The organism is Flavobacterium niveum, assembly GCF_055231775.1.
This window is the reverse complement of the sequence record NZ_JBUYSX010000001.1, coordinates 1,211,103-1,268,773: the sequence shown is the minus strand read 5'-3', so window position 1 is coordinate 1,268,773 and position 57,671 is coordinate 1,211,103. Positions and strand designations below refer to the sequence as shown.

51 protein-coding genes (2 of these 51 cut by a window edge) are annotated in these 57,671 nt (G+C 44.7%); 28 read left to right on the top strand and 23 right to left on the bottom strand.

Annotated features, from left to right (window positions below; translation table 11 throughout):
- The 4 genes from ACZIX4_RS05145 to ACZIX4_RS05130 form a co-directional block, all read left to right on the top strand.
- Positions 1–2,094, top strand: the 3' portion of a protein-coding gene (locus ACZIX4_RS05145) for a TonB-dependent receptor (protein WP_463334534.1). 27 nt of this gene lie to the left of the window's left edge; only the last 2,094 of its 2,121 coding nucleotides appear in the window; its start codon lies beyond the left edge, outside the window; its stop codon occupies positions 2,092–2,094.
- Between the two features lie 107 nt (positions 2,095–2,201).
- Positions 2,202–3,617 carry a T9SS type A sorting domain-containing protein gene (locus ACZIX4_RS05140; protein WP_463334533.1) on the top strand — a complete coding sequence of 472 codons (1,416 nt, stop codon included), beginning with the start codon at positions 2,202–2,204 and terminating at the stop codon, positions 3,615–3,617.
- 369 nt (positions 3,618–3,986) lie between these two features.
- Positions 3,987–4,535 carry a hypothetical protein gene (locus tag ACZIX4_RS05135; protein WP_463334532.1) on the top strand — a complete coding sequence of 183 codons (549 nt, stop codon included), beginning with the start codon at positions 3,987–3,989 and terminating at the stop codon, positions 4,533–4,535.
- A gap of 29 nt (positions 4,536–4,564) precedes the next feature.
- On the top strand, positions 4,565–5,782 hold the full coding sequence (locus tag ACZIX4_RS05130; protein ID WP_463334531.1) for a cation:dicarboxylate symporter family transporter: 1,218 nt from the start codon (positions 4,565–4,567) through the stop codon (positions 5,780–5,782).
- A 409-nt stretch (positions 5,783–6,191) separates the two neighbouring features.
- On the opposite strand, the gene ACZIX4_RS05125 is transcribed toward ACZIX4_RS05130, so the two are convergent.
- Together ACZIX4_RS05125 and ACZIX4_RS05120 are read right to left on the bottom strand one after the other, a co-directional pair.
- Positions 6,192–7,481: an MFS transporter gene (locus tag ACZIX4_RS05125; protein ID WP_463334530.1), complete on the bottom strand. Its 1,290-nt coding sequence runs from the start codon at positions 7,479–7,481 to the stop codon at positions 6,192–6,194.
- 131 nt (positions 7,482–7,612) lie between these two features.
- Positions 7,613–9,076, bottom strand: coding sequence for a glycoside hydrolase family 130 protein (locus ACZIX4_RS05120; protein WP_463334529.1), 1,464 nt, complete (start codon positions 9,074–9,076; stop codon positions 7,613–7,615).
- A 196-nt stretch (positions 9,077–9,272) separates the two neighbouring features.
- Here ACZIX4_RS05120 and ACZIX4_RS05115 point away from each other — a divergent pair, with 196 nt between their 5' ends.
- From ACZIX4_RS05115 to purE, 3 genes are all read left to right on the top strand, one after another.
- Positions 9,273–9,848, top strand: coding sequence for a dihydrofolate reductase family protein (locus ACZIX4_RS05115; RefSeq protein ID WP_463334528.1), 576 nt, complete (start codon positions 9,273–9,275; stop codon positions 9,846–9,848).
- Positions 9,849–9,885: 37 nt separating this feature from the next.
- Entirely contained in the window at positions 9,886–11,040 is a 1,155-nt protein-coding gene (gene purK, locus ACZIX4_RS05110) for a 5-(carboxyamino)imidazole ribonucleotide synthase (protein WP_463334527.1), read from the top strand.
- Positions 11,041–11,140: 100 nt separating this feature from the next.
- The gene (gene purE, locus ACZIX4_RS05105) at positions 11,141–11,623 is read left to right on the top strand and encodes a 5-(carboxyamino)imidazole ribonucleotide mutase (RefSeq protein WP_411409774.1); all 483 of its coding nucleotides are present in this window, start codon (positions 11,141–11,143) and stop codon (positions 11,621–11,623) included.
- Between the two features lie 78 nt (positions 11,624–11,701).
- Here purE and ACZIX4_RS05100 read toward each other — a convergent pair whose 3' ends face one another.
- A complete protein-coding gene (locus ACZIX4_RS05100) occupies positions 11,702–13,876 on the bottom strand; it encodes a S9 family peptidase (protein WP_463334526.1) in 2,175 nt (724 codons plus the stop codon).
- A 123-nt stretch (positions 13,877–13,999) separates the two neighbouring features.
- On the opposite strand from ACZIX4_RS05100, the gene ACZIX4_RS05095 reads away from it, so the two are divergent.
- The 4 genes from ACZIX4_RS05095 to ACZIX4_RS05080 all read left to right on the top strand — a co-directional run bounded on the left by ACZIX4_RS05095 (position 14,000) and on the right by ACZIX4_RS05080 (position 18,089).
- Positions 14,000–14,485, top strand: coding sequence for a hypothetical protein (locus ACZIX4_RS05095; protein ID WP_463334525.1), 486 nt, complete (start codon positions 14,000–14,002; stop codon positions 14,483–14,485).
- A 165-nt stretch (positions 14,486–14,650) separates the two neighbouring features.
- On the top strand, positions 14,651–16,096 hold the full coding sequence (locus tag ACZIX4_RS05090; RefSeq protein ID WP_463334524.1) for a circularly permuted type 2 ATP-grasp protein: 1,446 nt from the start codon (positions 14,651–14,653) through the stop codon (positions 16,094–16,096).
- Positions 16,097–16,116: 20 nt separating this feature from the next.
- A complete protein-coding gene (locus ACZIX4_RS05085) occupies positions 16,117–17,040 on the top strand; it encodes an alpha-E domain-containing protein (RefSeq protein WP_463334523.1) in 924 nt (307 codons plus the stop codon).
- 77 nt (positions 17,041–17,117) lie between these two features.
- Entirely contained in the window at positions 17,118–18,089 is a 972-nt protein-coding gene (locus ACZIX4_RS05080; protein WP_463334522.1) for a transglutaminase family protein, read from the top strand.
- Between the two features lie 73 nt (positions 18,090–18,162).
- Here ACZIX4_RS05080 and ACZIX4_RS05075 read toward each other — a convergent pair whose 3' ends face one another.
- Positions 18,163–19,392, bottom strand: coding sequence for an aminotransferase class I/II-fold pyridoxal phosphate-dependent enzyme (locus ACZIX4_RS05075; protein ID WP_463334521.1), 1,230 nt, complete (start codon positions 19,390–19,392; stop codon positions 18,163–18,165).
- Between the two features lie 163 nt (positions 19,393–19,555).
- On the opposite strand from ACZIX4_RS05075, the gene ACZIX4_RS05070 reads away from it, so the two are divergent.
- The 3 genes from ACZIX4_RS05070 (at position 19,556) to ACZIX4_RS05060 (ending at position 22,520) form a co-directional block, all read left to right on the top strand.
- Positions 19,556–20,014 (top strand): Lrp/AsnC family transcriptional regulator, encoded by a 459-nt coding sequence (locus ACZIX4_RS05070; protein WP_463334520.1) that lies wholly within the window; start codon positions 19,556–19,558, stop codon positions 20,012–20,014.
- 128 nt (positions 20,015–20,142) lie between these two features.
- Positions 20,143–20,802, top strand: a complete 660-nt coding sequence (locus tag ACZIX4_RS05065) for an outer membrane beta-barrel protein (RefSeq protein WP_463334519.1) — start codon at positions 20,143–20,145, stop codon at positions 20,800–20,802.
- Between the two features lie 86 nt (positions 20,803–20,888).
- Positions 20,889–22,520 carry a carboxylesterase/lipase family protein gene (locus tag ACZIX4_RS05060; protein ID WP_463334518.1) on the top strand — a complete coding sequence of 544 codons (1,632 nt, stop codon included), beginning with the start codon at positions 20,889–20,891 and terminating at the stop codon, positions 22,518–22,520.
- 18 nt (positions 22,521–22,538) lie between these two features.
- On the opposite strand, the gene ACZIX4_RS05055 is transcribed toward ACZIX4_RS05060, so the two are convergent.
- Both ACZIX4_RS05055 and ACZIX4_RS05050 read right to left on the bottom strand, forming a co-directional pair.
- Positions 22,539–23,552 (bottom strand): hypothetical protein, encoded by a 1,014-nt coding sequence (locus ACZIX4_RS05055; protein ID WP_463334517.1) that lies wholly within the window; start codon positions 23,550–23,552, stop codon positions 22,539–22,541.
- A 114-nt stretch (positions 23,553–23,666) separates the two neighbouring features.
- Positions 23,667–25,226: a DEAD/DEAH box helicase gene (locus tag ACZIX4_RS05050; protein WP_463334516.1), complete on the bottom strand. Its 1,560-nt coding sequence runs from the start codon at positions 25,224–25,226 to the stop codon at positions 23,667–23,669.
- A 191-nt stretch (positions 25,227–25,417) separates the two neighbouring features.
- Here ACZIX4_RS05050 and ACZIX4_RS05045 point away from each other — a divergent pair, with 191 nt between their 5' ends.
- The gene (locus ACZIX4_RS05045; protein WP_463334515.1) at positions 25,418–27,478 is read left to right on the top strand and encodes a CotH kinase family protein; all 2,061 of its coding nucleotides are present in this window, start codon (positions 25,418–25,420) and stop codon (positions 27,476–27,478) included.
- On the opposite strand, the gene ACZIX4_RS05040 is transcribed toward ACZIX4_RS05045, so the two are convergent.
- Positions 27,479–28,372: an aldo/keto reductase gene (locus ACZIX4_RS05040; protein WP_463334514.1), complete on the bottom strand. Its 894-nt coding sequence runs from the start codon at positions 28,370–28,372 to the stop codon at positions 27,479–27,481.
- Positions 28,373–28,511: 139 nt separating this feature from the next.
- Here ACZIX4_RS05040 and ACZIX4_RS05035 point away from each other — a divergent pair, with 139 nt between their 5' ends.
- The gene (locus ACZIX4_RS05035; RefSeq protein ID WP_463334513.1) at positions 28,512–29,207 is read left to right on the top strand and encodes a hypothetical protein; all 696 of its coding nucleotides are present in this window, start codon (positions 28,512–28,514) and stop codon (positions 29,205–29,207) included.
- Here the strand turns inward: ACZIX4_RS05035 and ACZIX4_RS05030 are convergent, their stop codons facing one another.
- On the bottom strand, positions 29,208–31,292 hold the full coding sequence (locus tag ACZIX4_RS05030) for a M1 family metallopeptidase (protein WP_463334512.1): 2,085 nt from the start codon (positions 31,290–31,292) through the stop codon (positions 29,208–29,210).
- A gap of 131 nt (positions 31,293–31,423) precedes the next feature.
- Between ACZIX4_RS05030 and ACZIX4_RS05025 the strand changes: the two genes are divergently transcribed.
- Positions 31,424–33,238: a mechanosensitive ion channel family protein gene (locus ACZIX4_RS05025; protein WP_463334511.1), complete on the top strand. Its 1,815-nt coding sequence runs from the start codon at positions 31,424–31,426 to the stop codon at positions 33,236–33,238.
- A gap of 79 nt (positions 33,239–33,317) precedes the next feature.
- Here ACZIX4_RS05025 and ACZIX4_RS05020 read toward each other — a convergent pair whose 3' ends face one another.
- The 3 genes from ACZIX4_RS05020 to ACZIX4_RS05010 all read right to left on the bottom strand — a co-directional run bounded on the left by ACZIX4_RS05020 (position 33,318) and on the right by ACZIX4_RS05010 (position 35,768).
- A complete protein-coding gene (locus ACZIX4_RS05020; RefSeq protein WP_463334510.1) occupies positions 33,318–33,911 on the bottom strand; it encodes an outer membrane beta-barrel protein in 594 nt (197 codons plus the stop codon).
- Between the two features lie 157 nt (positions 33,912–34,068).
- Positions 34,069–35,211, bottom strand: a complete 1,143-nt coding sequence (locus ACZIX4_RS05015; RefSeq protein ID WP_463334509.1) for a methionine aminotransferase — start codon at positions 35,209–35,211, stop codon at positions 34,069–34,071.
- Between the two features lie 182 nt (positions 35,212–35,393).
- Complete coding sequence (locus ACZIX4_RS05010; RefSeq protein ID WP_463334508.1) at positions 35,394–35,768, bottom strand: hypothetical protein; 375 nt, start codon at positions 35,766–35,768, stop codon at positions 35,394–35,396.
- Positions 35,769–35,940: 172 nt separating this feature from the next.
- On the opposite strand from ACZIX4_RS05010, the gene recG reads away from it, so the two are divergent.
- The 5 genes from recG to ACZIX4_RS04985 all read left to right on the top strand — a co-directional run bounded on the left by recG (position 35,941) and on the right by ACZIX4_RS04985 (position 41,959).
- Positions 35,941–38,040, top strand: coding sequence for an ATP-dependent DNA helicase RecG (recG, locus tag ACZIX4_RS05005; protein ID WP_463334507.1), 2,100 nt, complete (start codon positions 35,941–35,943; stop codon positions 38,038–38,040).
- A 115-nt stretch (positions 38,041–38,155) separates the two neighbouring features.
- Positions 38,156–38,566, top strand: coding sequence for a hypothetical protein (locus ACZIX4_RS05000; RefSeq protein ID WP_463334506.1), 411 nt, complete (start codon positions 38,156–38,158; stop codon positions 38,564–38,566).
- A 55-nt stretch (positions 38,567–38,621) separates the two neighbouring features.
- Complete coding sequence (locus ACZIX4_RS04995) at positions 38,622–39,392, top strand: polysaccharide deacetylase family protein (RefSeq protein WP_463334505.1); 771 nt, start codon at positions 38,622–38,624, stop codon at positions 39,390–39,392.
- 94 nt (positions 39,393–39,486) lie between these two features.
- A complete protein-coding gene (locus tag ACZIX4_RS04990) occupies positions 39,487–40,278 on the top strand; it encodes a glucose 1-dehydrogenase (protein WP_463334504.1) in 792 nt (263 codons plus the stop codon).
- A 538-nt stretch (positions 40,279–40,816) separates the two neighbouring features.
- Positions 40,817–41,959: a serine hydrolase domain-containing protein gene (locus ACZIX4_RS04985; RefSeq protein ID WP_463334503.1), complete on the top strand. Its 1,143-nt coding sequence runs from the start codon at positions 40,817–40,819 to the stop codon at positions 41,957–41,959.
- A 353-nt stretch (positions 41,960–42,312) separates the two neighbouring features.
- Here the strand turns inward: ACZIX4_RS04985 and sucD are convergent, their stop codons facing one another.
- The 11 genes from sucD to ACZIX4_RS04930 form a co-directional block, all read right to left on the bottom strand.
- Positions 42,313–43,185, bottom strand: coding sequence for a succinate--CoA ligase subunit alpha (gene sucD / locus ACZIX4_RS04980; protein WP_463334502.1), 873 nt, complete (start codon positions 43,183–43,185; stop codon positions 42,313–42,315).
- Between the two features lie 110 nt (positions 43,186–43,295).
- Positions 43,296–44,438, bottom strand: a complete 1,143-nt coding sequence (locus ACZIX4_RS04975) for a hypothetical protein (RefSeq protein WP_463334501.1) — start codon at positions 44,436–44,438, stop codon at positions 43,296–43,298.
- On the bottom strand, positions 44,439–44,801 hold the full coding sequence (locus tag ACZIX4_RS04970; protein WP_463334500.1) for a nuclear transport factor 2 family protein: 363 nt from the start codon (positions 44,799–44,801) through the stop codon (positions 44,439–44,441).
- 22 nt (positions 44,802–44,823) lie between these two features.
- A complete protein-coding gene (locus tag ACZIX4_RS04965) occupies positions 44,824–45,753 on the bottom strand; it encodes a UDP-3-O-(3-hydroxymyristoyl)glucosamine N-acyltransferase (protein WP_463334499.1) in 930 nt (309 codons plus the stop codon).
- Between the two features lie 48 nt (positions 45,754–45,801).
- Complete coding sequence (locus tag ACZIX4_RS04960) at positions 45,802–46,200, bottom strand: PIN domain-containing protein (RefSeq protein WP_463334498.1); 399 nt, start codon at positions 46,198–46,200, stop codon at positions 45,802–45,804.
- Complete coding sequence (locus tag ACZIX4_RS04955; protein ID WP_463334497.1) at positions 46,197–46,382, bottom strand: hypothetical protein; 186 nt, start codon at positions 46,380–46,382, stop codon at positions 46,197–46,199. Before ACZIX4_RS04955 ends, ACZIX4_RS04960 begins: the two co-directional genes overlap by 4 nt.
- A 144-nt stretch (positions 46,383–46,526) precedes the next feature.
- Entirely contained in the window at positions 46,527–47,093 is a 567-nt protein-coding gene (efp, locus tag ACZIX4_RS04950) for an elongation factor P (protein WP_463334496.1), read from the bottom strand.
- A gap of 56 nt (positions 47,094–47,149) precedes the next feature.
- A complete protein-coding gene (lpxA, locus tag ACZIX4_RS04945; protein ID WP_463334495.1) occupies positions 47,150–47,935 on the bottom strand; it encodes an acyl-ACP--UDP-N-acetylglucosamine O-acyltransferase in 786 nt (261 codons plus the stop codon).
- A 14-nt stretch (positions 47,936–47,949) separates the two neighbouring features.
- The gene (locus ACZIX4_RS04940) at positions 47,950–49,341 is read right to left on the bottom strand and encodes a bifunctional UDP-3-O-[3-hydroxymyristoyl] N-acetylglucosamine deacetylase/3-hydroxyacyl-ACP dehydratase (protein ID WP_463334494.1); all 1,392 of its coding nucleotides are present in this window, start codon (positions 49,339–49,341) and stop codon (positions 47,950–47,952) included.
- Positions 49,342–49,362: 21 nt separating this feature from the next.
- Positions 49,363–50,385 (bottom strand): UDP-3-O-(3-hydroxymyristoyl)glucosamine N-acyltransferase, encoded by a 1,023-nt coding sequence (lpxD, locus tag ACZIX4_RS04935; protein WP_463334493.1) that lies wholly within the window; start codon positions 50,383–50,385, stop codon positions 49,363–49,365.
- Positions 50,386–50,408: 23 nt separating this feature from the next.
- Complete coding sequence (locus ACZIX4_RS04930; protein ID WP_463334492.1) at positions 50,409–51,653, bottom strand: HD domain-containing protein; 1,245 nt, start codon at positions 51,651–51,653, stop codon at positions 50,409–50,411.
- Between the two features lie 188 nt (positions 51,654–51,841).
- Here ACZIX4_RS04930 and ACZIX4_RS04925 point away from each other — a divergent pair, with 188 nt between their 5' ends.
- The gene (locus ACZIX4_RS04925) at positions 51,842–52,129 is read left to right on the top strand and encodes a hypothetical protein (protein ID WP_463334491.1); all 288 of its coding nucleotides are present in this window, start codon (positions 51,842–51,844) and stop codon (positions 52,127–52,129) included.
- Positions 52,130–52,380: 251 nt separating this feature from the next.
- Positions 52,381–52,905 carry a M23 family metallopeptidase gene (locus ACZIX4_RS04920; RefSeq protein WP_463334490.1) on the top strand — a complete coding sequence of 175 codons (525 nt, stop codon included), beginning with the start codon at positions 52,381–52,383 and terminating at the stop codon, positions 52,903–52,905.
- Positions 52,906–52,950: 45 nt separating this feature from the next.
- Here ACZIX4_RS04920 and ACZIX4_RS04915 read toward each other — a convergent pair whose 3' ends face one another.
- On the bottom strand, positions 52,951–53,349 hold the full coding sequence (locus ACZIX4_RS04915) for a hypothetical protein (RefSeq protein ID WP_463334489.1): 399 nt from the start codon (positions 53,347–53,349) through the stop codon (positions 52,951–52,953).
- Positions 53,350–53,606: 257 nt separating this feature from the next.
- Here ACZIX4_RS04915 and porX point away from each other — a divergent pair, with 257 nt between their 5' ends.
- From porX to nfi, 4 genes are all read left to right on the top strand, one after another.
- Entirely contained in the window at positions 53,607–55,160 is a 1,554-nt protein-coding gene (gene porX, locus ACZIX4_RS04910; RefSeq protein WP_463334488.1) for a T9SS response regulator signal transducer PorX, read from the top strand.
- A 254-nt stretch (positions 55,161–55,414) separates the two neighbouring features.
- On the top strand, positions 55,415–55,822 hold the full coding sequence (gene tsaE, locus ACZIX4_RS04905; RefSeq protein WP_463334487.1) for a tRNA (adenosine(37)-N6)-threonylcarbamoyltransferase complex ATPase subunit type 1 TsaE: 408 nt from the start codon (positions 55,415–55,417) through the stop codon (positions 55,820–55,822).
- A 52-nt stretch (positions 55,823–55,874) separates the two neighbouring features.
- The gene (locus tag ACZIX4_RS04900) at positions 55,875–57,068 is read left to right on the top strand and encodes an alanine dehydrogenase (RefSeq protein ID WP_463334486.1); all 1,194 of its coding nucleotides are present in this window, start codon (positions 55,875–55,877) and stop codon (positions 57,066–57,068) included.
- Positions 57,069–57,087: 19 nt separating this feature from the next.
- Positions 57,088–57,671, top strand: partial view of a deoxyribonuclease V gene (gene nfi, locus ACZIX4_RS04895; protein ID WP_463334485.1) — the 5' portion only. The gene runs 133 nt beyond the window's last position; only the first 584 of its 717 coding nucleotides appear in the window; it begins with the start codon at positions 57,088–57,090; its stop codon lies beyond the right edge, outside the window.

Genomic DNA, 57,671 nt, shown 5'->3' with positions numbered 1-57,671 from the left:
CTCATATATTTTGGCTGTAGCCAAATAGCCTCGGCTCAGGACACCCTGACTAAACGCACCCCCTTTACAGATACCATTAAGGTAATCTACTGCCCTATTAACAGTTACATAATCCCTGAGCTGTACATCAGCAATTACCACATAAACAACAACCAGCTGGATGCCGCTGCGGCTATAGGCATACTGACGTCAGGCCAGTTGCAACGCAACAACAATACTGAGATAGCACCACTACTCAACACCCTGCCCGGCATACAGATGCAAAGCGGTTCGCTGAATACCAACCGCATTTCCATACGCGGCATAGGCGCACGGACTACGTATGGTACCAACAAGATACGGGCGTTTTACGGCAACATCCCCCTGACTTCGGGCGACAGCGAAACCACGATTGAAGACATTGACCTTGAGGCTATAAACCGCATAGAAATCATTAAAGGGCCGTTCAGCAGTATTTATGGTGCGGGGCTTGGCGGCGCCATACTTATTGACCCTAACTTTACTGCCAATACCGGCCACACGGGTAAAGCCAGCGTTACTGTGGGTTCGTTTGGTTTAATAAAAAACACCCTGAATTACGGCTACAGCAGTAACAACGGCAGTGTAAACGTCAATTACCACAAGCTGCAAAACGACGGCTGGAGAAACAACAGCAGCTACTACCGCGAGGGCGTTACCCTGGCGGGCGACCTTTTCCGCAAGGCCAAAAGCAAGCTTACCTACTTTGGCAATTATACCTACATGAAAGCCTACATAGCCAGCTCGGTTACCAAAGAAAGCTTTGAACAAAACCCGCGCGCTGCTGCACCTACTTGGGCCGCCAGCAAAGGCTATGAGCAGTACCACACCTTTATGGGTGGCGTGGCGTATGAATTTGAGTTGGCACCCAATCTGAAGAATACTACATCTATATTCATCAATAATAAAGACAGTTACGAACCGCGCCCGTTTGACATTTTGGCACAAAACAGTACAGGCTACGGCGGACGCACGCAGTTTAACGGCAACTTCCTCATTGGCAAACTAAAAACCGAATACATAGCCGGATTGGAATATTTTAAGGACGGCTATACCGGCAGCACCCACGAAAACCTGTACCAGGACAACAACGGTAACGGTTCGCTCCGGGGTGATAAGATTACAGGAGACGAGCAAAGCAGGCATTTTATCAACGCTTTTGCGCAAGTGAGGATACAGTTTACTCAAAAGCTGGAAGCACAGGCCGGCATCAACTACAATAAAACCGCATTCAGCCTTGATACTACTTTCCCCGCAGAAAGCCGCGACAGCGAAGACCATAGTTACAAAGGCATAGCTGCACCGCAATTCTCATTATTATATAAACCTGCCGAAAACGCTATGGTATATGCTTCGGCCAGCCGTGGGTTTTCATTGCCTGCCATTTCCGAAACACTGAATGCAGACGGTACCGTAAACCCCAATATAAAACCCGAAAACGGCTATAACTTTGAAATAGGCAGTAAGTTATATGCCTTCAATAACCGCCTGTATACCGATGTGGCTCTGTACCGTATGGAAATAAAAGACCTGCTGGTGGCACAGCGTGTAGGCGACGACCAATACGTGGGCATCAACGCCGGGAAAACATTGCACGAGGGTATAGAATGGCTTGTAAAATATAGCCAGCCACTGGGACAAAACTGGCAGCTTGCCCCCTACACCGCCTTATCGGCGGGGCGTTACCGTTTTGAGGAGTTTATAAATAACGATGTGGATTACGGCGGCAACAAGCTTACGGGCGTGCCTTCTACCAAAGTGAATGCCGGGCTAACACTCAGCATGCCTTTAAGGCTGTACCTTACTGCCGATTATTACTACACCGGCAACCTGCCCATGAACGATGCCAATACCGCATTTGCCGATAGCTATAACCTGCTTAATGCGAAGTTGGGTTGGAGATACTACACAAGCAGCGGGCTGGATATGGGCGCATCATTCGGGATAAATAATATTACCGACACCCATTATGCTGCTATGGTACTTGTAAATGCCACGGGAACAAACCCCAGATATTACTATCCGGGGCTTCCGGTTAACTATTATGGTAATGTGAATATTAGCTATCTTTTTTAGGCTTTAGCCAAAAAAATTATAAGTACGTTAACTATATTTTACGCAACCTTTTCGGATTTTGCACATCTGTTAATATAATATTAATATAATCAAAGACCGAAATTGTTATGAGACTACGTTTACTATTTTTCCTGTTTATCGCTACGGTAACGGGTGCCTTTGCACAGCAGCAGGCTGTGATTCAGGGCGATGAAGTGCTGTGTCCTGGCGCTACCGGCACTGCCATGGTACTGGGCATTGTGCCTTACGACAGCTACCAGTGGCAGGTTAAAGCCTATGGCGAAACCAATTTTACCGATATTGAAGGCGCTACATCTTCTACATTTGAGTATGATGCCTACACCTACACCGTAACTACAATACGTGTGGAAGTAACACAAAACGGCGATACATTTTATTCTAACGAGCTGTTTATAGACGGTATTACGTTCCTTCCCATTTTTTACAGTACTGAAACCACAGGCAATGTAACCTTTGACCCTAACCAGGAAGGTTACATACTTTGCGAAGGCGGCGCTATTATAAACACCGTTGGCTCACCCTATACTAATGTGCAGTGGTACAAGGACGATGTAGCTATAGCAGGCGCCACAAACGTTACCTATACCATAACAGCGCCGGGTATATACTATGCCGTGGCAGCCCCTGCCCAATGCCCGCAGAGCACCCAGACTACCCTGCCCTGTGTAGTAGTACCATGTGCCACCCAGGAAGTGGAAGCACCGGTTATAGACGGCGACCTTATGCTGTGCCCAGATACTAATGGTACTGCTACCGTAACTAATGGTTATACCTACGATACTTACCAATGGTATTTTAAATATTTTGGCAGCCCGGACGAGTACCAGGCGATAGAAGGCGCTACAGCAGCTTCGTTTACGTATGATTGGTATACCTACGACCAGGCGTTGTTTAAACTTGTGGTGACTTCAGGTAGTACAACATACGAATCGAATATAATACAGATAGACAGCTATGCATGGTCCAGCCTTTTTATAATGCAGGATTATAACGAAGAGCTTGTAACCTTTGACCCTGACCAAGGCTTCTTGCTATGCCCTACCGGTACTATAACCAACCAAATAAACAGCCCGTACAGCATTGTACAATGGTACAAAGACGACGTAGCCATAGAAGGTGCCACAAGCCCTACCTACATAATTACCGAACCGGGTAACTATACTGTTGTAGCTGCACCTGATTTTTGCCCGGACAGCACCAGCCAGAGCGACGCTATTGTAGTCGTGGAAAACACAAACTGCACAGCAGGTACACAAAACCCTATCGGCAAAAACTTTGTGCTTTACCCTAATCCTGCTAACAGTATGTTAAATATTCAGCTGAACAGCAACGATATAGACGCAAAATATATTATATTTGACGTATCAGGAAAAAAACTGGCTGAAGGCGCCCTTAACGGCACTACTTCGGCTGTGGATATAGAAAACCTTGCTAACGGTACCTACATTATTAAAGTAGGCGTAAACGGCGCACAGGCTTCGCAAATGTTCATCAAACAATAAATCCTTTCAATCCCTTTTTATTTAAAAGCGGGGCAATTCAGGTTGTCCCGCTTTTTTTATTCCAAGCCACGAATTTTACCAATTAACACTAATAACATAGGTGAAATTTTCCACCACAAGGCACACAAAGTTTTTTCACTGAGGGCACTAAGCTAATTCTAAACTTTACACAAGGATAAAATCCCAATAATTGGGATTGAAGAACACTAAGCCGGTATGCGTAGCTTTGTGAACTTCCGTCGACGACGGTCAGACCAAGCCTTGCGAACTTAGTGACAAAACTTTGTGACCTTCGTGGTAAAGATTAAACACTACACATTATATCAATTAATTTGTGCAAATTTGTGTAATCCGTGTCAAACCACATCTATGCAAAGTTTTAAAACCGATGTAGCAAACAGTACCGCCCACCGCCCGTCGCGGGAGGGGCTGGCTAACCGTGTACTGGCCGACTTACAGCTATTGCCGGAACTGCTAAACATTGCCTTTGACACCCAAAACAAAAGCCACCACAAAGCCTGCTGGATACTGGAGCTGGTTTTTGAAAACAACATTACACTTATAAACCCACACCTGGATACTTTTTGCCAAAAGGCGAAAACGTATAAACATGAAGGCGCCATACGTTCGGTTTCTAAAATATGCCTGTTCCTGGCACAGCGATGGAAAAAGCACCCGCAAAGCCTTACCTCATTACAAAAGGAACAGCTTACCGAAGCCTGCTTTGACTGGCTTATAGACCCCGATGGTAAAGTGGCTAATAAGGCCTACGCCATGCGTGCACTGTACATTTTGGGCAAAAATACCGACTGGGTGTACCCCGAATTGCAACGCATATTGCAGGAAGATTTTACCAAACACACCGCAGCATATCAGTCGGCTGCAAAAGAACTGCTGCAAAAGCTGAAAATTACCTAACTTTCAGGCGCTATAACGTTAACCATCTTATGGACGGAAATTTCAGTAAAACACAGGTAACGCTGCTAAAGGTAGTTACTAATCTTACCTTTTGGGTATTTGTAGCCATAGCGGCAGGCATTTGGCTGGGGCATTACCACCCGCAGCAGGCACTTAAAATGGAAAAGGTAGGCAGATACTTTATTGACCTGATAAAGCTGTTTATAGGCCCCATCATCTTCCTTACCATAGTGCTGGGCATAAGCGGTATGGGCGACTTGCGAAAGGTAGGCCGCATCGGGATAAAATCACTGCTGTATTTTGAGGTGGTTACTACCTTTGCACTTGCCATAGGCGTAGCAGTAGCCTACCTGCTGAAACCCGGCAGCATAGACCGCACAGGCCTTAGTATGGGTGATGCCGGCGAATACGCCCAAAAAGCATCCGATTTCAGTTGGATGAAATTTTTCCTGGATAACCTTACCCTACAGGTGTTGGCAGCAGCCATCATTACAGGCATAGCCCTAAACTTTTACCCCAAACGCGAAATGGTAACCGGCTACCTATACAAGGCCTCCACAATAGTCTTTAAAGTCCTGAAATGGGTTATGTACCTTGCCCCTGTGGGCGCATTTGGTGCCATGGCATTTACCATAGGTAAATTCGGGCTGCATACGCTGGTGCCACTGGGCAAGCTGATGCTGTCGGTATACATCACCATGGCAGTGTTTATTTTCGGGGTGCTGGGCAGCATACTGCGCTATTACAAAATGAGCATCTTCCGTTTCCTTGGTTATATAAAAGAGGAACTGATTATCATCCTGGGCACCTCATCATCAGAGACCGCATTGCCTAACCTTATGGAAAAACTCCAAAAAGCGGGTTGCAGCAAAGAGGTTGTGGGCCTGGTGGTACCTACGGGGTATTCCTTTAACCTGGACGGTACTTCCATTTACCTCAGTATGGCTGTTATATTTTTGGCACAGCTGTATGACGTACACCTTTCATTTACAGAGATATTAAGCATCATCGGCCTGCTTATGGTAACCAGTAAGGGAGCAGCAGGCGTTACGGGCAGCGGGTTTGTGGTACTGGCCTCTACCCTTACAGCAATACACAAAATACCGGTAGAAGGGCTTGCATTCCTGCTGGGTGTAGATAAGTTTATGAGTGAGGCACGTGCCATAACCAACTTTATAGGGAACGGTATTGCCACGCTGATTATCAGCCGCAGTGAGGGCGAAACCGCCAATATAGATAACGTGTAATCAATATTTAAAGATTATTAGTGTTAAAGCAACAACTAAAACGTTTTAGAAAGCAGCCCGGAAGCTATTTTTTAACAGAAACATAACAGGCTTTTGATGTATGTGCCGAAAAAAAATCAGCAAACAAAACAATCAATTGAAATATCAATAAAAATACCTTGTACCAAACCAAAGAATGATATTTTTATTACTTTAGTAAAAGATTTAAATACCATTTTAAAGTTCGCTGACAATATGGTTGTACTTACCTTAAGATGTGTAGTGACGGAGGGGAACGGCACTATAAACACAACATTTTGAGATAAATAACCGGAAGATAAGCTGAAGGAATGATAAAATGCAAACAAGCAACTTTCTTCTTTTTTAAAGGCCTGTCCACAGACAGGCCTTTTTAATTATCCATACCCTGTTATTTTGTATCAGGCTCTTCGTCAAAGTTAAATTTACGCAATTGCGGCGCGCTGAAGAAAGTTACGGCTATAACCCCCAGTGTCAATAGCCCGCCTGTATATACAGCCCGTACCGTACCCAGCCAGTGTGCCATAACACCGCTTTCAAAATCGCCCAGCTCATTGCTGGAACTGATGAATATGGTATTTACCGATGATACCCTGCCACGCATATGGTCCGGCGTTACAAGCTGCAGGATGGTACCACGCACTACTACACTTACGGCATCAAACATACCGCTAAGCAGCAGCATAAAGAATGATAAATAGAAGTTTTTAGAGACACCAAAGATAATGATGCTCAGCGCAAAGCCCGTAACGGCTATAAACAGCTTGCGACCCGGGTGTGTTTTAAGCGGCATAAAGGCCAATAGCCCCAGCGTAAGCAATGCCCCTATACCCGGTGCCGAACGCAGTAACCCGAAGCCAACTTCGTCTACGTGCAGGATTTCCTTTTGGTATACCGGCAGCAACGCTATGGCCCCACCAAACAATACCGAAAACATATCCAGCAGCTGTGCGCCCAGCAGTGCAGGCGTATTCAGTACAAAACGTAATCCCTGCGAAAGGCTTTGCAGCATGGGTTCGCGTTGCTCTTTTTTTACAACGGGTTTTGTTTTTATGTACAATATGGGGAATAATAACAGCAGTTGCACCAGTGTTACCGCCAGCATACCGGTTACTACGCCGTTTATGGCTATCATAACCCCGGCGGCAAGCGGCCCCATAACTCCGCCAAGCTGCAATGCCATACTGCCCCAGCTGGTACCGTTTGCATACAGCTTACGGTCGTTTACCACCAGTCCGAACAGTGCAAACAGCGACGGCCCCACAAACGAACGGATGATACCGCCCACAAATACCAATCCGTAGATAAGGTAAAGGGTGGCATTGTGCCCTAAGGTTTCGTACGAATAAGGCGTAGTAAGCGTAAACAGGCAAATGCCCAGCACTACATAAGCCGTGACGCAGCTGAGCACCAGGCGGCGCTTTTCCAGCAGGTCTACATAATGGCCAGCAAACAGCGAGCAGCCCACCGCAGGTATTACTTCGGCAAGGCCCACCATACCCAGCGAAAGCTTGTTGTTTGTAATCTGGAATACCCAGTAAAATATCGTGGTACTCTGCATGTTCAGGGCGAAGAACAACCCGAAACGAAGCCCCATATAGGCTAAAAATTCTTTATTTTTAAGTACAGCGTTTTTATCGAAAAAACCGGGCTTGGTATTCCCGGCCGTGTCATTTTCCATACAAGCTTTGATTTAACCGCAAAGATAGGGTGCAATGTTTTATAAAGCGGCGGTAAGCGGTTAAAGTTTGGCTTAAAATTTCGCTAACCGGGCATCAACCATGAACTATAAACAATGAACCATAAACTTTTTTACCCACCCGATTTGAGCCTGTCCAGCAGTGTTTGCAGTTTTACCGTAGCAAAGCCCGAACTGTGGTCGCTAAGCCCATACGGGATAATCAGGTCGTCGTTATGGATGATGGAGCCGCAACTGTACACCACATTTGGCACATAACCTTCGCGCTCGTCTGGGTTTGGGATGATAAGCGGGTCTTTAAGGCGGCCTATTTCTATAGATGGGTCATTCAGGTCCAGCAATGAAGCGCCTATGCTGTAACGGCGCATACTGCCTACCGAGTGGGTAATAACCAGCCAGCCGCAGTCCGTTTCTATGGGGCTGCCACAGTTGCCTATCTGCACAAACTCCCACGGGTATTCCGGTGCCTGTATTTTAATAGGGTCATCCCATTCGTTTATATTATCGCTGTACATCAGGTAATTGTTCCAGCCATCTATACGGCTCAGCATGGCATATTTACCATTTATTTTTCGTGGAAATAAGGCCAGGTTTTTGTTCTTTGCCCCTTCTCCATTCAGCGGGCTGGTTTTAAATTCGTAGAAATCATTGGTCCGCAGCAGCTTCGGCATTATGTGTATACCATCATACGCAGTGTATGTGGCATAATAGGTGGCCCTGCCGCTTTCATCAAAATATTTTACAAAGCGCGCATCTTCAATCCCTTTGCTTTCAAAATCAGAAATCGGGAAAATAACGCGGTCGCTAATATCCGTATCCTTACTAAAGGTAATGCGGCGGTAGCTGTCGCTCAGCGCCAGTATCAGGTTCAGGTCGCGCAGCGTTTCGGGGTCTTCTATTTCAGACCGGGCATCGAGCACTACTTTTTTCAGCTGGTCGTAATCGAAACGATCCGGAAGTTGGTCGGTAACTATTTCTATAAACTTTTCGTCGATATCCGCTTCCCGTGCCTTTGCCAGGAACAGGCGTTTATTGTATATCAGGTTGTGTACCTTTTCGGCTTCGTCTATATAATTACCGGCGGGTATCACGGTAATATTGCTTGCCTGGTCTATAATAGCTCGGCGGAACACTACCGAACTCACGTGCCCCTCGCCCACCGCACGGAAACTTATAATCACGCGCAGCTGGCCTTCCTCAAGGTTCGTCTGGTCCGGGTCAGGTACTATGCTGGGGTTAAAAAACGCTGCCGATTCTATAGAATACTCGTGGGTAAAATACGAGCCTATAAGCAACTTACAGTTTTCATCGAGCTTTTCATATTCAAAGCCTGCAGCTACAATATACTTTTTTACGCGCTCACAGTTGCGCAGCAGCTTACGGGTTATATTACGGTGCCTTTTGGAAAAATCCTGCAGCAGCGGCGATATCAGCGCAAACACTTCTTCTTTGCCCAGCGCCATTATTTTCTTTATGAGTTCTACGGCGCGTTCTTCCCCATTAAAAAAATAACGGGCTATAACACGCTTGGTATCGGGTAAAACTTTTACGGGTTTTCGCTCTACTGTCAGTCTCATACGGCTTTCGTTTTGGTTCTTCAAATTTGTAAGAATAGTTATCACCCCTAAAATACGAATATATTGGCATACCCAAATGCTAAAAAAAAGTGAAAAATATTACAAATTAGATTGTTAAGCACACGGGGCAACTTTCACATTATATTATAACTACTGCGCGGCGGAAATCTGTAAATTCAATACTAAAACTTTAGCCATGAGAAAGCTTATTGTGCAACAGTGGATTTCAGCCGACGGCTTTGCATCGGACAGCAAAGGAACGACTGCTTTCTTTGAATCTGAAAAATACAATGAAGGTTGGGCAGAAAACGAACTTACCCTGCTGGAAAACATCGATACCATTTTGCTTGGTGCCAATACCTACAAAATGTTCCTGGAATACTGGCCCGATGTAGATCCTGATAAGGAAGCCGTGGGCCCGGCGGTGAATGCTACACCTAAAATTGTTTTCTCTAAAAGCCTTACAAGTGCGCCGTGGGGCAAATGGCAACCTGCTACAGTAGTAAGCTCAGACCCGGTGGCATACGTAAAACAACTCAAGGAACAGCAGGGTAAAGATATAATACTATGGGGAAGCCTTACGCTGTGCCGTGCTTTAGCCGAAGCCGGTTTGCCCGACGAATACCACCTTACTATAGCACCTGCATTTGTGGGTAAAGGGCTTCATTTTTTGCCCAAAGACAAGGAATGGCTGGATATGGAACTCGTAAAAAGCGAAGCTTATAAAAGTGGTGTGGTTTCATTAGTATATGTGCCCCGTTCAAAACAATAATTTTGAATATCTTTGCGCTGAAACAACAACACAATAAATGGACTACTTTTCTTCCGGATTTAAACTGGGCATACTGGGCGGCGGACAGCTGGGCAAAATGCTGCTTACCGAAACCCGTAAATTCGATATACAAACGTATGTATTAGACCCGTCTGCCGAGGCGCCGTGTAAAATAGGCAGCAATGTTTTTGTTCAGGGCAGCCTTATGGATTTTGATACCGTATACAACTTTGGCAAACAGGTAGACGTACTTACCTTTGAAATAGAACTCGTTAACATCCCCGCACTGGAAAAACTGGAAGCCGAGGGTATTAAAGTATATCCTTCGCCTCAAACCCTGAAACAGATACAGAACAAAGGCGCCCAAAAGGATTTCTACGCGGCTAACAACATACCTACCGCACCGTACAAACGCTTTGAAAGCACTACCCTGCTTAAGGCTGCTGCCGAAGCGGGTGAGTTTACCTATCCGTTTATCTGGAAAAGCACCGAAGGCGGCTACGACGGTAACGGCGTTAAGGTAATACGCAGTGCAGAGAGCTTTAACGGCCTTGCCGATGTACAGTGCATCGCCGAGGAAATGATAGCGTTTAAGAATGAGTTGGCCGTAATTGTTACGCGCAACCCGGGCGGCGAAATAAAAACCTACCCTGTGGTAGAAATGGAGTTCCACCCCGAAGCCAACCAGGTAGAGTACGTTATTTGCCCTGCGCGTATAGACGATGCCGTAGCCGAAAAAGCACGTGCTATTGCCCTTAAAGTATCGGAAGCATTTAACCATGTAGGCTTGCTTGCTGTGGAAATGTTCCAGACGCAGGATGATGAAATTTTGGTAAACGAAGTAGCCCCAAGGCCTCATAACAGCGGGCATTACTCTATAGAGGCGAGCTACACCAGCCAATTTGAGCAGCACCTGCGTGCAATTCTAAATCTTCCCCTTGGCAATACCGACAGCAAGGTAGCCGGCATTATGGTAAACCTTGTAGGCGCTGAAGGTTACAGCGGTAATGTGGTATACGAAAATATAGAGAAGATATTGGGCAAAGACGGCGTTACCCCACACATTTACGGCAAAAAGGAAACCCGTCCGTTCCGCAAAATGGGCCACGTTACCATAGTGAACAGCGACATAACCACGGCAAGAAGGATAGCCGAGGAAGTGAAGAATACTATTCGCGTTATTAGTAATTAGGTTTTATTATTTTAAATGTTAAATTCTAAATTTTAAATTGGCTGGTGGGGCCGAGTGAAGTTTCAAACAACTGACAACCATCAACCAACAACTAAATATTATGAAAATAGGAATCATCATGGGCAGCATATCGGACATGCCGGTAATGCAGGATGCCATAGACATATTAAAGGAATTTGGTATAGAAACAGAGGTTGATATTGTATCGGCCCACCGTACCCCTGAAAAACTGTTTGAATACAGCACCACTGCCCATACCCGTGGCGTTAACGTAATTATAGCAGGCGCAGGCGGTGCAGCCCACCTTCCGGGTATGGTAGCCAGCATGAGCCCACTGCCTGTTATAGGCGTACCGGTAAAATCAAGCAACAGCATTGACGGTTGGGACAGCGTACTTTCTATACTGCAAATGCCGGGCGGCGTACCCGTAGCCACTGTAGCGCTAAACGGTGCCAAGAACGCCGGTATACTTGCCGCACAAATACTGGGCAGCCACGACAAGCTGGTACAGGCCAAAATAATTGCCTACAAACAGGGCCTTAAGGAAGCGGTAATTAAAGCATCGGACAGCCTTAAAAAATAATTGCAACAGCAATAAAAACAAACAGCCCGGAAGCATATTACTTCCGGGCTGTTTTTGTATTACCTGAATTTAAAGAAATTACTTCTTCAAATACGTATCAAAATAATCCGCTATTTTCTGGTTCAGGTGGAAGCGGTCCTTACCACGCACATTGTGCTCGTGCGTTGGGTACAGAAAGTAATCTACCTGCTTACCGGCCTTAATGCACGCCTGTATAAGCTCCATACTGTGCTGCTGTACCACCACAGGATCCTGCGCACCGTGAATAACAAGCAGATGGCCTTTCAGTTTGGCTGCCTTATCTACCGTATTGGTCTTGGCATAGCCCTCAGGGTTTTCCTGTGGGGTGTCCATATAGCGCTCGCCATACATCACTTCGTAGTACTTCCAGTCGACCACAGGGCCGCCTGCCACGCCAACTTTAAACGTATCGGCCTGGTCCAGCATAAGCGAAGACGCCATAAACCCGCCAAAGCTCCAGCCGTATACCCCTATCCTGTCGGCATCTACAAACGCTTTGGCTTTCAGCCAGTCGATACCTTTCATCTGGTCGGCCATTTCGTTTACGCCCAGGTTACGGTGTACCACGTGTTCAAAATCACGCCCACGGGCATCGCTGCCACGGTTATCCAGTGTAAATACCACATAACCGCGCTGCGCCATATAATAATCAAACAAACCGGCACCACCCAGCCACTCGTTGTTAACCAGCTGTGCATGCGGCCCGCCGTAAACGTAAAGCATTACCGGGTATTTTTTAGTAGCGTCAAAATCGGCAGGGTAAATAATACGTCCGTTCAGCGGGGTTTTACCATCAGCTGACGTAATGGTAACCAACTCCATTTTTGGCAGTACCGTCTGTCCGGTGTATGGGTTTTCGGCTTTAAACAGCGATGTAGCTTTATTGTTTTTAGTGCTGATGATGTTCACCTCGTTTGGCGTGGTCGTATTACTGAAGCTATCTTCTACCAAAGCACCATCGGCACTTACTATAGCCGTATGCGAACCCGAGCCTGTGGTGACCTGCGTGGTTTTACCCGACTTCAGTTCCACTTTATACAGCTGGCGGTCAAGGCCGTTATTGGCAGTACCAATGTAGAATACGTTTTTAGCAGCCGAATCAAAGTTCAGTAATTGGGTAATTACCACTTCTTTGTAGCCCAGCTTCTTAACCAACTTACCATCGGTAGTATATAGGTACAGTTGCTCGTAGCCGTCCTTTTCAGAACGGTACAGGAACTGGCTGCTGTTGCCCGGCACAAACGTAAGCCCGTGCAGTGGCTCTACATAAGTAGTGGCTTTTTCTTCAAAAAGCGTTTTGATGAAATTACCTGTAGCAGCGTCATACTTGTTCAGCTTCAGGTGGTTTTGCTCGCGGTTCAATACGCCTACATATACCTGTTTCCCATCGGGCGACCAGCTTACCGTAGTAAGGAACTGCTCTTTAGGGCCTTCGGTTTTAAGCGTAGTGCTTTTACCCGAAGCCACATCGTATACCACAAGGGTTACTTCCTCGCTCTTCATGCCCGCCATAGGGTATTTTATGTCCTTGGCAGCAGCCACACGCTCATCCCACTGGATTAACGGATAGTTGGCCGCCATGGTTTCGTCCTTATGGTAGTACAGTAGCTTGTCACTGTTAGGGCTCCACCACATACCGCGGTCGATGCCAAACTCCTGGCGGTGTACATAGTCGCTGCCATTTACAATGCCCTTATCAGTATCGTTGGTTACGCTTATATCCTTACCTTCTTTGGTGATAATGATATTGTTTTCCTTAAGCCACGCAGCTGCGCCGCCGTTTGGCGACAGTGTTTGCTGCGAAGCATCAGTAGCTATTGCCACGGCGCTCTTAATAGACTTTGCAGCCACATCAAACAGCACCAGGTAGCTTTTACCCGAACCATCGGCCTTTATATATAAGGTATTGGTGTCGTTCCAAACATAATCGGGCGGGAACATCCTCAGTGTAAAAGTCTCCTGCGGGAATTTCGCTTTAAGCGCCGACGCAAGGTCTTCTTTGGTAAGCAGTGTGGTTTCTGCCCAGTTGCCCTGCTCAGTACGGGCAAGGAGCTTGCCGTAGGTTTCGTCAAGGTAGGTTAGCGTATGCGTACCCGGCCTCCAGGCAGGTGATGTAAGGCTTTTGGGTGCATATTGCTGGTACGCGCCGTAAGTAGCTTCCTGTATGGTTAGGTTGTGTTGTGCAGTAGCCGCCCCACCCGAAAGGACAAGCAGCCATAACAGTTTTCTCATGTGTTAGTATTTAGGAGGGCTAAGGTAAGTAAAATATAGAGGTTATGGATATGGATATTTTACAGGGATTTAAGTATATTTGATAATACTTCTTAACCAAACAACTAATACATAAAATATACAATGGAAATAAATGTTGATTTTATTAAGCAGATCCGTGAGACAATTGATTGGATTAAAGCACAATTTAAAGAAGCAAAAAATGATTATACAAAAGACAAGCTAAACATAATCATTAATGACATTTCTGATTTAATAACCAATAAGAACAACTATTTAGAACGGATTAATAATGTTGGTAATGATAAAGAATTGCTAAATAAAGAAATTAAAGAGGCATTAAAAATAGCCGAATCTGACATTAAAAAATTATCTACCGATATTAAGGACACAGAATTAAAAGCTTCAAATTTGGGCATTTCCTTAAATATAAAATTACAAACATTGGCTAATATTAAAGCAACCGAAATTCAACGATTTAATGAATTATTGGTTGGTGCTCCGCATAGTGATGATATATTTAAAATTATTGAAAAGCTGACTTCCTATAAAGATAAATGGCTTGAAATTGGGGGTGAAATCGAAAAATTGAAATCAGAACTAAATTAAAATTTAAGCTTAACTATTAATAATTTCTTTCAATCCACTATTGATATTCTATTTTCGTTAAAACCTTAAAAATATTTTTAACATTTAATTTGATATATAAATAATGTTCCTATTTTTGGAGAAAACCATGTGTTTTTCATAACACACAACTTCAAAAATGCCTTTATGGAGAAAAGGATTACGCAAGAAGATTACAAACTGATACAGGGGGTATTTGATGAGATGATGGCGCCCGGCAAGGTACGCCCGCATTACGACAAGTTTATATCATCGTTTACTAACCTGAAAGACGGGGAAGTAGAATCTAAAAACGAACTGGCACACAAGCTGTTTATGACCCAGGGTATTACCTTTACGGTGTACAGCAGCGGCGAGGGCATCGAAAAAATATTCCCGTTTGACATTATTCCCCGCATCATAGAGGCCGCCGAATGGGACTTTATAGAGAAAGGCATCAAGCAGCGGCTAAAGGCGCTTAACATCTTTCTGCGCGACGTATACCACGAGCAGTTTATTATAAAGGACGGCATTATACCGGCATCGCTCATCTACTCCTGCCCTAACTTTTTAAGGGAAATGGTAAATGTAGATGTGCCGTTTAACATCTACTCGCACATCAGCGGCATCGACCTTATACGCGATTACGACGGTTCGTATTACGTGCTGGAGGACAACCTGCGTACCCCTTCGGGCGTAAGTTATATGCTGGAAAACCGTAACATGAGTTACCGTATCTTCCCGAATATACTACCTGAAAATAAAGTCCGACAGGTTAAGGATTACCCTGAGTTGCTGGTGAAAAACCTTTTGGCCCTTGCCAAAGACAAAACCAGCCGCCCTACTGTGGTACTGCTTACACCGGGCATTTACAACTCGGCCTATTTTGAGCACACTACCCTCGCCCGCCTTATGGGTATTGAGTTGGTTGAAGGTCGCGACCTCGTGGTGCAAAACCATAAAGTGTACATGAAAACCACGAAGGGCCTTAAAAAAGTTGACGTGATTTACCGCCGTGTAGACGACGAGTTTATCGACCCGTTGGTTTTCAGGCCCGATAGCGTGCTGGGCGTACCGGGCATTTACCACGCTTACCGCAAAGGCAATGTGGTTATTGTAAACGCCATGGGTAACGGTGTGGCAGACGATAAGGCCGTATACTCGTACGTGCCGGATATGATCCGCTATTACCTTAACGAAGAGCCGATACTGAAAAGCGTACCTACCTATAAAATGGAAAACCAGGACGAACGCAAGTACGCCATTGAAAACATCCACAACATGGTAATAAAACGTACCAACGAAAGTGGCGGCTACGGCATGCTGATAGGCGACTGCGCTACCGATGAGGAAATTGCCAAGTTTATAGAGGAAATCAACGCGCAGCCAAGGCAGTTCATTGCCCAACCCATCATTAAGCTGAGTACCGCACCGTGTTATATAGACGGCAAACTGCAACCCCGCCGTGTAGACCTTCGCCCCTACGCGCTTTATGGCCCCGATGGTATAGACATAGTACCGGGCGGACTGACCCGTGTGGCGCTTAAAGAAGGCTCTATTGTGGTAAACTCATCGCAGGGCGGCGGCAGTAAGGACACCTGGATTATTGATTAACTAATACGTACAACAACTACATGCTTAGTAGAGTAGCTGAAAATATATTCTGGATGAGCCGCTACATGGAGCGCACCAACATCCACCTGCGTAACCTGCAAACCCTGTACATAGCCAGCCAGGACGGCCTGCCCGTTATCAGTTGGGACAACATCTGCAAGGAATACACCAGTGGCGACAGCAATATCAATTGTGCCTCGGCGGGAGAAATTTTGCAGGCCATAGTGTTTGATACCAACCTGGATTTATCGCTGAGCAATAACGTGATGCGTGCCCGCGAAAATGCCCGCAGTGCGCAAGATCACATCACCAAAGAACTGTGGCAGTCGCTAAACGATTTTTACCACCAGATGCGAAACCCCATGCTGAAAACGCACATAGCGCTGTACGACCCTATTTCGGTGTTCGACCAGTTTATTAAGCAGTGTATGCACTATTACGGCACGGTAGACAACAGCATGTTCCGTGGCGAAGGGTTCTTCTTCCTGCGTATTGGCGGCTATGTAGAACGTGCATTACAATGTCTACTGCTGCTGAAAAGGCAACTGCTTATTTCGGGCAGTAACAGCGATGGCGTGGATGCCGTAAGCTGGCGTTACCTCCTTATCTCGCTCAGCGGTTACGAGTATTATTTGCGTGCCAATGCCGGTTCGCTAAACCCGCAGTCCATTTACGCACAGATACTGTTTGAAGAAAACTTCCCAAATTCGGTAGCGCATTCACTCACCCAGATTGCGGCCTTCAGCAAAAGCCTGAAGAAAAGCAACTTGGAAGAGCAGAAGGATAACCTTGAATTTGAGATTGGTAAAACGCTTGCCTTCCTTAAGTACAACCGCCCCGAAGAGGATGCCCAGCAACAGCTTGATTTTATCAACGAACTCGAAGCCGGTATTTACAATATTGTACAGGCATTTGACAGGCATTATTTTAAAGTGGTATATTAAATATAATACTGCCTGCTACGCCAAACGTAAAAATTTATGATATTTGCCCTCCACAAACAAAACACGAAACAAGCATTATGCCGCTGTATCATATAAAACACATTACGCGCTACCACTACCCTTCGCAGGTAACCGACAGCGCTAACCAGATAATACTAAAGCCGCAGGACTCTAAGTACCAGGAAATAAAGGATATTTCCATAAGCCTGAAACCGGGTGCCCCCGTGGATTATTTTGCCGATTACCTGGGCAACCAGGTGGGCGTGTTTACCATTGTAGAGCCACACGAAACCCTGGAAATAACCAGCGAACTTGAGGTGGAAACCTTCCCCATACCGGAACCGCAGCCTACCGTGCTGCCCCAGGAAGAATGGAACGCCCTTAAAGAACTGGCTTATAATTTTGAATACCTCGACTTTATAAAGCCTGAGGTGTTTGATGCCAAAGAGGAAATACTGGTTATAGTTAAAGGACTGGCCGCCGAAGGTGTTTCCGTTTTTGAAACGGTGAAAAACCTTTCCGCGTATATCTACGGTAATTTCACGTACAAGCAAGGGGTTACCAATGTAGAAACCGGCATTGACGAAATATGGGCACTTAAAGCCGGTGTATGCCAGGATTTCGCCCATCTGCTATCTGAAATGCTGCGTTTGTTGGGTATACCGTCGCGCTATATAAGCGGGTACATTTGCCCTGTAAACCATGAACTTCGCGGTGAGGGCGCCACCCATGCATGGGTAGAGGCTTACCTGCCCGATTACGGTTGGTTTGGCATAGACCCTACCAACAACTGCAACGTAAGCGACCGCCATGTAAAGATAGCCTACGGGCGTAACTTTAACGATTGTACCCCTGTAAAAGGCACCTATAAAGGCCCCGGAAGCCATACACTTACGGTATTGGTAACCATCAGCAATGAGAAAAATGCTGGCGAAGTACTGCCTGCCGAACCGGTTTACGTTGCCGAAGCACCGAAGCCCGCCCCGGATGTGCTGACCAATTCCTACCAGCGTTTTCTGGAAATGCAGCAACAGCAGCAACAGCAATAGGTTTTTAGTTTATGGTTTGTGGTTTATAGTTACTCACTCAGAACCACAAACCATAAACTAAAAACTATGAACTTTACAGGCTGTAACTAAGTTTAAGCACTCCCGTTTCTTCCATGCATTCACGCATCATTTTATAGGTGCGTTCAATGTCATTATCAAGGCCGATAGAAAAACGGATAAGGCCATCACTCAATCCCATTTCTTTTTGTTCTTCTAACGGGATTTCACTTGAAGTCGATGTGCCCGGCGCACTGAATAATGTCTTGTAAAACCCGAGGCTCACAGCAAGGTAGCCCAGGTTACGGTGCTGCATCAGCTCCATAAGTTCATTGGCTTTATCAAGCGAACCGGCATCAATGGTCATCATTCCGCCAAAACCATATTCAGGGTTAATCATACCTTTATACAGCTCATGCCCCGGATGGCTCTCCAGTCCTGGGTACACCACCCTAAGCCCATCGGCTTCAAAACGTTTGGCAAGGTACATGGCGTTATGGCTGTGCTGCTTCATACGGATGTGCAGCGTACGTAGGTTCTTCATAATACTGGCAGCACGCAGGCTGTCCATTGTAGGCCCCAGGAGCATGGCAGCACCATCGTTTACATTGCGCATATCGTTAATCAACTGCTGTGTACCGCAGGCCACGCCGCCCACAGTATCGCTACTGCCGTTTATAAATTTGGTCAGGCTGTGCACCACTACATCGGCTCCCATTTTAGCCGGGGAAACCGATAACGGAGAGAATGTATTGTCTACAACCAGCTTCAGGTTGTGCTTTTTGGCAATGGCAGCAAGTCCATTAATGTCAGCTATTTCAAGTAAAGGGTTACTTACGGTTTCGCAGTATAACACTTTGGTATTTTGAGTTATAGCTGCTTCAATTTTATCGTGTTTGGTAATATCTATGAATGAGGTTGTGATGCCAAATTTCGGCAGGAAGTTCTTCATAAAGGCATAGGTACCACCATATATGGTACGGCTGGATACGATGTGGTCGCCCTGCCCGCATAGCTGCATCAGTACCGAAGTTATAGCTCCCATACCCGATGCCGCTACGTTAGCCGTTTCGGTGCCTTCCATCGCGGCAAGCGCCTGGCCAAGATATAAGTTGCTTGGCGATGAATGTCGGCTGTACAGGTAACAACCATCGGCATTGCCTTCAAAGGTATCAAACATTGTTTTTGCCGAAAGGAATGTATACGTAGACGAATCGGAAATAGAAGGGTTTACGCCGCCAAATTCGCCAAAGTATTGCAAATCCTGAATGTTATCGGCAGGATGGAAGTTTTTTGTGTTGCTCATTTTGTTTGTAGTATTTGTTTAGGTTTTACAAATTGAGCCATTACTAAAATAAAAATCAATACAATTTTATTTTTAAAGATTTTTATTCTTTAATTTTAAATTTAATTAGATTTAAAATCTAAACAAAACTATACCCAACAGGGTTAACCGAAAAATATTCAGTATGGCACTTGATGCAACCGATAAAAAACTGCTGCATTTCCTGCAGGAAGACAGCACACAGACCAACAAACAGCTTGGTTTAAAGCTCAGCCTCTCACCCACTGCAGTACACGAACGCATAAAAAAGCTGCAACGCGAGGGCATTATAGAGAAATACGTGGCGGTGCTGAACCGCAACAAAGTGCAAAAGGGCTTTGTGGTGTTTTGCCACCTGAAACTGGTACAGCACACCAAGGAAAACGTAACCACCTTTGAGCGCGAAGTAGCCCGGCTGCCTGAGGTACTGGAATGCTACCACGTAAGCGGCGACTACGATTACATCCTTAAAATATACATGGCCAATATGGAGGAATACCGCGAATTTATGGTAACCAAACTCACCACACTGCACCATATAGGCAGTACGCACAGCACTTTTATGATAGGCGAAGTAAAAAACACAAACGTCATTGCTTTATAGCGTTGTGTATACGTTAATTCTTAATTAAGTTTAAAAAGAATGTAACTACGGGCTATACGTTTAAACATAAAAACAAGATATTTGTGCCCTTAAATTTTCTCCCTTATATAAGGGAACAAAACCAACTTATGAAGAAAACATTCGCTCTTTTAGTATTATTTTCAGGATTACAATCTTTTGCACAACAAATTGAAATAGGCCCGGCTATTGGCTTCGGATTTAACAATATAGTTAACGGCAACAGTAAGGAAGACCGTGCGGTAATAGGCGATGCCCTGTGGAATACAAATTATGGCATTAACGCCTATTGTTATTTTAAAGACCCGGAAGCCGGCCCCGTATTCAGGTTGGGCTTACTTTACAGGCACAGCGTAAAAGGTTCGGTTAGTGAAGTCAATGAAAACAACAAAATTGAATTTGATTCCAATACCTTTGGCATAACAGGCGGCCTTGCGGGGAACATTGGCAAAGGGTATATATTTTACCTTGATGCCGGTTTTGGTTATAACACCTTTGATAATAAAAATATTTACAAAGGGAGTACACCGGAGCTTTCTGCATTCCCTGATTTTGAAGAACCGCTACAAATAAAGCAAAATGAAGTAGCTTTTTTATACGGTATAGGCATTGAAAAACGGGTTACCCAAAAGCTAAAGGTATTTTTTGAACTGAATGGCGATGCAGGCATTTCACGCATCAATACTTCAACGGGCAAATTTACCTCACAGGGATTGGGCTTTGGCACCGGGGTAAGGTACATCATCCCCCTGAAGAAAAACATCCAATAATTTTCAGCATAAACCCACAGTGCTACCCCGCCGCAGGGCTGCAATAAATTCGTTACATTTGTTTTATTCCAAAAACGATGTAACAAATGATAAAATACCTTTTAATAGCCGTGGCATTTATGGGCTTTGGCATAAAAGTACAGGCACAAAAAGCGCCACAAGCCACTGTTGAACAGGGAAAACTGGAAGGCCTTACGCTTAAAAGCGGCATTTCGGCTTACCGGGGTGTACCTTTTGCGCTGCCACCTGTGGGCAAGTTCCGCTGGCGCGAACCACAACCTGCAGCCAAATGGAACGGTGTACGCAAAGCCACTGAATTTGGCCCGAATGCCATGCAGAAAAATGTGTTTGGCGATATGATGTTCCGTGCTCCAAAAATGAGCGAGGACTGCCTGTACCTTAACGTGTGGACTCCCTCTAAAAAAGCAAATGAAAAACTACCTGTGCTGGTATACTTTTACGGCGGTGGCTACATTGCAGGCGATGGTTCTGAAAACCGTTATGACGGCGAGGCTTTGGCCAAAAAAGGTATTGTAGTGGTAACGCTGAATTACAGACTGGGCATCTTCGGGTTCTTTGCACACCCTGAACTCACCAAGGAATCGCCCAACCATGCTTCGGGTAACTACGGGCTATTAGACCAGCATGCGGCACTGGCCTGGGTAAAGAAAAACATTGCTGCCTTTGGTGGCGACCCGAATAAAGTAACCATCGCAGGCGAATCGGCGGGTTCCATATCAGTATCGGCACAGATGGCCTCTCCCCTTTCTAAAAACCTGATACATGGTGCCATAGGCCAAAGCGGTGCCATGATAAACCCTACGCTCGATGCCATTCCGTTAAAGGAACAGGAACAAAGCGGTGTAAAATTTGGCGAAAAAAACGATGCTAAAACACTGGAGCAACTGCGCGCTATACCTGCCGAAGAACTATTAGACCTTGCTGCAAAGCCGGGCGTATTCAGCACCAAAGCCGTAGTAGATGGGTATTTCCTTACCAAGCTACCATCTGAAACCTTTGCTAATGGCGAACAGGCAAAAGTACCTTTATTAGCGGGGTGGACATCTACCGAAATGCCGTACCAGGCATTTATGCAGGGGCAATACCCTAACCCTGAAAACTATACCAAAATTGTAAAGCAACGTTACGGCAATACCGCCGAGATTGTTTTTGAACTATACCCCGGCGGTAACGAAAAGGAAGTAATAGCTTCGGCTACGGCGCTGGCCAGCGATAACTTTATAGTGTACAGCACCTGGAAGTGGCTCGACCTGCACAGGGAAACTTCAGGGCAGCCGGTGTATGCCTATATTTTCAGTAAGGCACGCCCGCCGATGAAAGCTGAAATGGGTAACGCCAAGGCAGGGCTTGCAGGCGGTATTATTAAAGACAACGGCAAAAAGGAAGAAAACAAAATGCCCGAAGCCCTTAAAGGTGCCGGCCATGCCAGCGATATTGAGTACCTGCTGGGTAACCTTTCCACAAATACCGTATACGAGTGGACGGCAGAGGATTATAAGGTAAGCGAAATTGGCCTGGACTATTTTGCCAACTTTATTAAAACCGGTAACCCTAACGGCAAGCAACTGGTAGAATGGCCTGCCAGCGAAAGCAATGGTGTAATGGCGATTATGGAAATCAATGCACAGCCAAAAGCCTACAAAGAACCGCATCGCGACCGCTACCTGTTCCTGGATAAACAGTTTATGAAAAAATAATACAGCCTAAGCCCCGCACTATTTGCGGGGTTTATTTTTAAACGGTGATTGTGGGTGGTTTACAAAAATCCTTGTGGTTATCATGTCTGCACCGTCATCAAGTGGGAACAGGATTACCGTTTCTTTTTCAGACAGTTGTACTTCCTTGGCTTTGTAATATACAGCGGGATTGTCCTTCCGTTGCACATAAAGCGAATCGTTGAGGGTAGCTTTGGTGAAATATTTCAGGATGTAATCCTGTTGGCCGATTTCTTCAAATTCGGTTGTAGCCTCATCATTATCCCACACACCTACATCGTTACGTCCGCTAAATTCAACCGAATGATCCGGGTAATAATTCATAAAACGATACGCTTTCAGTTGCTGTTCCAGCAAGGCATCATCTTCTTCACTGTCGGTAGTACCAAATTCAAAATTCCCGTAAAGCCCTGGTATCATACTCGCTGATGGCGTAGGCGGAAACTGCCACTCCCATATGGGTGTCCTATAAATTTCCTCCCATTGCCCATTAGCATAAGTATAGATATAAGCGGTATTGATGTTAGAATAATCCGCCCATTGGCGTACCAGGAAAATCTCGTCCTTGCCGTCGTCGTTCACATCACCGCAATTTTCCACGTAATGGAAGCCAAGATGGCCACCGTCAAGCCTCAGCTTTTTCTCCTTCCACTCCATGAACGACTGCCTGTTCTGATAGCTATTAAGAAAAATACCATCGGAGTAATCAAAAAGCGTATCAGTACTGGTATAGTACTTGGCAACCTCCCTTTGATAAAGCGAATCGGTATAGCGTTCATACAGCGTATCGGGTATACGGTCGCCATCAAAATCGCCTTTGATTACAAAGCGGTAACCCATAACCGGCTTAGAAATTCGTAGTAATGAATCGGCTTTTATACGTAGTGAATCGGCAAGGGTAAGCGGTTTGGTAGTTTGGGCAACCCGTTGCTTAGTGCCCGAGCAACTGTGCAGGTACAATGAGGTAATGCCCAGTACAACCAGGCCGGTAACAATTAAAAACCGCTTTTTCATGAGATGGTGATTTGCAGGAGAAATGTACATTTTATTTTGATGCGAAACAGCGTCGAAATAAAATATCTATGGAACAAAATAGTAAAAAACAAAAGGATACCGAAGCATCCCTTTTTATAAATTCAGTTTCCTTAGTTCCAAAATTTCTTCTTCCGATTCGGCATCTTTAAAGCGGTGGAATATACGCGTTATCAGCGTACTCAACCTGCCTTTATAGTCGTCTATCAGCCACTCACGATAGTTTTTGGTGGTTTTGCTCAGCAGCTTTGCATATTGCTTCACACGGTATTCAATATCCGGGTCAAGTTCTTTAGCCAGCTTACGGGCTTCGCTTATGGTTTCGGCATTTTCTATACACATAAACGCATGCTGGCGTATAGATTTATCTATTACTGCTTTCGGTTTTTCCCTGTTATCGGCAGCCAGCTTAAATTCAGCCTCCACATTAAACTCGGTATCGAGCGACTTGGCAAACTTCAGCCTTACATCGTCGGGCATGCTGTATACGTGGTAACTCTCGATTTCCTCGTCCGAACGGATATTATCCAAAAACAGCTCCGGGTTTTTAAAGATGTACTGCCAGTCTATGGGGTCGCTCCACAGGCCGAAACGCTGTGCGTTATTGCCCAGGTCTATTACATTAAACGTATCTTTATTAGGAAGCTTACGGCTGCCACGGCCTATCATCTGGAAATACAGCGTAAGCGAACGCGTGGCACGGTTCAGTATTATCGTTTCTACCGTAGGTTCGTCAAAACCGGTGGTAAGTATGGAAACCGATGTAAGTATGGCATTTGGCGTAGTACGGAACCAGTCCAGTATTTTGCGGCGCTCCTGCTCGGGTGTACGGTTGTCCAGATGCTTTATGGGTAATCCCGCCGCCCTGAAAGTTTCGTATACGTACAGCGACGTATTGATACCGTTGTTAAATATCAGCGTTTTTTGCCCGTGCGAACGCTGCACGTAGGTCTGCAAAAGCAAATCCTGCATTACCCCACGCGAATACAGCTCGTCTGACGAGGCAACGGTATAGTCACCATTAATACCCAGCTTTAGCGAGGTAAGCTCTACATCGTACCCATACATGGCAGCACGTGCCAGGTAACCTTTGTCTATAAGCGATTGTATAGGTTCGCCCATAATCAGCTCATTATAGGTTTCGTACATCGGCAGCTCTATGTTAGAACTTAGCGGCGTAGCTGTAACGCCCAAAAACCATGAGTTGCCAAAATAGGTAAACAGCTTACGGAAACTGTTGTAGTGGGCTTCGTCCACAATAACCAGTCCCACATTATCCATGTGGAATTTCTTGTCCTTAAGGCGGTTGTTCAGTGTTTCCACCATAGCCACATAACACGAAAAATCGTTGTCATACGGCAGTTCCTTAACGGCGCTGTCTATAATGGTATTCTTCACCCCAAAGCTGGTAAGCATTTGCGATGTTTGCTTGCTGAGTTCTATGCGGTGGGTAAGCACCAGTACTTTCCGTTTGTATTTTTCGAGGTACCTGCGGGCTATTTCCGAGAAAATAACCGTTTTACCCCCTCCCGTGGGCAATTGGTACAGCAAATGGTAGCTGGCGGGCTTGCCCTCAAACTTCTCGAATATGGTGTCTATATCGCGCTGCTGGTAGTTATACAGCTCTTTTCTATCCTCTTCCTGGTTGGCGTGCATCTTATAATTGGTAAACCGCAAAAATATACAATTAGATAGATTAATCTGTTTATAAAATCATAATTTATAAATGCTTCAAAAAGAAAACCACTAAATATTTTTTATGGAAAAAAAGTGACACGTTAATACTTTGTGTTGCAGGTGTTAAAAAAATATTAAATTTGAACCGAACACGAGCTAACACTACATAAATGAAAAAACTACTACTTGCTGTTTTACTGCCGCTTGCAGCCATGGGGCAAACCTTTACCGGCACCACCGGCCCCATAACCGATGACGGCCAGCTGAACTACTACACTACCCAAGTTACCGGCCTTACTGCACCGCTTTCTGCAGATTACGGGCTGGTGCAGGTATGCGTGGACATGACCCACACCTGGGATTCTGACCTGCGCGTACACTTAATATCGCCGGGTGGCACCGTAATAAACCTGTTTACCGGCCTCGGCGGTGCCGAAGACAACTTTACAGGCACCTGTTTCAGCCAGTCGGCTACGGCATCCATCAACACGGCATGGGCGCCGTTTACCGGAACTTACAAACCACAGGAAACCCTGGGCAACCAGAATAATGGCCAGGAAGGCAATGGTACCTGGACACTTGAAATACTGGACACCTATGCCTGGGCCGATACCGGAGAGGTATTGGGCTGGAGCATTACCTTTGGGGATAGTGCCCCTACCCCCTTTGTATTTACATCGTCTAACCTGCCTATTGTACTGATAAATACAAACGGACAGGAAATACCCGATGACCCCAAGATTGATGCTACCATGCAGATTATTTTTAACGGCGAAGGCAACATCAACTACATAACTGATACACCCAATGAATACGATGGCAATATAGGCATAGAACTGCGTGGCAACTTTTCGCAGGGATTGCCGCAAAAGCCGTACGCTTTTGAAACCCGTGATGCCGAAGGCGGTGAAAACGACGTGCCCCTATTGGGCATGCCCGAAGAACACGATTGGTGTTTTATAGCCAACTATAATGATAAAGTGTTTGTGCGCAATGCCCTGGCCTATGATGCCTTTAGGGATATGGGTAACTATGCCGCACGTTACCATTATTGCGAAGTGGTGGTAAACGGCAGCTATATGGGCGTGTACCTGCTTATGGAAAAGCTAAAACGCGACAACAACCGCGTAGACATAGCCAAACTGGAAACCAACGAAAATACCGGGCTTAACGTTACCGGCGGTTACATACTAAAAAGTGATTACTGGGCAGATGATGACAGCTGGCAGCTTAACTTTCACCCGATAGGCCACCCCGAGCGCGATATAAGGTTGGTATATGAATACCCTAAGCCGGAAGATATAACCGATGCACAAAAGACCTACATACAAACGTTTGTAGACGACATGGAGAATGCGCTGTATGGCGATAACTTTGCCGACCCCGTAAACGGTTATGCAAAATACCTGGATACCAACTCATTTATAGACTATTTCATTGTTAACGAACTTTCAAGGAACGTAGACGGTTTCAGGAAAAGCTGCTATTATAATAAAGACAAGGATGTTTCTGCTACGGTAATTTCTAAGCTTAAGGCCGGGCCGGTATGGGATTTTGACTGGGCCTGGAAAAATATATGGAGCTGTAGTTATTATGAAGCAACAGACGGTTCGGGCTGGGCATATATGGTAAACGACTGCAACCCCGATGTGGCTTCGCCGGGCTGGCACATACGCCTGCTTCAGGATCCTGCATTTGCCAATGCACTGCGCTGCCGCTGGGAAACCTTCCGCGGGTCGTTCCTGAGCGATGATGCCATAAATGCCTACATTGATGAAAAAGTGGAATACTTAATGGAAGCCCAGCAGCGCCATTTTGACAAGTGGGGCAACCTGGGTGCCAATACGGGTTCGCCTGAAGTGGAACCGGATCCTGTTACCTTTGAGGCACAGATAGAGCAATTTAAAAACTGGATAAACCTGCGCCTGGTGTGGCTGGATGCTAACATACCCGGTACTACCGAAAATTGCAGCCTTTCGGCAGCAGAAAGCACGGTTAATGAAGTTACCGTATACCCTAACCCGGTAAAAGACAAAGTGTACATACGCTCATTTTCGGCGGCACAGCCAAAAAGCATTGCACTGTATGACATAACAGGAAAACTGGTACTGAATACTAAAGTAACCAATGCTTCAGCCGACCTTAGCAACCTTACAAACGGCCTTTACGTAGGTAAAATAACCTTTGACGGCGGACAGGTAAAAACCGTAAAAGTTACCGTATCGCATTAATCAGCGGTGCTCTGCATATACATTCCCTTCCCAAACGGCAGCCAGTATCGCCCTTTGCGCTTCAGTAAGCGGGGCGGCATTGGCTGCCGTTAGTGCATCTGCCAGTTGCTGTGGCGTACGCATGCCCACTACAGCAGTAGTTATGGCAGGGTTGTCTATTACATAACGCAGGGCAGTTTCTGCTGCGGTGCTGCTTTGTTGTATATTGGCATTCAATCCGTTCTGTATCGCTGCTACCTGTTCGGCGCTCAGGCCAAGATAGGGTGCGGCATCCTTACCAGCCAATAACCCCGAAGCCACTGTACCACGTGCCAGCACACCTATATTATTCTCAGTCAATAGTTTTAGTGTAGCTTCTTCAGGCCTGCGGTCCAAAAGGCTGTACTGGGTCATAACCGCTGCAATGTTAGAACGGCTCGCGTATTCGCGTATCACATTAGGGCGTATGGACGAAAGCCCGTAGCTGCGTATCTTCCCTGAATCTACAAGGCACTCAAAAGCCTCAATGGTTTCATCTATAGGGTCGTCTGTGGTGCCTCCGTGCAGCAGGTACAAATCAATATAATCGGTACCCAAACGGCGCAGGCTGTCGTCTACGGCAGTAAGTATATATTCCTTATGCGGGCACCAGTCCCACCCCGAACCGTCAGGTCGCCAGCGGTTTCCTACTTTGGTTGAAATAAGCACCTCTTTCCTTTTGTTTTTCAAGGCTTTGCCAAGAAGTACTTCGTTTTCTCCTTTATCATATAAGTCGGCCGTATCAAACAGGTTGATCCCATTTTCTATTGCGGTGCCTATAAGGTTGTCATTATCGGTATCGGAAGATTTAAGCGACATACAGCCAAAGCTGGTTACGCTTACCTTAAAACCGTTCTTTAAAGATTTGTATTGCATACGTAGTAAATTCCTGAAAGTAAAATTAACCCTTATTAGTTTAAAAATTAGGCAATGCCACTGTTAAATCGGTACTATACTGATTGTCTTTTTCTTACACTTTATTATATTAGCCCTACAATCCACAAAACCATTCTTTATGAAAAAACTTGTATACATTGCCCTGTTACTTTTCGGGGCGAAAGGCGTCGCACAAAACATAAGCCCGGTGTATGGCCACTGGAAATTTGATTCGCTTACGGAAGAAAGTTCCGAAAAAGATGCGCAAAAAGCACAGGCATTCCTGGGTAATTTAAGCATGCATTTTTATCCCGACGGCAATTACGAATCAACCATAATGGGTAAAGGCGAATCGGGTACGTTTAAGCAGGAGGGGAAACAGATACATTTTACTGTAACGGAAACTTCAAGAACTTTTCAATATGAAGTGGTGTCATCTGATGCAGAAACCATTGTAATCAATATGACTAAATTTTTAGTAAAACTAAAACGCATAGTCCCCGATGCTACCACAGCCCTGTTACAAAATAAATGGCAGTTAAAGAGCATAGGCGCAAACAGCGCAGACGATGACGATAATGCAGTATTTGATGCCCCGGCAGTACCAAAAGGCAGCGGGCTGGTGCTTGGCAAGGATGGTTCGTACACCTTTACACTTGGTACTGTTAAAGAAACAGGCTACTGGGATTACAGGGTGAAAAAGGACGATAGTAAAGTCCTGGTATTAAATGCTAATGGCAAAGTAAAATACTGGCCGCTTGTAACGGCTACCCCCACCGAACTTTCTATAGTGGTGAATACAAGCGGCCAGCAGTATATTTTTGCGCCGATATAATTATTTCTCGTCCAATAGCTGTTGCAGCTTGGCCTGTTCCGTTTCATTCAGGTCGGGCATAATACCGGCTATCAGTTCGCGGTAACCTTTCTTTTTAAGTAATTTGCGCAGGTTGTCCTTGCCAAATTTTACAAACTGCCATTTGTGGTGCGTGGTAGCATTAATTAAGTCCTGCCACACTATCGGGTCGGCCTTGCCGATGTATAAAAGGTTAGACAACGCATTTTGCCTTACGCTGCTTTCAAATTTAGGCGACGCATAATGGATCAGCTCTCCGTAATAATCGTCCTTTTTTTCAGGATGGTAGGTTTTAGAGGCGTATGCCAGCGTAAGCCATTGTATGCGCAGGTTCATATCGTTAAAGCCTATCCATTTACGGCTCAGGTCCAGTAGTTCGGTTTGCTTATCCGGAAATTTCTTGTACAGTACATTCAGTACAATTTCACGGGTTATGTACGATTCATCGTCCAGCAGGCTTTTATATTCCTCATAAAATTCAGCCGGGAAAACCGTAACCGTACGCGCTACTGCCTGGCGTATCTTAATGTCTTTGGTTTGCATAGCGGCACGTACTATTTCGGACTTATCGGCAAAAGGCACCTGTGCTATCTGGAACAGCACCTCCTCTTTTACCGGGTAGTACACCTCCGATTCCATAATTTCCAGGTAGGCACTTTTATTTTCCGCAAAAGGCTTATCCTGAAGGTCGCCCACCGAAAAATACTTTTGCATAAAACCACTACCGCCCAGTATATTCAGCGCCTCTTCCACTTCAAACTTACCGCTTTGCAGCCAACGTTTTTTAAAGGCTTCGGTATCATAACCCGGAGAAACTTTTTTAATTTCTGCAAGGAACTGGTCGGTATTCACATTTTGAAAGGCATACTTTTCAAGGTACGTTTTTACCGCTTTTCTAAACGACTCCTCACCTATGCCATGCTTCAGCGCATGCAGTGCCCATGCACCCTTTTGGTAAAACGACAGCGAACTAGCCTTATCATTCAGTATCGGTATCGTATCGTTTTTACTGGCTTTTTGTATACGTTCGGCTATTTCATACATTTCGTAATTGAAATAATCATCGCCAAAAATCTCCCGCTCTGCCAGTAGTGCATAGTAGGTGGCAAAACCTTCCTGTAGCCAATGGTGGGTACCGCTTTCGGCAGTAATAAGGTCGCCAAACCACTGGTGTGCCAGCTCGTGGGCGTTTACATTCATGTACGTGCGGTCGTTAAAACCTATTTCATCTACCACAAAATCCTGGCTGAATATAGTCGACGTAGTGTTTTCCATACCGGCATATAAAAAGTCGAGCACCGGCACCTGGCGGTACAACCCCCACGCGTATGGCACGCCGGTTTCCTTTTCCATAAAGTCGAAAATTTCGGCCATATAGCGGTAGGTAGGCGCACGCTTAGTACTGTCGGCTTCACGCAGGTACATCTCTATAGGTGTACCCGATTCCGCCCCTATACGCCACCTGCGGAATTTGCCTATACCCACCATGGCAAGGTAGCTGCTCATGGGTTTCTCCATACGGTACTGCCATGTCTTGGTATCGCCAGTGGTAAGGGTATCTATAAGCTTACCGTTGGCAAGCACAGTATAATCCTTATCATACGTAGCCTTTATACTAAAGACCAACTTTTCATTTACATCATCAAAACTGGGCAGCCAGTGGCTGGTGTACTTGCCCTGTCCCTGTGTCCATATCTGGTTGTCGTCACCATCCTTTACAAAATACAGCGTTTGTTTTGGCTTAGCCGAATAATGTACCACAAGAGTATTGTTTCCCTTTTTTATGCCGCTGTAAAGCTTCAGCAATTTAGGGGTTGAAACCCAGCCCGTTTTCTTTTTTTTGTTCAGCGTTACGCTTTCAAACTGTATGTTTTGCGCATCTATATATATGGTGTCGGGCTTTTTGCCCGATACTTTAAACGTGTAGGTAACATCGCCCGAAACCTCTTTTTTAGCCGCATCAAAATGCAAATCGGCATCAAGGGTTTTAAAGTCGACATTCTTAGGGTTTTGGGCAAAACAAACACCTGAAATCCCCAGGCAAAGGGCATATAAAAAAATCTTCATTATCCGGTTTTTTACAAAGCTACACAAATAAGGCCTAACAAAAGCCTAAATGTTTTTGCGAATGCAACGTTAAATAGTACGACCTTAGTACGTAAAATTTGTACTTTTAGTAGCCAATTCTGCACAACGATATGACCGTAAAGAACAACCTTTATACCGCCAAAACCCTGCTGCTTATTTTTATAGCGGCATTCATTTTTATACCAAAGGCACACGCACAGCTGCTGCCCGGCACTAAAGCCGACGATGCCACAGCCACAACACCTGCCTTTGCACCTGATTCGCTGGACAGGCGTTCGCCACGCGGTACGGTAAATGGCTTTATACAGGCCGTGGCCGACCAGAATTACATACGCGCAAGCCGCTACCTGAACCTGAAACGCATGTGGCGTACCCAAAAGCAGCGCAAACGCATAGTGCTCAACTTCCAGAAATTGCTGGACAGCGGTGGTGATATGGTGGCTTCTGCACTGATAAGTAACAAGCCTGAAGGACGTACTGACGACGACCTTGCCCAAGGGCTGGATATGGTGGGTACACTGGATGCCAATGGTGAAGAAATTACACTGTATGTGGAAAATACAGGCGGTCAAACCGAGGCCAACCCTCCCCTGTGGCAGTTTTCGGCAGAAACGGCGGCTTCCATTTCGGCGGTAAATATAGAAGACAACACGCTACTGGATTTAATATTACCCGAATCGCTTAAAGACCGCAAGCTGGGCGGTGTACCCGTAGGGCATTGGCTGGCAGTGGTACTTATTGTACTGGTATCCTACCTTGTTTCGTGGCTGCTGGTAGCACTCATGGGCCTCATAGTACGCGGCCTGTGGAAGAAAGCCCGCAATCCCGAAAAATGGGTTATTATACAGGCGCTGGGGTTGCCATTGCGGTTATACATATCGGTAATATTATTTGTAATAGTATCGCAGCAGGCAGGTATTTCCATTATAGTACGGCAGCGTTTCAGTACCATAACAGTGACTATAGGCATCGTAGCACTGCTGATACTGTTTTGGCGCCTTACCGATATTATTGGCGAATACACCAAAAACCGCATGACGTTGCGCAAGCGTATATCTGCCATATCTGTAATACTGTTTGTAAAGCGTATGGCTAAAATAGCCATAGTGGTCATAGGTATTATAGCACTGCTGGGTGCTGTAGGGTTTGATGTTACTACCTGGCTGGCAGCATTGGGTATCGGTGGTTTGGCATTGGCGCTGGGTGCACAAAAAACCATGGAAAACTTTGTGGGTAGTGTAAGCCTTATTGCCGACCAAACCATACGCGTGGGCGATTTTTGCCAGGTAGGCGAAATCAAGGGTACGGTAGAATCTATAGGCATGCGCAGTACCCGCCTGCGTACCACCAAACGTACTGTGGTAACCATACCGAACGGGCAGTTTGCCAATACCAATGTAGAAAACTATGCCCATCGCGACCGTTACCTGTTTAACCCAATGTGGGGCTTCCGGATGGAAACCACACCCGACCAGCTGCGTTACCTGCTGGTGGAAATACGCAGTATGCTCTATGCCCACCCCCAGGTAAATAATAACCCTGCGAAGGTACGTTTCACAGGGCTTAGCGACAGTGGTTACCAGATAGAGATATTCGCCTATATAGAAGCGGCCAACATAGATGCATCGCAGGAAGTGCAGGAAGACCTGCTGCTGCGTATACTGGATATTGTAGCCAAAAGCGGTACAGACTTTGCCTACCCAAGCCAAACGCTGTACATGGCGCGCGATACCGGTATAGATGAAGATAAAAGCAAAGAAGCCGAAACAACCGTACAAAACTGGAAACAGGCCAATGCACTGAAGCTGCCATTCTTTAAGCCTGAACATATAGAGGAACTGGATGGCACCATAAACTATCCTCCTGAGGGAAGTGTGGGACAAACTGATAATGATGACAAAAACTATAACAGCGACGGCCTGTAAAACCCGCAGTTTCGTTTATCAGCATAAAAAAAGCCTGTAAGCATTACACTTACAGGCTTTATAATTTTAATCGGGTATCTTAGAATTTGTAAAGAAGGCCGAAGTTTACATTGGTCATATTAACACCTATGTCAAACCTGCTGGTTTTTTCTGCACCCGGCAAATCGGGTTCTGATGAAGTATAGTTAATAAAACCGATGCGCGACTCCAGTGCAAAATGGTCGCTTAGCCAGAAGTTAAAACCTGGCGCTACAGCTGCAGCAAAGCCGTTTTCTTTGTACTCACCCATACCTTCGTAGTCCGTTTTTTCTGTAGCATAAGCTGCATCAACCTGGCCGAAAATATTAAACTTACTGCCTGTTGTAAAATAGTAACGCCCGAAAACACCCACACCGAAAGTATTGGTTTTCACATCGTAACCGGTAGTGTTGTTTTTACCATTAGCATACAGAAGGTTGATACCCGCAGCCACTTTATCGGTAAAGAAATAACCTACAGACGGTACAAAATTAAACTGGTCGATTTTGTCATCACCTGTTTTTTGTGTACCATAACTAATTGTACCAGAAGCAAAAACATCGCCCGCTTTAAAGCCTTCACTTGTGGTAGTTTCCTGCGCGCTTGCCAGGCCAAATGCAAATAATGCACTCAGTGAAAAGAGAATTTTTTTCATTGTGAAAAATTTTGATTGTTAGTTTATTATGCCGCAAAGGTATAATTTCAAACATATCCGAAAAGCCTTTCAAAACAAAAAATATTAACTTTAACGTTATGAAATTGAGCAAAATCTAAGAAGTTATTGGCTTCCAATAAATTAGAAAAAATCGCAATTATAACATTTGTAGCTTCTTAGCCGCTGCCAACAGTGTTTCATCTGTTTTGGCAAAGCAAAAGCGTATCAGCTTATCATCTTTATGGTTTGTATACAGGCGCGATACCGGTATTGCCGCAACACCGCATTCCTTAATAAGCCTTTCGCAGAAGGTGAAATCATCCTCATCGGTAATGGCGCTGTAATCAGCTAACTGGAAGTACGATCCTTCACACGGCAGCAGCTTAAACTTAGAACCCGACATCGCCTCCCTGAAAAGATTGCGCTTGGCTTCATAAAAAGCAGGCAATTGTAGGTATTCATCACTTTGATTAAGATAGAGTGCTATAGCTTTCTGTAATGGGTGCGACACACTGAAGGTATTGTTCTGGTGTACTTTGCGTATTTCGGTAGTAAGTTGCGGCGGCGCTATGGCATAGCCCACACGCCAGCCTGTAGTATGCAGGGTTTTGCCAAACGAATATACCGACACGGTACGTTCGCGCAGCTCCGGATATTTTAAAGGGGATTCATGCGTAGCACCGTCAAAAACCATGTGTTCGTATACCTCGTCGCTCAGTATAATAATATCAGTGCCTTTAACCAGCTTATCCAGTTCATCCATATCATTTGCCGTCATTACCGAACCTGTGGGGTTGTTCGGTGTACTGATAATAATAAGCTTGGTTTTATGTGTAATACACTTCGCAAATTCCGCCCAGTCTATTTTAAACTGTGGTGCGGGCATTTGGTACACCACTACCTTTCCGCCCACAACGTCTATAGCGGGACGGTAACAATCGTAACCCGGCTCTATAATAATCACTTCATCACCCAGCCACACAAAAGCAGCAATGGTATTGAATATCATCTCGGTAGCGCCGCAGCCTATGGTTATTTCGGTATCTGGGTTTACAGTTACGGCAAAGGTATTGTATACTTTTCGGGCTATTTCGTCGCGAAGCAGCGGCAATCCCGGCATGGGTGCATACTGGGCGGTGTTTTCTTTAAGGGCCTGTGCAACAAAATTTTCAAGCACGGCAGAAGGCTCAAAATTCGGGAAGCCCTGCGACAGGTTTATGGCGCCGTATTGGTTGGCCAACCCAGTCATGTATGAAAAAATGTGTGATTGTATGTAAGGCAGCTTAGAGCGTATGTTCATGTATCAGGTTTTGGTTAATGCAGTGTAGCGCTTCACCTCAAATGTAACCAATATTAACTATTTTGCTGCCTGTTTTTTACCACAACGTGCACAAAGGCTTTTCACGGTGTACACAAAGCAAGTTTATACGTGCCAAGCGCAGTTTCACAAAGGCTTTCCTTCGGAAAGTGACAGCGAATTATTTACGCAAGGTATTTATCCACAAATTCAAAATCCTCATAGGCCACCCCCACCCGTTCCATTTGCACCACTTGGAATTCAAACCCAGAATCGGCTATGGCAGGCAGATATTCCGTACCCAGCAGCTTGCGGGCTTCTATGTAAGCATCCTGTTCATCGGCTATGGCGTCAGATTCTATAAGCAGTACATTCTTGTAGCCCGGCATGGCATGCAGATCCTTATCATCCAGCAGTGGGTCATCGGCCAGCATAATTACGCGGGCAGTTTCGGTTTGCAGCGCATAGGCCACCGCCTGGCGGAATTTACCGCTGTTTTGGGGCAAAGCCAGTTCGCTGCCGCCGGGTATAAGCAATAAAGTTGTATGTGTGGTTTGCATGTTTCCTTCAAATAATTCAGCCGCGAAATTATGCGGCAAAACCCGAACGGCAAACGCATTTAACATTACGAAAACTTTAAAGGAAGTTAAAATTTGGCCGGTAACCGATGTTGAATTTACAATTTCGAAAAACCATCATTTATCCTTAAATTCGCCCTACTAATATTTTTGGATGAACAACCTGCCCGAAACCCCTATAGAATACCTTAAAGGCGTTGGCCCCGCACGCGGCGAGCTACTTCGTAAGGAACTGGGCATTCATAAATATGCCGACCTTATAAACCTCTACCCTAACCGCTACATAGACCGCACCCGTTATTACCGGATTAACGAGCTGAACAACAGCGGCAGCGAAGTCCAGGTCGTGGGCAGGGTTATCAACCTGAAGACCTTAGGCGAAAAACGCACCCGGCTGGTGGCTACCTTTACCGACGGTACGGGCGAAATGGAACTGGTATGGTTCCAGGGGCAAAAGTGGATCAGGGAAAATATTAAGCTGAATACGCCTTATGTGATTTTTGGCAAGGTGAGCGCCTTTAACGGCGTTTTCAACATGCCCCACCCCGAAATGGAACTACAAGCCGAACACGAAGCCAGCCTTCGCAGCGCTATGCAACCTATATACCCGAGTACGGAAAAGCTGGGACAGCGCGGCGTAACCAATAAGGTGGTTGGCAAAATGATGCAGCAACTGTTTATGGAAATGCAGCAGTATTTTGGCGAGGTGTTGCCGCAGCCGCTGATTTCCGACCTGAAGCTGCTAAGCAAGCGCGATGCCTTGTTCAACATCCACTTCCCGAAAAGCCAGGATTTATTGGCCAAGGCACAATTCAGGCTGAAGTTTGAGGAGTTGTTTTTTATACAGCTACAACTGATTACCAAAAACCTGGTTCGCAAACACAAGATAAAAGGGCATCCGTTTACTACGGTGGGCGAATACTTCAGTGATTTCTATAATAACCACCTCCCATTTGAGCTGACCAATGCCCAGAAAAGGGTGATTAAAGAGATACGGAACGACATGGGGCAGCCCGCCCAGATGAACCGTTTGCTACAAGGCGATGTGGGTTCGGGGAAAACCATAGTAGCACTTATGAGCATGCTGCTGGCACTGGATAACGGTTTCCAAGCGTGCCTGATGGCGCCTACCGAAATATTGGCAAACCAGCATTATTTAGGTTTAAGTGAATTGGCTAAGCCCTTGGGAATTAATATAAAAATCCTCACCGGTTCAACCAAAACTTCAGAACGTAAAATCATCCATGAAGCGCTGGAAAACGGCGAGCTACACATCATCATTGGCACCCATGCCCTGCTGGAAGACAAGGTGCAGTTTAAAAACCTTGGCCTTGCCATTATAGACGAGCAGCACCGTTTTGGCGTAGAGCAACGCAGTAAGCTTTGGAAGAAAAACGAAATCCCGCCGCATGTACTGGTTATGACCGCTACGCCCATTCCGCGTACCCTGGCCATGAGCCTGTACGGCGACCTTGATGTTTCGGTTATAGACGAACTGCCACCGGGACGTAAACCGATACGCACCGAACACAGATTTGACAGCAACCGCCTTAAAGTATGGAAATTCCTGAAGGATGAGATAGCCAAAGGCAGGCAGGTGTATATAGTGTACCCATTGATACAGGAAAGCGAAAAAATGGACTATAAAGACCTGATGGACGGCTACGAGAGTATTTCGCGCGATTTTCCGTTGCCGCACTATAGCGTAAGCATTGTTCACGGGCAAATGAAACCGGCAGACAAGGACAGTGAGATGTCGCGCTTTGCCGCAGGTAAAACCAATATAATGGTAGCCACTACGGTAATTGAGGTGGGCGTAAACGTGCCCAATGCCAGCGTTATGGTTATAGAAAGTGCAGAACGCTTCGGGCTGAGCCAGCTGCACCAGTTGCGCGGGCGCGTGGGCCGTGGCGCAGAGCAAAGCTACTGTATATTAATGACGGGACAAAAACTGAGCAACGACAGCCAGATACGTATGGAAACCATGTGCCGTACTAACGATGGTTTTGAAATTGCGGAAGTGGACCTGAAACTACGCGGCCCCGGCGATATTATGGGTACACAGCAAAGTGGTGTGCTGAACTTACAAATAGCCGATTTGGTTAAGGACAGGGAAATACTTTCGCTGGCACGCCAATATGCCATTGCCTTACTTAAAGCCGACCCGGGCATGAATGCACCCGAAAATGGTGCCATGCGCAATGCTTATATTGAGATTACCAAGAAAAAGAACATCTGGAATTACATTTCTTAATCTAAAGTCATAAAGTTGAAAGTCTCAAGTCATTGCAGCGCTTTATTTTTACACGTCCATACGCAACCCTTGTTAAATAACTGCATCTGATAAACATAACCAAACATTTAAACCAATGAAAAAGATACTTTTATTAGCAGTGGCAGTGCTGTTTGCAATTTCATGCGAAAGCGACGATAATAACAATAGCACCAATAATACCGTTACAGGCTATTGGGTACTTGCCGAAGTACTGATAGACCCGGGAGATGGTTCGGGTACGTTCCAGCCGGTGCAAAGTACCAAAACACTGTTTTTTAATGAGGAAGATAACACCATTACAGCCAACGGATCGTTATGCTCTATAATTGTGGATTATGGCACTACAAGCGAAGGTACCTACTCTGAAGCTAACAAAACTATTTCGGTAGATTGTGGGGACGATTTTAATACTATTAACTACGAAATAATTAACGGCGAGCTTATACTTTATTATCCCTGTATAGAAGCCTGCCAGGCAAAATATGCCCGGATGCTGGAAGACTAACGCTTCCCTCCTTTTATTATAATCCCTCTACTATATTTAGAAACCAGTCAACCAAATGCACACATTCAGGCAGTTTTTGCTTACGATTAGTATTGCCGTATTTTTTGTATCGTGTACCACAGATGACTCCGCTGAGGATTATACAGATGGTAACCAGGGCGGTATAGTACTTACCTTTGACGATGTTTTTGTAGACGAATGGTATGCGGCTGATAACGTAATGGCTGCATACAACTGGAAAGCTACTTTTTTCGTTACCAAATATGCCGAACTTACACCCCAGCAAAAGGAAAAACTGCATACACTAAACAGCCACGGCCATGAAATTGGCGGACACGGCCTGAACCATATTAAGGCAACCGAATACATTGCCCAACACGGTATTGACGCCTACATCGATGCTGAGATTACCCCGATGCTGGAACTGATGCAAAGTGATGGTTTCAACATAAAAACATTTGCATACCCCTATGGCGACCGTTCGCCTCAGACTGATGAAAAGCTTTGCAACTACTTTGATATTGTTAGGGCTACTGCCTACGGGCACGATAAACCCGAAAAGCAAACCTGTTATTACAAAGGCAGTAACGTTATCTATGCGCTGGGCATTGACGACAGTTACCACGCCAGTACAGATTACCTCATAAGCCTGCTGAAATATGCTAAAAAGCACAATAAAATAGTGATATTTTACGGGCATAAGATTGTTAATACCGTAAGCGGTAGCTATGAAACACCCATAAGCAAGCTGAAAAAAATATGCGAATACGCACATAAAAACAACATGAAGTTTTATACTGCTGACGAATTAAAAACACTGCATTAATTCATTGCTTTAAAAAGAAACAATTAACACTCCCTTAACCGTGAAATGCGCCGTTGGTTTGTAATTTTATAGGACAAACAAATTACAATAAATCATGAGTTCATTTAACGGAAAAACCATAATTGTTACCGGTGCAGGCATGGGTCTTGGCCTGGCAGCTGCCAAAGTACTGGCCGGAAAAGGCGCTAACCTTACCCTTGTAGATTATAACGAAGAAGCCCTTAATAAGGCAAAATCAGAAATAACATCGGCCCAGCCAAATGCTAAAGTACTAACAGTTGTAGCCAACGTAGCCGACGAACAAGCCGTGAAAAACTACGTAGACAAAACCGTTGCCGAATTTGGCACAATCGACGGATTTTACAACAATGCCGGTATAGAAGGCAAACAGGCACCGCTTGTAGAATACGATATTGAAGTGTTTAAAAAAGTAATAGACATCAACCTGCTTGGCGTATACTACGGCATGCGTTATGTAATTCCCGTAATGCAAAAGAATGGTGGCGGCCGCATTGTAAATGTAGCATCGGTAGGTGGTATACGCGGTGTGGTAAACCAAACGGCTTATGTGGCTACCAAGCACGCCGTATCGGGCATGACCAAAAATGCCGCTATAGAGTATGGCAAAGATGGTATATATACCAATGCCATAGCTCCCGGTGCAATCCTTACCCCTATGGTTGCTGAAGCCTTTAAACAGGTTAACCCATCTGACCCTAAAGCTGCTGAAACCGAATACGCACAACGTAACCCTACCCGCAGGCTGGGCCAGCCGGAAGAAGTTGGCAAGCTGGTAGCCTTCTTACTTAGCGATGACTGTGCTTATGTAAACGGGCAAACCATAGCCATAGACGGCGGCGAAAGCAACCTTTACGGCAATTCATAATTTTTATAATAACACATCTTAAGGCAACGGGTGGCATATGTTATTGATGTAGCCCGTTTTTTATTAGCTCGGCTAAAACTAACTTATGTTAGAAAATTTGCCTGAAAAGATATTGCATTATATCAGAGACTAATGCACTTCTCTTAGCATTTTCCGTCAGGGTTGCCATTGGGTCGTAGGTGTATTCCAAGTTCCCAGTAACCCTTGGGTTCTTAAATCCTTGGGTACTCCCTGAACCATTCGATACCATTTGAAGTGTGTTGGTATCACTATAATAAGTATAGGCGCGTTGTATGCACTTTACAGGCGAAAAGGTCGCTACCTAAATTATCGACATCGTTAATATCTGTCAGCCAGCTACAGGCAAGACCTTGGTTATCCATAATCTGTACAAGATTTGATACTTGAAAACAATAAGACGATCTTTTTCAAGATGGTCAGTTGATATTGCTCTCAAAATTGTTCTTTGTTTTTAAAAAAGCATCTAACTTAGCTCCTGATATATTAAAAAAATATCGGTCGAGAATGATTGTTAACCATGCTGTCCGATATCGATCTCTTACTCGTGCATGGTCAAGAAAATAAGCAATCACTTTCAAAAGACCATGTTCAGTCCATGAACAGCTTTGCCATTTTATTTATTTGCAGAACAAATATGAAATCGATCAACCTTATATTCTTCTTAATATCATTATTAGTGTCAGGATGTCAAACTACTGGTCAAACGCCTATTGAAGTAGTCGATGATTATTATCAACGTGGAAAATTCAACGGAAGCATATTGATCACCCGGCATGACAGCGTTGTGGTCGATACCGTGCTAGGCTACCAGGATCTGAAGACAAAAGCCGTACTTAATAAAGAGACACCCTTTTATATTGCTTCATTGAGTAAATCTATAACAGCCATTGCGGTTTCGCTTATGGTAGAAAAAGGATTGCTTTCATTGGATGATAAGGCCATGAAATTTGTTGAGAACCTTCCGGCTTACGCCCGGAATATTACAATAAGGGAATTGCTAAATCATACTTCTGGAATAAGGGATTACGAAAATAAACTCAAAAAGAAAGGTCTGACCAATAACGATGTCGTTCATTGGCTTCATGGTCAGGATGGGTTGGCATTTAAACCCGGAACAAAATTCCAATACAGCAATTCCGGTTATATCGTTTTGTCATTGATTATCGAAAAAGTCTCCAAAATGACCTACGGGGAATTTTTAAAAAACAATATTTTCGATCCACTACAGATGCATCATACGACGGTGTATGAGTCAAATACATTTATACCTGAAAAGGCTATCGGGTATAACAGCCATAAGCAAGTAGATGATTATTCCATACTGACAACCGGCGATGGCGGAATCTATTCCACAGCGGAAGACCTTTACAAACTGGACAAAGCATTAAGAACATATTTACTTTTATCGGAAGAAAGTACGAGGCGGCTATATCAAACACCGGTATTGCAAGATGGAAGCCCTTCGGAATATGGAGCAGGTTGGTTCGTTGAAAAAGCTGATGGAGGCATGGTCACCCAACATACAGGTGGACTGGCCGGCTTTAGAGCGCTTTTTTGGAGGGATTTAAAGAACGGCAACACAATCATTGCACTTACCAATCATGGTGATGCCTTTCCCATATTTAACTTTAAGAATGACATACAAAAAACCTTGAAATAAATATACCTAACAGATCCCGCAACTTTTTAACAATCATATCCGGGTTCCCTATAGCAGTCAATTTGTTAATTATCAGCAGGAAATCTTGGTAACGACTTTAAAAGCTTTACTAGCATTGTAGGCGTCGTCATTATTGAAAAATGCAGCATCGTTATTAAAAATCAGGAAGGTCAAATATACGGTTAACAAGTTATAGTTATTGAAAGCTTTGCCCGTCGGAATTATTAATATATTTCACTGAGCAAATGCCCTCAGTACTTTTTAAGATAAAGCCTCTTAACTTTGTAAAGGCGATTTGAAACAAAAAAACCGGGACTGTTAATCCCGGCTTCTATATGGTGTAAGGTTAAAAATTAACCTAATACTTCTTTAACTTTTTTACCGATTTCGGCTGGAGAGTCAACAACGTGTATACCGTTTTCCCTCATAATGCGTTTTTTGGCTTCAGCTGTATCATCAGCACCACCTACAATAGCACCTGCATGGCCCATGGTACGGCCTTTAGGGGCAGTTTCACCGGCTATGAAACCGATAACTGGCTTGCGGTTACCATCAGCTTTAACCCATTTAGCAGCGTCAGCTTCAAGCTGGCCACCGATTTCACCTATCATAATGATGGCTTCAGTTTCAGGGTCGTTCATAAGAAGCTCCACAGCCTCTTTAGTAGTAGTACCAATGATTGGGTCACCACCGATACCGATAGCTGTAGTAATACCAAGGCCTTGTTTTACAACCTGGTCTGCAGCTTCGTACGTAAGGGTACCTGATTTAGATACGATACCTACTTTACCTTTCTTGAATACAAAGCCCGGCATGATACCTACCTTAGCCTCACCCGGAGTAATAACACCAGGGCAGTTAGGGCCTATTAGGCGGCAATCTTTACCTTTAATATAATCATAAGCTTTAATCATGTCTGCTACAGGGATACCTTCAGTAATAGCTATGATTACTTTAATACCTGCTTCGGCAGCTTCCATAATTGCATCAGCAGCAAATGCCGGCGGAACAAAAATGATAGTAGTATCGGCACCTGCAATGTCTACTGCATCTTTCACAGTATTAAATACCGGCTTATCCAGGTGGGTAGAACCGCCTTTACCCGGTGTAACACCGCCTACTACGTTAGTACCATACTCAATCATCTGTGTAGCGTGGAATGTACCCTCGCTTCCGGTAAAGCCCTGTACAATTATTTTAGAATCTTTGTTAACTAGAACACTCATGATATATTGTTTATTGTTTTTCTATTTTGTTTTGCGATACAAAAATAGCGTATTTAACTAATATATACGCACGTTTTTTTATGATTTATATGTGAATTTTACTCTTAAAATCATTCAATCTCTGTTATCTTCTTATTAGGGTAACCTTTATAAAACATTCTTACGTTACTGTCCGGATATTGCTCCCTTAGCCTGTAGCAAAGCCGCTTATAATACCACACCGCATTAAGCGGCCCCTGTGTAGACTGGAGGTGGGTATACCTGGAGAGGCTAAAAATATTTCCTCCCTCGCAAATAGTATTCTTAACATTGTGCATATATGCTTTCCTGAAAGGCCGCATCTTTTCGGTGTCTTTCACGCAAACATATACTTTGTGGTTCTTTCCCGTATACATGCCCGAAGAGAGTTCGAGGGGCCAAAAATGCACAAAACTGCAAAGCGGCAATACGAACCAAAATATCCCGATAATCGCTTTTGTATGAAGTGGCAACACCTGCCCGTAATTTGCACGTTGTACACTTACAGGTTTATTTGTTGTAAGATACAGCAGGTAGATAATCGTTATAATATTCCAAGGGACTATAGAATTAAAAGGCTGGTGTTCTAATACTATTTTAAAAAATAAAATGAACAGGTGCATGGGTACTAAAATGAATACCGCAGTTTTTTTATCTTTTAAAAATACCAATAAAAGGCCCGCAGCTGCTTCTACAATGCTCATGGTAAGCCCTGCGTAGTGTAGTATAGGGGTAATTTGTGAATCATAAAAAAAGACCTTCCTTAAAAAAAACGAATCCCATATATAATGGAGAAAAGCGCCGTTAAATTTATGGAGTCCGCTAAAAAAATAGGTCGATGCCAGTATGTACACAACTACCTGCCTGAAATAAACGGGCTTACTAAAATATACGGCAAAATACCCAAAGAAAAATAAGTACATATACTCCCACGCCTGTAACCTGAGGGCATCGAGCATTACCGAAAACACTTCAACAAACATAAATGCTACAATAAGCCATCTTACAGGCCTTATGAGTATTGTTGTTAATAATGCTAATGACAGTACATATAACAGCAAATGCAATTGCGGAGGCAAACCGTCTAAAGCTTCTATAAAACTTACGGTAGGCAAATCGCGCCCGCCCAGCCAGGATTCATAAGTAAATACTTTACCTGTTATCCAAAAAAAACAGGTGAACCTTAATAGGTTTACCTGTGTTAGTATTTTGTCCTTTATTTGATTTGTAATCATTTAGCTTAACTGCTGTGTCATTACATAACCACGGTATAGCTTGCCGTCCAGCAGTTCCCATATGGACATGCTCAGTGACAGCTCTTTTTCTTCAAGCGGGTTATCGGGCGTAGTAATATAATTTATATAGCGAACCGATACCTTGTTTTCACCCTCGGCAAGTACATGGGTTACTTTAAGCCTCAGCGTACTGTATTGTTTACCCGTAAATTCAGAAAAACGTATCAGCTCCTTATAATCCAGTTCCAGGTAGCCGCGCGGGCTGTGCCACTGTACCAAAGCATTCGGGTGCAAAAAATCCTTCACCTTCTCCGGGGTAAGGAGGGCATGGTAATAATCTACTATAAACTGTTTAATATCCATGTATAAAGGAGGGCTAAAGAATTTATTTCAGCTTCTCAAGGATTTCAGGGATGCGCTTCACGTGGGCCATTTGTTTCAGCTTTTCACGAGACTCTTCTGCCGGAGAACCGAAGTAAACCTTACCACCTTCAAGCGATTTGGCTACACCGGTCTGTGCCAGTATTACGGCCTTAGTACCTATGGTTATGGCGCTGGTAACCCCTACCTGGCCCCACATGGTAACCTCGTCTTCTACCACTACACAACCGGCAATGCCGGTTTGTGATGCTATCAGGCATTTTTTGCCGATAACCGTATCGTGGCCTATGTGTACCTGGTTGTCTATCTTGGTACCGGCACCTATGGTAGTATCTCCGGTAACGCCCTTGTCTATAGTACAAAGTGCGCCTATGCCCACGTTGTCTTCTATAACAACGCGTCCGCACGACAGCAGCTGGTCAAAACCTTCGGGGCGTTTTTTGTAGTAAAAAGCATCGCCGCCAAGTACCGTACCCGCGTGGATAATTACATTATCACCAATAACAGTATTGTCATAAATGGCAACATTACTGTGTATGAGGCAATTTTTACCAATGGTTACATTATTACCCACAAAGGTATTCGGCTGTATTACCGTCCCCTCGCCTATTACAGCCGTAGGGGCTACGATAGCAGTAGCCGGTTGGAATGGCCTGAAGTGGGTGCTTATCTTATTAAAGTCCCTGAACGGGTCGTCTGAAATAAGCAGCGCTTTCCCTTCAGGGCAATCTACTTTTTTGTTGATTAAAACAATGGTAGCGGCAGACTGCAACGCCTTGTCATAATATTTCGGGTGGTCTACAAACACTATATCGCCGGGCTCCACTACGTGGATTTCGTTCATCCCGTGAACCGGGAAATTATCATCACCCACATATTCACTGCCTATAATCGCAGCGATATCCTTTAATGCCTGTATGCTTGGAAATTTCATTTACTTTTCTTTATTTTTTATAAAGGCTTTTTTTAAGTTCGGAAGTTGTTATACATATATCATGTCCCTTAGCTTTAAGGCCTTTGATAAGCACTTATCCCCCGTCCATAATTTATGCCCGGTATGTAAGTGCAATGCAACAAAATATTTATCATCAATATCTATATCCCTAAGGATTTCTGCAGCACTTTCTATATCCTTTTTAGGAATTATTCTTATGTCATAAATCTTTATACGTTCCTTTAAAAACGCAAATTCTTCCTTAATTTCCTGTTTAGTAAGCGAAGAAAGCATCATTATTTTATCAATATGCTTTTCAACCTCTTCTATAAGATATTGGGGTGCCAAAAGCTGGATATGGCTTTTACTTTTCAGTATTTCAGATACAGAGCCACCAGGTGTTATAAGATAGCTGAATATGATGTTACTGTCAGTAATTACAATCATTTGTTGTATTCTCTGTCTAAACGCTGGTTTAAACTTTTGTTTACCTCTTTAGACAAATCCATAATATCTTTTGCACTGGCCTTTTTCATTATTGCTGTTTTTACAAACGGCAATTTTTCAAGATACTCAAGCAATGCCTGGGCTTCTTTTTTGCGAGGATCTAATTTTATTACAACTTCCATGGCATTAATTTTACCCAAATTTACAAAAAATAGTCCCTCAATAATTTCAAAAATTATTTAATATAAAAATGTAACAATTCAAAAGCTTTAAAAAATAGTAGCCTAAGAATTGTTACATTTTTATATTGATGAATAACCAATTGGTTATTCTTTTACGCGCTCAAGGTATTGGCCTGTAGCGGTATCGATTTTAATTTTGTCGCCTTCGTTAATAAATAACGGTACGTTTACGTTAGCACCTGTTTCCACTTTAGCAGGCTTTGTAGCGTTAGTGGCAGTGTTGCCTTTAACACCCGGCTCAGCGTAAGTAACTTCAAGGATAACAGAAGCAGGCATATCTACAGAAAGCGGCGCTTCAGTTTCAGCATTGATGATAACCATTACGTTTTCACCTTCCTTAAGCAGGTCCGGAGCATCAAGGATATCTTTTTGCAGGGTTATCTGCTCGTAGCTTTCAGCATTCATAAAGTGGAACATATCACCCTCTGCATAAAGGAACTGGAACTTGTGCGTTTCTACCCTTACATCGTCAATTTTATGGCCTGCCGAAAAAGTATTGTCAAGTACTTTACCTGAAGTAAGGCTTTTTAGTTTTGTACGTACGAAAGCTGGGCCTTTACCCGGCTTTACGTGAAGGAATTCGATGATTTTGTAAATATCGTGGTTAAATTTTATGCACAGACCGTTACGTATATCTGATGTACTTGCCATTTTTATTGTTTATTTAAGTGTCTAATTTTTCTTTGTTGTATATAGCATACCGTTGCTTACAGCCCGCCGGTATAGCCTTTCATAATACCGCGCGATGAATTGCGTACTGCCATGATAATTTCATCACGTTCAGGGGTAGCCTCCATTTCGGCTTCCACTATTTCTATGGCCTGGGTGGTGTTGTAGTTCTTTTGGTACAGGATACGGTAAATGTTTTGTATCTCGGTGATTTTCTCCGGAGAGAATCCCCTTCTCCTTAGGCCAACCGAGTTGATACCCACATACGAAAGCGGCTCACGCGCTGCTTTTACATAAGGCGGAACGTCTTTACGCACAAGCGAACCACCGGTTACAAACGCGTGGTTACCTATGGTAGAGAACTGGTGTACCGCCACCATACCTGCAAGTACCACGTAGTCGCCTACGGTGATGTGGCCTGCAAGGTTAGTATTGTTACTGAAAATACAGTAGTTGCCCACCATACAGTCGTGTGCTATGTGCGAGTATGCCATTACCAGGCAGTTGTTACCTATAACGGTCTTCATCCTGTCTGATGTACCACGGTTTATGGTAACACATTCGCGGATCGTGGTGTTGTCGCCTATTTCGGCAGTGGTTTCTTCACCCTGGTATTTAAGGTCCTGTGGCGGTGCAGAGATTACCGCGCCCGGAAATATGTTACAGTTTTTGCCAATGCGGGCACCTTCCATAATGGTAACGTTAGATCCTATCCAGGTTCCTTCGCCTATAACCACATTGTTATGGATGGTGGTAAACGGTTCTATCACCACGTTTTTGGCTATTTTAGCCCCCGGGTGTACGTATGCTAAGGGTTGATTCATACCTTATTGTTCGTTTAGTTTGATGATTTAGCTATTTGGGCCATAAGTTCGGCTTCTGCTACCAGCTTGCCGTTTGCGTAGGCATTGGCCTGCATGTGGCAAATACCGCGGCGTATCGGCGAAAGCAGGTCACACTTAAATACAAGCGTATCGCCCGGAAGTACCTTATGCTTGAACTTTACGTTGTCTATCTTCATAAAGTACGTAAGGTAGTTTTCAGGATCCGGAACGGTGCTCAGTATCAGTATACCGCCGGTTTGTGCCATAGCCTCTACAATAAGCACGCCCGGCATAACCGGCGCACCCGGGAAGTGCCCCACGAAGAAGTTCTCGTTCATGGTTACGTTCTTCTGGCCTACCACATGGGTATCGCTCATTTCTATGATTTTATCTACCAATAGGAATGGCGGCCTGTGCGGCAGCATGCTCATTATTTTATGGATGTCCATAAGCGGCTCTTTGTTCAGGTCGTAAGTAGGAACAAAGTTGCGCTGCTCTATCTTTATAATCTTCGAAAGTTTCTTGGCAAATTGCGTATTCACAAAGTGTCCGGGCTTGTTGGCTATCACCTTACCTTTAATGCGTGTGCCTATAAGGGCAAGGTCGCCTATAACGTCAAGCAGTTTGTGGCGTGCCGCCTCGTTAGGGTAATGCAGCGTAAGGTTATCCAGTATGCCGTTTGGCTTTACTGTGATGCTCTCCTTACCAAAGGCTGCCTTAAGGCGCTCCATGGTTTCAGGGGAAATTTCCTTATCTACATATACGATGGCATTGTTAAGGTCGCCACCTTTTATAAGGCCGTGCTCCAGCAGGGTTTCCAGCTCGTGCAGGAAACTGAAGGTACGCGCATCTGAAATTTCGGCTTTAAAATCGGCCATGGTTTTCAGGGTGGCGTTTTGGGTGCCCAATACTTTGGTACCAAAGTCTACCATGGTAGTTACTTGGTATTCATCGGCAGGCATAACGATGATTTCGCTGCCTGTATTTTCATCGGTATACGAAATAACTTCTTTTACCACATATACTTTACGCTCGGCATCCTGCTCCTCTACACCTACTTTTTCTATGGCTTCCACAAAAAACTTAGAAGACCCATCCATAATAGGAGGTTCGCTGGCATCGAGCTCTATGATTACGTTGTCTACGTCACAACCCACAAAAGCAGCAAGTACGTGTTCAGACGTTTGAATCTTAACACCTTTCTTTTCAAGGTTTGTACCGCGCTGGGTATTTACTACATAATTGGCATCCGCTTCAATAACCGGCTGGCCTTCCAGGTCTACCCGAACAAAAGTATAACCGTTGTTTACAGGTGCAGGTTTAAAAGTCATTGTAACTTCCTTGCCTGTGTGAAGGCCCACACCCTTTAATGAGATCTCACTTTTGATTGTGGTTTGTTTCACCATTAGTATTTGTGTTTTATTCGTTTATTCTTTGTTCACTTTTTTCAGGTTGTCTATTTCGGCAACGATTTTCGGCAGGTTGCGGAAATGTACATACGACTTATTAAAATCGGTATACCCCATGGCCGGGCTGCCCTGTATGGCTTCCCCGTCAGGGATGTTACGGCCTACGCCGCTCTGTGCCTGTATGCGTACGTTATTGCCTATGGTAAGGTGGCCTACTATGCCTACCTGCCCGCCTATGATACAGTTTTTACCAATTTTGGTAGAACCTGCAACACCGGTTTGCGAAGCTATAACGGTATTTTCACCTATAACCACATTGTGGGCTATCTGTATCTGGTTGTCCAGCTTCACTCCTTTTTTGATTACTGTACTGCCCAGGGTAGCACGGTCTATAGTGGTACAGGCGCCTACGTCTACATTATCTTCAAGGATAACGTTTCCTATCTGCGGCACCTTGCTGTACTCGCCTTCTTCATTTGGCGTATATCCAAAACCGTCAGACCCTATAATAGAACCCGAGTGTATAGTACACCCGCTGCCAATAACCGTTTCGCTGTATACGCGTACGCCGGCAAACAGTATACTGTTATCGCCTATGGTTACGTTATCGCCTACAAAGGTATTGGGGTAAATTTTTACGTTGTTTCCTATCTTCACATTTTTGCCAATGTAGCAAAACGCGCCCAGGTACAGGTGGTCGCCGTAGGTAACACCTTCTGATACAAATGAAGGCTGCTCTATGCCACTCTTCATCAGCTTTACCTGGTTGTAGTATTCCAGCAGCTTAGAGAACGCCTTGTAGGCATCGTCTACCTTAATAAGTGTGGTAGTGATGGGCGCATCGGGCTCAAAAGTACGGTTTACAATAGTTATCGAAGCCTGGGTGGTATATATATAAGGAGTGTACTTCGGGTTGGCCAAAAATGTAATGCCGCCTTCAGTACCTTCTTCAATTTTAGTAAGGGTATGTACCTCGGCTTGCGGGTTTCCCACTACATCGCCTTCCAGTACGCCTGCTATTTGTTCTGCTGTAAATTTCATCCCGACAAAAATAAAAAATTAAATTAAATCGCCGCTTCTTCCAAAAGATGTTTTGGATAACACACATAGTACTTGGTTACCGGCCTTGATAACGCTTTAAGGTTCAGCTGGTCACTAGCCTCTATAACGTCTTCTACGGTGCGGTCTTTGTGTAGTATGTGTATCGGTTCACCCTCCTTATTATAGGCCTGGTTTTTCACTTTTCCTTCAAAAACGAAATATTTTGCATCCTTTTCCGGGATTCCCAGCTTAGCCGAAACCCTTTTGCGCAACTCTGCCACTTCCTCCCTGCTCGCCTTGTCCGATTGCAAACGTATCTTCGGCAGGTCGCGGTTGATGATCATTTTGCTCAACTCCCTCAGCACAAAATCATCGTGGAACTGCCAACCTTTTATCGCACCTATAATATCAAAATCATCCAGGTATGAGAACTTCTTCAGCACATCGGGGGTAAAATCCTCCTTGTTAATAGTATGCTTCATAAAGAACATCAGCGGCTCGCTGGCGTGTATCTCTACACCTTCGTGCAACAGCTGGCGGGCGCGCTTCAGTATCTTGGTCAGTATCAGTTCGGCAGCCACACTGGTTTTGTGCAGGTAGGCCTGCCAGTACATAAGGCGGCGTGCTACAATGAATTTCTCCACGCTGTATATGCCCTTCTCCTCTATTACCAGCTTATCGTCCTCTACGTTGAACATTTGTATAAGGCGTTCGCTGTTTATGTTACCCTCGGCCACACCGCTGTAAAAACTGTCGCGCTTCAGGTAGTCCATACGGTCCATATCCAGCTGGCTCGATATAAGCTGCAACATGAACTTACGGTGGTACTCACCCCTGAAAATCTGTATGGCAAGGCTCAGCTTACCGTTAAAGGTTTCGTTAAGGCTGTCCATAAATATCAGCGAAATATCCTCATGGCTTACGCCTTCTACGATGCTGTGCTCCATGGCATGACTGAAAGGCCCGTGGCCAATGTCGTGCAGCAGTATGGCGATGCACAGGGCATTTTCTTCCTCGGCGCTTATGTCTACGCCTTTAAAGCGCAGTACCGAGACCGTGCGCTGCATAATGTGCATGCAGCCCAGTGCATGATGGAAACGCGTGTGGTGCGCCCCTGGATATACCAGGTACGAAAGCCCCATTTGTGTAATGCGCCTAAGCCTCTGGAAATACGGGTGTTGTATAAGGTCGTACAGGAGCGGGTCCGTTATGGAAATGAACCCGTATATAGGATCGTTGAGTATCTTTAGTTTGTTGATGGTGCTCACGCAGCTGTAAAATTTTAACAAAGATATTAAAACCATAGCTATTTTATATATCCCACAGCATTTTAACTCCCGCTGTAAGGTATTTAACGCCAATTGGCAATACGTGTTAAACACAGGTTAATCAGCGGGGAATTATGTGTTTAACTTAAAAAAAATGTTGTAACTTTATATAACAAAATTCGTGAGTTATGAAAGCAACACTATACCTTTCAGCACTATTGCTATGTGGATTGTACGCCCACGCACAGCAAACCGAACGCCCCGATACCGAGCAGCCCGCCGTTACCGTAGCCGATGTAGAACAGGATGCAAAGGAAGCTACCGACCAGCGAAAGGCCTACGAGGCGGAGAAAGATGCCGAAAAGGAAAAAGCTGTTGCCAACAATAGTAATACTACCAAACCTGAACAGGATACGGATACAAAATCCATATATACTTCTACCAGGAAATCTTCAAACAAGCCTGAAAAACAATAATAACGTTATTTTTTGTTACTTAGGTTATTGAAGGAGAGGTCTGCAAAAAGATTTTTGCAGGCCTTTTGTTGTTTATAGACGGCTTGTTTCCGGCGTTCCATTCCGACCGCAGCGCAGCGGAGTGGAGGAATCTCAAAGCATTCATTAAGAGATGTCTCCTATCGTCGACATGGAATACTCAATCGCAAATTACTTATTTAGCAACATCATTTCGTTTGTATAAATATGTACCTTTAACCTAAAACCAACCGATGAAAACCAAAATAAAAAAGAGGTACGTACTCGCAGCCATTATACTTATCGGGCTACTCATACCACAAAAATACAGCGTACCTGTAGCAGGTGCCACCAAAAACAGTTATAACCCAAAATCGTTTTGGTATTACCCTTGGGGCAAGTCCGTCACCCATAAGGGTATTGATATTTTTGCCAGGGAAGGAACGGATGTCAATGCGGCTACATCGGGTTTGGTATTGTATACCGGTACATTAGGTATGGGCGGTAACGTGGTGGTGGTACTCGGCCCGAAATGGCGGCTGCACTACTATGCGCATTTAAAAGACGTACATACCCATACCCTGGGCTGGGCAAGCCGTGGTGAAACCATAGCCACCGTGGGCAGCACCGGTAATGCCGCCGGGAAACCGCCCCACCTGCACTACAGCATGGTAACGCTTATACCCTACCCGTGGCGCATAGACTGCGACCATCAGGGTTGGATGAAGATGTTTTATTTAGATCCCACAGGGTATATTGAGGAGAGTTTTGAGGAATAGTATGGCTACACCTCCGAAAAGTCAGCAGCGTTGAGGAGCGATGGATTAATTTTTTATATTTATTTTGTCAAAAATAATTTTAATGTCATCAATAAATCTCAGTGTATCAAAACTTTTAAATTTATACTTTGATATTATGACAGGTAATTCAACTAAAATCTGATCAAGAGCTTTCTTATTTCTTTGTTCTTGAGTAGCATTAATGAAAAAATCAAAATCCAGCATAATATCAGTATAAAGAGCCTTTTCTTTTTTAATAAATCTGACGCGCTGCTTAAAATTATACTCCGGTTGACGACACATTAAAACAATAAATATATCATTAATGTCATTGCCGTAAAATTTACCATAAAATTCATCTCGTATCTCCCTAATGGGCAATAAATTTATTACTTCACTAACTCTTGTCTCCCACCATGCATCACAGGTTATACCAAAGTCCATATTCAATTTTATATTTTATTCACTCTTAAATTCAAACTAAACCTATTTTCAGAAACTTCTTTCAATTGAGCATCTCGGCACGATATTAGCAATAAAAACCTTAACAAAATTACGTTTCGCATACTTGTTGGTTTTCACAAATATAAGACAAACACCACTCTAACATCGGTGTATTTTATAAAAAATTTAATACTAAAATCGTTAAATAAAACTAACTTGCATACGTTATAACTTCGAACGAAAATTCTTTCATACTTATGAACGAGATAAACATACTATGGGTCGATGACGAGATTGACATGCTGAAGCCCCATATCCTTTTCCTTGAAAAAAAGAACTATACAGTAACCACCGCAAACAACGGCCAGGATGCACTGGAACTGTTTGATAAACAAAACTTCGACATTGTTTTCCTTGATGAAAACATGCCCGGGCTTAGCGGCCTTGAGGTACTGGCCGAAATAAAAGAGAAAAAATCTTCGGTGCCGGTAATCATGATTACTAAAAGCGAGGAGGAAATGATTATGGAGGAAGCCATCGGTTCCAAAATTGCCGATTACCTGATAAAACCCGTAAACCCGAACCAGATACTGCTTTCGCTGAAAAAGAACCTGGACAACTCGCGCCTTGTTTCGAGCAAAACCACGCTGGACTACCAGAAGGAGTTCCGTAAAATATCTATGGATATGGGCATGGTACGCACCTACGAAGACTGGGTGGATATGTACAAAAGGCTTATTTTCTGGGAAATGGAGCTGGAAAACATTGAAGACCAGAGCATGGTTGAGATACTGGAATCGCAAAAAGCAGAAGCCAACTCACAGTTCGGTAAGTTTATAGAGCGCAACTATGAGGACTGGTTCGACCCGAAAGGCGATAAGCCGGTACTGAGCCATAACCTGTTCCGCGAGCTGGTTATCCCCGAAATCAAGAAAAAACAACCTATATTTTTCATTGTAATAGACAACCTGCGCTACGACCAGTGGAAGGCTTTTGAAAGTGTGGTAAACAACCACTACAAACTGGAAAAGGAAGCTGCCTATTTCTCTATCCTGCCTACGGCTACACAGTACGCGCGTAATGCGATTTTTAGCGGGCTTACCCCTCTTGAAATGGAGAAAAAATACCCGCAGTACTGGAAAAACGACGTAGACGACGGCGGTAAAAACCTGTACGAAGCAGAGTTCCTTACCGAACAACTACGCCGCCTGGGCCTTAGCAACCTGAAACAGGAGTACTATAAAATTACCAACTACAGGGACGGTAAAAAGCTTGCCGATAACTTTAAGGCACTTAAAGACAACGATATTACCACCGTAGTGTACAACTTTGTAGACATGCTGAGCCACGCCAAAACCGAAATGGATGTGGTAAAAGAACTGGCAAGTAACGACAAAGCCTATCGTTCGCTTACGCTGAGCTGGTTCCGTAACTCGCCGCTGCTGGAAATGATTCAGCAGGCACAATTGCTGGGCATGCGCCTTATTATCACTACAGACCACGGTACCATAAACTGTAAAAATCCAAGCAAGGTTATCGGCGACCGCAATACCAGCCTTAACCTGCGCTATAAAACCGGCCGCAGCCTTACCTTTGAAGACCGCGATGTGTACCACGTAAAAGACCCGAAAGCCATACAACTGCCTACCATAAACATGAGCAGTTCGTTTATCTTTGCCAAGAACGATTACTTCCTGGCTTACGTTAACAATTACAACCACTACGTAAGTTACTACCGCAATACCTACCAGCACGGAGGTATTTCGCTGGAAGAGATGATTATCCCGTTCCTGGTGTTTAACCCGAAATAATTTATTTGTTTAAGGTTTAAAGTTTCAGGTTGGCTGATGTCCAAAGTTTATTATTGGCATTTGGTGACTTTACAAAATTGTAAAAAATTAAACCACATAGATACATAGTTGCAATACTCGTGTAGCGTTTTTCATAGATAAAGCTGCGCTTTCACAAAGGCTATGTGTAGAATTTATTCTCTATAGTTCCTTTTGCAGAATAAAAGCCTATGTTTCTATGTGGTAGAATTAAAATTTAATCAGACGCTAAACAGATGGAAATAACTTTTTCCCTTGAGGAAATCGACAGCGTGGCAAAAGAAGTTTTGGCGCTAAATATCAAAGACATTATACTTTTCCATGGCGAAATGGGTGCCGGGAAAACCACCTTTATAAAAGCACTGGCAAAACAGCTTGGGGTAACCGATATGACCGGCAGCCCCACGTTTTCGTTGGTAAATGAGTATGCCACCACCGATGGCAAAACGCTGTACCACTTTGACCTGTACCGACTTAACAGCGAGGAGGAAGCCTACGATATGGGTATAGACGAATACTTTTACAGCGGCAACCTGTGCCTTATAGAGTGGCCCGAAAAAACACCCAACCTTATACCGCTGGACCACACTGCCATAAGCATAAGTACCCAGCCTGACGGCAGGCGAAAACTATCTGTAAATTAGTGGGGGCGTTTGCCATTTTTTTGTACATTGTATCAGTTTTTTATAAAACACCATGCCTATAACACCTTTTACCAGACAACAGCTGCTGCCACAGGAAGAGAAGCTTGAAGTAATGAAGCAGCGCGGGGAGCTATTTATTGGTTTGCCAAAAGAAACCTCGTACCAGGAACGCCGTATATGCCTTACCCCCGATGCCGTAAGTTCGCTTGTAGCACACGGCCACAGGGTAATGATGGAAAGCGGTGCGGGCCTTACGGCTTCGTACAGCGACAAGGAATACAGCGAGGCCGGTGCCGAAATAACGCACGACCCTAAAAAAGTATTTGGCTGCCCTATCATCCTTAAAGTGGAACCGCCTACGGTAAAGGAAATAGAGATGATGAATCCTGAAACGCTACTGATTTCGGCCATTCAGCTCAAAACACAAAAAGAAGAATTTTTTCACGCGCTGGAAACCAAAAAGATAACCGCACTGGCCTTTGAATTTATCAAAGATACTGACGGCTCCTACCCTGCCGTAAAATCCCTGAGCGAAATTGCCGGAACGGCTTCGGTGCTTATTGCCGCTGAGCTGATGATAAGCCAGCGCCTGGGCAAAGGCCTGCTGTTTGGCAATATTACCGGTGTGCCGCCTACAGAAGTTGTGATACTGGGCGCCGGTACCGCTGCTGAATTTGCTGCCAAAACCGCCCTTGGCCTTGGTGCCAGCGTTAAGGTGTTTGACAATTCCATAAACAGGCTGCGCAGGCTGCAAAACAACCTGAACCAGCGCATATTTACCAGTACCATACAGGAGAAGGCATTACAAAAAGCCCTGATGCGCTGTGATGTAGCCATTGGCGCCATGCGTGGCAAAAACCGCAGCCCCATTATTGTTACCGAAACCATGGTAGAGCGTATGAAACGCGGTGCCGTGGTAATAGACATTGCCATAGATACAGGCGGCTGCTTTGAAACCAGCGAGGTTACCACGCACGAAAAGCCTACGTTTGTAAAGCATAATGTTACCCATTACTGCGTACCGAATATACCTTCGCGATACAGTAAAACAGCTTCGCTGTCTATCAGTAATATCATTAGCCCATTTTTACTGCAAATGGCGGAAGACGGCGGACTGGAAAGTGCTATGCGTTGCGATGCCGGGCTTAAAAACGGCATCTACATGTACCACGGCAGGCTAACTAATCGCAGCTTAGGCGAATGGTTTGGTATTGATTATACGGATATTAACCTGATTGTGTTTTAGGTTTTTCCTGAAAAACACCATGCAAATCCCCGATTACAACCATACTTCCATAGAAGAGGCAACCCACATCCAGAACCGGATGCGTGGCAGTATTTCGCTGGAAACCTTTCCTAAAAAGATAACCACTATAGCCGGTGCCGATATTTCGCACAATAAAAATTCGGAAACGATATATGCCGGGATAATTGTGCTGAGTTACCCTCACATGGTAGTACAGTCCTACTCACTGGTCGTAGCCGAAACAAAATTCCCGTACGTGCCCGGTTATCTTGGCTTCAGGGAAGTGCCTGCACTATTACAGGCATGGCAAGAGCTGCCTGAAAAGCCGGATGTTATGGTACTCGACGGGCAAGGCATTACCCACCCACGGCAAATGGGCATTGCATCGCACTTTGGTTTACTGGCCGATTGCCCCGCTATAGGTTGCGCCAAAAGCATGCTGTTCGGGAATTTTCCTGATTTGGGTGAACAGAAATTCAGCAACAGCCCCATTACCGCGCCAAACGGAAGCCTGCTGGGCTACGCCCTGCGGACAAAAGATAAAGTAGAACCGGTGTATATTTCGCCCGGGAATAAAATTTCAGTAGATGACAGCCTTGAAAT

Coding starts and splice junctions, on each gene's coding strand:
- ACZIX4_RS05065 (WP_463334519.1), top strand. CDS start 20,143: ATGAAGAAAACATTCGCTCTTTTAGTATTATTTTCAGGATTACAATCT.
- purK (WP_463334527.1), top strand. CDS start 9,886: ATGGACTACTTTTCTTCCGGATTTAAACTGGGCATACTGGGCGGCGGA.
- ACZIX4_RS05040 (WP_463334514.1), bottom strand. CDS start 28,372: ATGCAATACAAATCTTTAAAGAACGGTTTTAAGGTAAGCGTAACCAGC.
- recG (WP_463334507.1), top strand. CDS start 35,941: ATGAACAACCTGCCCGAAACCCCTATAGAATACCTTAAAGGCGTTGGC.
- ACZIX4_RS05100 (WP_463334526.1), bottom strand. CDS start 13,876: ATGAGAAAACTGTTATGGCTGCTTGTCCTTTCGGGTGGGGCGGCTACT.
- tsaE (WP_463334487.1), top strand. CDS start 55,415: ATGGAAATAACTTTTTCCCTTGAGGAAATCGACAGCGTGGCAAAAGAA.
- ACZIX4_RS05045 (WP_463334515.1), top strand. CDS start 25,418: ATGAAAAAACTACTACTTGCTGTTTTACTGCCGCTTGCAGCCATGGGG.
- ACZIX4_RS04995 (WP_463334505.1), top strand. CDS start 38,622: ATGCACACATTCAGGCAGTTTTTGCTTACGATTAGTATTGCCGTATTT.
- ACZIX4_RS05000 (WP_463334506.1), top strand. CDS start 38,156: ATGAAAAAGATACTTTTATTAGCAGTGGCAGTGCTGTTTGCAATTTCA.
- ACZIX4_RS04985 (WP_463334503.1), top strand. CDS start 40,817: ATGCTGTCCGATATCGATCTCTTACTCGTGCATGGTCAAGAAAATAAG.
- porX (WP_463334488.1), top strand. CDS start 53,607: ATGAACGAGATAAACATACTATGGGTCGATGACGAGATTGACATGCTG.
- ACZIX4_RS05070 (WP_463334520.1), top strand. CDS start 19,556: ATGGCACTTGATGCAACCGATAAAAAACTGCTGCATTTCCTGCAGGAA.
- ACZIX4_RS05095 (WP_463334525.1), top strand. CDS start 14,000: ATGGAAATAAATGTTGATTTTATTAAGCAGATCCGTGAGACAATTGAT.
- purE (WP_411409774.1), top strand. CDS start 11,141: ATGAAAATAGGAATCATCATGGGCAGCATATCGGACATGCCGGTAATG.
- ACZIX4_RS05125 (WP_463334530.1), bottom strand. CDS start 7,481: ATGGAAAATGACACGGCCGGGAATACCAAGCCCGGTTTTTTCGATAAA.
- lpxA (WP_463334495.1), bottom strand. CDS start 47,935: ATGAATCAACCCTTAGCATACGTACACCCGGGGGCTAAAATAGCCAAA.
- ACZIX4_RS05055 (WP_463334517.1), bottom strand. CDS start 23,552: ATGAAAAAGCGGTTTTTAATTGTTACCGGCCTGGTTGTACTGGGCATT.
- ACZIX4_RS04955 (WP_463334497.1), bottom strand. CDS start 46,382: ATGGAAGTTGTAATAAAATTAGATCCTCGCAAAAAAGAAGCCCAGGCA.
- ACZIX4_RS04990 (WP_463334504.1), top strand. CDS start 39,487: ATGAGTTCATTTAACGGAAAAACCATAATTGTTACCGGTGCAGGCATG.
- ACZIX4_RS05080 (WP_463334522.1), top strand. CDS start 17,118: ATGCCGCTGTATCATATAAAACACATTACGCGCTACCACTACCCTTCG.
- ACZIX4_RS05130 (WP_463334531.1), top strand. CDS start 4,565: ATGGACGGAAATTTCAGTAAAACACAGGTAACGCTGCTAAAGGTAGTT.
- ACZIX4_RS05025 (WP_463334511.1), top strand. CDS start 31,424: ATGACCGTAAAGAACAACCTTTATACCGCCAAAACCCTGCTGCTTATT.
- ACZIX4_RS05075 (WP_463334521.1), bottom strand. CDS start 19,392: ATGAGCAACACAAAAAACTTCCATCCTGCCGATAACATTCAGGATTTG.
- efp (WP_463334496.1), bottom strand. CDS start 47,093: ATGGCAAGTACATCAGATATACGTAACGGTCTGTGCATAAAATTTAAC.
- ACZIX4_RS05085 (WP_463334523.1), top strand. CDS start 16,117: ATGCTTAGTAGAGTAGCTGAAAATATATTCTGGATGAGCCGCTACATG.
- ACZIX4_RS05010 (WP_463334508.1), bottom strand. CDS start 35,768: ATGCAAACCACACATACAACTTTATTGCTTATACCCGGCGGCAGCGAA.
- ACZIX4_RS05140 (WP_463334533.1), top strand. CDS start 2,202: ATGAGACTACGTTTACTATTTTTCCTGTTTATCGCTACGGTAACGGGT.
- ACZIX4_RS05115 (WP_463334528.1), top strand. CDS start 9,273: ATGAGAAAGCTTATTGTGCAACAGTGGATTTCAGCCGACGGCTTTGCA.
- ACZIX4_RS05030 (WP_463334512.1), bottom strand. CDS start 31,292: ATGAAGATTTTTTTATATGCCCTTTGCCTGGGGATTTCAGGTGTTTGT.
- sucD (WP_463334502.1), bottom strand. CDS start 43,185: ATGAGTGTTCTAGTTAACAAAGATTCTAAAATAATTGTACAGGGCTTT.
- ACZIX4_RS05060 (WP_463334518.1), top strand. CDS start 20,889: ATGATAAAATACCTTTTAATAGCCGTGGCATTTATGGGCTTTGGCATA.
- ACZIX4_RS05020 (WP_463334510.1), bottom strand. CDS start 33,911: ATGAAAAAAATTCTCTTTTCACTGAGTGCATTATTTGCATTTGGCCTG.
- ACZIX4_RS04975 (WP_463334501.1), bottom strand. CDS start 44,438: ATGATTACAAATCAAATAAAGGACAAAATACTAACACAGGTAAACCTA.
- ACZIX4_RS05015 (WP_463334509.1), bottom strand. CDS start 35,211: ATGAACATACGCTCTAAGCTGCCTTACATACAATCACACATTTTTTCA.
- ACZIX4_RS05035 (WP_463334513.1), top strand. CDS start 28,512: ATGAAAAAACTTGTATACATTGCCCTGTTACTTTTCGGGGCGAAAGGC.
- ACZIX4_RS04960 (WP_463334498.1), bottom strand. CDS start 46,200: ATGATTGTAATTACTGACAGTAACATCATATTCAGCTATCTTATAACA.
- ACZIX4_RS04915 (WP_463334489.1), bottom strand. CDS start 53,349: ATGGACTTTGGTATAACCTGTGATGCATGGTGGGAGACAAGAGTTAGT.
- ACZIX4_RS04940 (WP_463334494.1), bottom strand. CDS start 49,341: ATGGTGAAACAAACCACAATCAAAAGTGAGATCTCATTAAAGGGTGTG.
- lpxD (WP_463334493.1), bottom strand. CDS start 50,385: ATGAAATTTACAGCAGAACAAATAGCAGGCGTACTGGAAGGCGATGTA.
- ACZIX4_RS04900 (WP_463334486.1), top strand. CDS start 55,875: ATGCCTATAACACCTTTTACCAGACAACAGCTGCTGCCACAGGAAGAG.
- ACZIX4_RS05050 (WP_463334516.1), bottom strand. CDS start 25,226: ATGCACGCCAACCAGGAAGAGGATAGAAAAGAGCTGTATAACTACCAG.
- ACZIX4_RS05135 (WP_463334532.1), top strand. CDS start 3,987: ATGCAAAGTTTTAAAACCGATGTAGCAAACAGTACCGCCCACCGCCCG.
- ACZIX4_RS04925 (WP_463334491.1), top strand. CDS start 51,842: ATGAAAGCAACACTATACCTTTCAGCACTATTGCTATGTGGATTGTAC.
- ACZIX4_RS04965 (WP_463334499.1), bottom strand. CDS start 45,753: ATGAAATTTCCAAGCATACAGGCATTAAAGGATATCGCTGCGATTATA.
- ACZIX4_RS04920 (WP_463334490.1), top strand. CDS start 52,381: ATGAAAACCAAAATAAAAAAGAGGTACGTACTCGCAGCCATTATACTT.
- ACZIX4_RS04970 (WP_463334500.1), bottom strand. CDS start 44,801: ATGGATATTAAACAGTTTATAGTAGATTATTACCATGCCCTCCTTACC.
- ACZIX4_RS05090 (WP_463334524.1), top strand. CDS start 14,651: ATGGAGAAAAGGATTACGCAAGAAGATTACAAACTGATACAGGGGGTA.
- ACZIX4_RS05120 (WP_463334529.1), bottom strand. CDS start 9,076: ATGAGACTGACAGTAGAGCGAAAACCCGTAAAAGTTTTACCCGATACC.